The 56,129-nt window shown below is 60.1% G+C and carries 56 protein-coding genes (1 of these 56 running past the window's edge); 21 read left to right on the forward strand and 35 right to left on the reverse strand.

Annotation, left to right across the window (positions count from 1 at the left end; translation table 11 throughout):
• The first annotated feature begins 48 nt into the window (after positions 1-48).
• The gene (locus J2Z75_RS23590; RefSeq protein ID WP_209855342.1) at positions 49-843 is read left to right on the forward strand and encodes a response regulator; all 795 of its coding nucleotides are present in this window, start codon (positions 49-51) and stop codon (positions 841-843) included.
• A gap of 266 nt (positions 844-1,109) precedes the next feature.
• Positions 1,110-2,057 carry a sensor histidine kinase gene (locus tag J2Z75_RS23595; RefSeq protein WP_234937528.1) on the forward strand — a complete coding sequence of 316 codons (948 nt, stop codon included), beginning with the start codon at positions 1,110-1,112 and terminating at the stop codon, positions 2,055-2,057.
• 274 nt (positions 2,058-2,331) lie between these two features.
• Here J2Z75_RS23595 and J2Z75_RS23600 read toward each other — a convergent pair whose 3' ends face one another.
• The 9 genes from J2Z75_RS23600 to J2Z75_RS23640 all read right to left on the reverse strand — a co-directional run bounded on the left by J2Z75_RS23600 (position 2,332) and on the right by J2Z75_RS23640 (position 12,316).
• Complete coding sequence (locus tag J2Z75_RS23600) at positions 2,332-3,912, reverse strand: FGGY-family carbohydrate kinase (protein ID WP_209855343.1); 1,581 nt, start codon at positions 3,910-3,912, stop codon at positions 2,332-2,334.
• Entirely contained in the window at positions 3,912-4,613 is a 702-nt protein-coding gene (locus J2Z75_RS23605) for an HAD family hydrolase (protein ID WP_407692816.1), read from the reverse strand. Before J2Z75_RS23605 ends, J2Z75_RS23600 begins: the two co-directional genes overlap by 1 nt.
• A 75-nt stretch (positions 4,614-4,688) precedes the next feature.
• Positions 4,689-6,173: a mannitol dehydrogenase family protein gene (locus tag J2Z75_RS23610; protein WP_209855344.1), complete on the reverse strand. Its 1,485-nt coding sequence runs from the start codon at positions 6,171-6,173 to the stop codon at positions 4,689-4,691.
• A 25-nt stretch (positions 6,174-6,198) separates the two neighbouring features.
• Positions 6,199-6,972, reverse strand: a complete 774-nt coding sequence (locus tag J2Z75_RS23615) for an L-iditol 2-dehydrogenase (protein ID WP_209855345.1) — start codon at positions 6,970-6,972, stop codon at positions 6,199-6,201.
• Positions 6,969-7,970 carry an ABC transporter ATP-binding protein gene (locus J2Z75_RS23620; protein WP_209855346.1) on the reverse strand — a complete coding sequence of 334 codons (1,002 nt, stop codon included), beginning with the start codon at positions 7,968-7,970 and terminating at the stop codon, positions 6,969-6,971. Before J2Z75_RS23620 ends, J2Z75_RS23615 begins: the two co-directional genes overlap by 4 nt.
• A 26-nt stretch (positions 7,971-7,996) precedes the next feature.
• Complete coding sequence (locus J2Z75_RS23625; RefSeq protein ID WP_209855347.1) at positions 7,997-8,821, reverse strand: carbohydrate ABC transporter permease; 825 nt, start codon at positions 8,819-8,821, stop codon at positions 7,997-7,999.
• Positions 8,822-8,834: 13 nt separating this feature from the next.
• Positions 8,835-9,707 (reverse strand): carbohydrate ABC transporter permease, encoded by an 873-nt coding sequence (locus J2Z75_RS23630; RefSeq protein ID WP_209855348.1) that lies wholly within the window; start codon positions 9,705-9,707, stop codon positions 8,835-8,837.
• Positions 9,708-9,899: 192 nt separating this feature from the next.
• Positions 9,900-11,210: an ABC transporter substrate-binding protein gene (locus J2Z75_RS23635; protein WP_209855349.1), complete on the reverse strand. Its 1,311-nt coding sequence runs from the start codon at positions 11,208-11,210 to the stop codon at positions 9,900-9,902.
• 152 nt (positions 11,211-11,362) lie between these two features.
• Positions 11,363-12,316, reverse strand: coding sequence for a sugar-binding transcriptional regulator (locus J2Z75_RS23640; RefSeq protein WP_209855351.1), 954 nt, complete (start codon positions 12,314-12,316; stop codon positions 11,363-11,365).
• A gap of 203 nt (positions 12,317-12,519) precedes the next feature.
• Here J2Z75_RS23640 and J2Z75_RS23645 point away from each other — a divergent pair, with 203 nt between their 5' ends.
• The 4 genes from J2Z75_RS23645 (at position 12,520) to J2Z75_RS23660 (ending at position 17,490) form a co-directional block, all read left to right on the forward strand.
• Positions 12,520-13,881, forward strand: coding sequence for an NAD(P)-dependent oxidoreductase (locus J2Z75_RS23645; RefSeq protein WP_209855353.1), 1,362 nt, complete (start codon positions 12,520-12,522; stop codon positions 13,879-13,881).
• 15 nt (positions 13,882-13,896) lie between these two features.
• The gene (gene preA / locus J2Z75_RS23650; protein ID WP_209855355.1) at positions 13,897-15,210 is read left to right on the forward strand and encodes an NAD-dependent dihydropyrimidine dehydrogenase subunit PreA; all 1,314 of its coding nucleotides are present in this window, start codon (positions 13,897-13,899) and stop codon (positions 15,208-15,210) included.
• A gap of 249 nt (positions 15,211-15,459) precedes the next feature.
• Positions 15,460-15,546: an SEC-C metal-binding domain-containing protein gene (locus J2Z75_RS29355; protein WP_244506519.1), complete on the forward strand. Its 87-nt coding sequence runs from the start codon at positions 15,460-15,462 to the stop codon at positions 15,544-15,546.
• A 261-nt stretch (positions 15,547-15,807) separates the two neighbouring features.
• On the forward strand, positions 15,808-17,490 hold the full coding sequence (locus J2Z75_RS23660; protein ID WP_209855356.1) for an adenylate/guanylate cyclase domain-containing protein: 1,683 nt from the start codon (positions 15,808-15,810) through the stop codon (positions 17,488-17,490).
• 6 nt (positions 17,491-17,496) lie between these two features.
• On the opposite strand, the gene J2Z75_RS23665 is transcribed toward J2Z75_RS23660, so the two are convergent.
• Positions 17,497-18,147, reverse strand: coding sequence for a TetR family transcriptional regulator C-terminal domain-containing protein (locus J2Z75_RS23665; RefSeq protein ID WP_209855357.1), 651 nt, complete (start codon positions 18,145-18,147; stop codon positions 17,497-17,499).
• 291 nt (positions 18,148-18,438) lie between these two features.
• Between J2Z75_RS23665 and J2Z75_RS23670 the strand changes: the two genes are divergently transcribed.
• From J2Z75_RS23670 to J2Z75_RS23690, 5 genes are read left to right on the forward strand one after another with little or no spacing between them, the layout of a single operon-like run.
• Entirely contained in the window at positions 18,439-19,692 is a 1,254-nt protein-coding gene (locus tag J2Z75_RS23670) for a Zn-dependent hydrolase (protein ID WP_209855358.1), read from the forward strand.
• Between the two features lie 20 nt (positions 19,693-19,712).
• A complete protein-coding gene (locus J2Z75_RS23675; RefSeq protein WP_209855359.1) occupies positions 19,713-19,961 on the forward strand; it encodes a hypothetical protein in 249 nt (82 codons plus the stop codon).
• A complete protein-coding gene (gene hydA / locus J2Z75_RS23680) occupies positions 19,958-21,412 on the forward strand; it encodes a dihydropyrimidinase (protein ID WP_209855360.1) in 1,455 nt (484 codons plus the stop codon). Before J2Z75_RS23675 ends, hydA begins: the two co-directional genes overlap by 4 nt.
• A 5-nt stretch (positions 21,413-21,417) precedes the next feature.
• Positions 21,418-21,876, forward strand: coding sequence for a hypothetical protein (locus J2Z75_RS23685; protein WP_209855361.1), 459 nt, complete (start codon positions 21,418-21,420; stop codon positions 21,874-21,876).
• Between the two features lie 35 nt (positions 21,877-21,911).
• A complete protein-coding gene (locus J2Z75_RS23690) occupies positions 21,912-22,265 on the forward strand; it encodes a hypothetical protein (RefSeq protein ID WP_234937529.1) in 354 nt (117 codons plus the stop codon).
• A gap of 29 nt (positions 22,266-22,294) precedes the next feature.
• Here J2Z75_RS23690 and J2Z75_RS23695 read toward each other — a convergent pair whose 3' ends face one another.
• Complete coding sequence (locus J2Z75_RS23695; protein WP_209855365.1) at positions 22,295-22,708, reverse strand: cupin domain-containing protein; 414 nt, start codon at positions 22,706-22,708, stop codon at positions 22,295-22,297.
• Between the two features lie 142 nt (positions 22,709-22,850).
• Between J2Z75_RS23695 and J2Z75_RS23700 the strand changes: the two genes are divergently transcribed.
• The 7 genes from J2Z75_RS23700 (at position 22,851) to J2Z75_RS23730 (ending at position 31,990) form a co-directional block, all read left to right on the forward strand.
• Complete coding sequence (locus J2Z75_RS23700; RefSeq protein ID WP_209855367.1) at positions 22,851-23,642, forward strand: ABC transporter ATP-binding protein; 792 nt, start codon at positions 22,851-22,853, stop codon at positions 23,640-23,642.
• Positions 23,643-23,678: 36 nt separating this feature from the next.
• Positions 23,679-24,014, forward strand: a complete 336-nt coding sequence (locus J2Z75_RS23705; RefSeq protein WP_209855369.1) for a hypothetical protein — start codon at positions 23,679-23,681, stop codon at positions 24,012-24,014.
• Positions 24,015-24,016: 2 nt separating this feature from the next.
• A complete protein-coding gene (locus tag J2Z75_RS23710; RefSeq protein ID WP_209855371.1) occupies positions 24,017-24,901 on the forward strand; it encodes an ABC transporter permease in 885 nt (294 codons plus the stop codon).
• 293 nt (positions 24,902-25,194) lie between these two features.
• A complete protein-coding gene (locus tag J2Z75_RS23715) occupies positions 25,195-26,040 on the forward strand; it encodes an ABC transporter permease (RefSeq protein ID WP_209855826.1) in 846 nt (281 codons plus the stop codon).
• Positions 26,041-26,126: 86 nt separating this feature from the next.
• Positions 26,127-27,119 (forward strand): ABC transporter substrate-binding protein, encoded by a 993-nt coding sequence (locus J2Z75_RS23720; RefSeq protein ID WP_209855373.1) that lies wholly within the window; start codon positions 26,127-26,129, stop codon positions 27,117-27,119.
• A 360-nt stretch (positions 27,120-27,479) separates the two neighbouring features.
• Positions 27,480-28,673, forward strand: a complete 1,194-nt coding sequence (locus J2Z75_RS23725; protein WP_209855375.1) for an efflux RND transporter periplasmic adaptor subunit — start codon at positions 27,480-27,482, stop codon at positions 28,671-28,673.
• 14 nt (positions 28,674-28,687) lie between these two features.
• Complete coding sequence (locus J2Z75_RS23730; RefSeq protein ID WP_209855377.1) at positions 28,688-31,990, forward strand: efflux RND transporter permease subunit; 3,303 nt, start codon at positions 28,688-28,690, stop codon at positions 31,988-31,990.
• A 74-nt stretch (positions 31,991-32,064) separates the two neighbouring features.
• Here the strand turns inward: J2Z75_RS23730 and ureG are convergent, their stop codons facing one another.
• The 18 genes from ureG to urtA all read right to left on the reverse strand — a co-directional run bounded on the left by ureG (position 32,065) and on the right by urtA (position 46,039).
• Positions 32,065-32,676: an urease accessory protein UreG gene (gene ureG, locus J2Z75_RS23735; protein WP_209855379.1), complete on the reverse strand. Its 612-nt coding sequence runs from the start codon at positions 32,674-32,676 to the stop codon at positions 32,065-32,067.
• Between the two features lie 38 nt (positions 32,677-32,714).
• Complete coding sequence (locus tag J2Z75_RS23740; RefSeq protein WP_209855828.1) at positions 32,715-33,386, reverse strand: urease accessory protein UreF; 672 nt, start codon at positions 33,384-33,386, stop codon at positions 32,715-32,717.
• Positions 33,379-33,873, reverse strand: coding sequence for an urease accessory protein UreE (ureE, locus tag J2Z75_RS23745; protein ID WP_209855381.1), 495 nt, complete (start codon positions 33,871-33,873; stop codon positions 33,379-33,381). Before ureE ends, J2Z75_RS23740 begins: the two co-directional genes overlap by 8 nt.
• 118 nt (positions 33,874-33,991) lie before the next feature.
• On the reverse strand, positions 33,992-34,672 hold the full coding sequence (locus J2Z75_RS23750) for a TIGR02117 family protein (protein WP_209855383.1): 681 nt from the start codon (positions 34,670-34,672) through the stop codon (positions 33,992-33,994).
• Positions 34,673-34,703: 31 nt separating this feature from the next.
• Positions 34,704-36,413: an urease subunit alpha gene (gene ureC / locus J2Z75_RS23755; protein WP_209855385.1), complete on the reverse strand. Its 1,710-nt coding sequence runs from the start codon at positions 36,411-36,413 to the stop codon at positions 34,704-34,706.
• Positions 36,414-36,416: 3 nt separating this feature from the next.
• Complete coding sequence (locus J2Z75_RS23760) at positions 36,417-36,824, reverse strand: PIN domain-containing protein (RefSeq protein WP_209855387.1); 408 nt, start codon at positions 36,822-36,824, stop codon at positions 36,417-36,419.
• On the reverse strand, positions 36,821-37,078 hold the full coding sequence (locus J2Z75_RS23765; protein WP_209855390.1) for an AbrB/MazE/SpoVT family DNA-binding domain-containing protein: 258 nt from the start codon (positions 37,076-37,078) through the stop codon (positions 36,821-36,823). Before J2Z75_RS23765 ends, J2Z75_RS23760 begins: the two co-directional genes overlap by 4 nt.
• 12 nt (positions 37,079-37,090) lie before the next feature.
• Positions 37,091-37,756 (reverse strand): Urease operon accessory protein, encoded by a 666-nt coding sequence (locus tag J2Z75_RS23770; protein ID WP_209855392.1) that lies wholly within the window; start codon positions 37,754-37,756, stop codon positions 37,091-37,093.
• A gap of 23 nt (positions 37,757-37,779) precedes the next feature.
• Positions 37,780-38,214, reverse strand: coding sequence for a lysozyme inhibitor LprI family protein (locus tag J2Z75_RS23775; RefSeq protein WP_209855394.1), 435 nt, complete (start codon positions 38,212-38,214; stop codon positions 37,780-37,782).
• A complete protein-coding gene (locus J2Z75_RS23780; protein WP_209855396.1) occupies positions 38,211-38,516 on the reverse strand; it encodes an urease subunit beta in 306 nt (101 codons plus the stop codon). The genes J2Z75_RS23775 and J2Z75_RS23780 overlap by 4 nt, the downstream gene beginning before the upstream one ends.
• A 16-nt stretch (positions 38,517-38,532) precedes the next feature.
• On the reverse strand, positions 38,533-38,787 hold the full coding sequence (locus tag J2Z75_RS23785) for a DUF1272 domain-containing protein (RefSeq protein WP_209855399.1): 255 nt from the start codon (positions 38,785-38,787) through the stop codon (positions 38,533-38,535).
• Positions 38,788-38,797: 10 nt separating this feature from the next.
• Positions 38,798-39,100, reverse strand: a complete 303-nt coding sequence (locus tag J2Z75_RS23790) for an urease subunit gamma (protein ID WP_037126742.1) — start codon at positions 39,098-39,100, stop codon at positions 38,798-38,800.
• A 26-nt stretch (positions 39,101-39,126) separates the two neighbouring features.
• Positions 39,127-39,957 carry an urease accessory protein UreD gene (locus J2Z75_RS23795; protein WP_209855401.1) on the reverse strand — a complete coding sequence of 277 codons (831 nt, stop codon included), beginning with the start codon at positions 39,955-39,957 and terminating at the stop codon, positions 39,127-39,129.
• 12 nt (positions 39,958-39,969) lie between these two features.
• On the reverse strand, positions 39,970-40,665 hold the full coding sequence (gene urtE, locus J2Z75_RS23800) for an urea ABC transporter ATP-binding subunit UrtE (protein ID WP_209855402.1): 696 nt from the start codon (positions 40,663-40,665) through the stop codon (positions 39,970-39,972).
• A 208-nt stretch (positions 40,666-40,873) separates the two neighbouring features.
• Positions 40,874-41,626, reverse strand: a complete 753-nt coding sequence (gene urtD, locus J2Z75_RS23805) for an urea ABC transporter ATP-binding protein UrtD (RefSeq protein WP_209855403.1) — start codon at positions 41,624-41,626, stop codon at positions 40,874-40,876.
• Between the two features lie 5 nt (positions 41,627-41,631).
• Positions 41,632-42,825, reverse strand: coding sequence for an urea ABC transporter permease subunit UrtC (gene urtC / locus J2Z75_RS23810; protein ID WP_209855404.1), 1,194 nt, complete (start codon positions 42,823-42,825; stop codon positions 41,632-41,634).
• The gene (urtB, locus tag J2Z75_RS23815; protein WP_209855405.1) at positions 42,822-44,429 is read right to left on the reverse strand and encodes an urea ABC transporter permease subunit UrtB; all 1,608 of its coding nucleotides are present in this window, start codon (positions 44,427-44,429) and stop codon (positions 42,822-42,824) included. Before urtB ends, urtC begins: the two co-directional genes overlap by 4 nt.
• A gap of 320 nt (positions 44,430-44,749) precedes the next feature.
• Complete coding sequence (urtA, locus tag J2Z75_RS23820; RefSeq protein ID WP_407692811.1) at positions 44,750-46,039, reverse strand: urea ABC transporter substrate-binding protein; 1,290 nt, start codon at positions 46,037-46,039, stop codon at positions 44,750-44,752.
• A gap of 224 nt (positions 46,040-46,263) precedes the next feature.
• Between urtA and J2Z75_RS23825 the strand changes: the two genes are divergently transcribed.
• Both J2Z75_RS23825 and J2Z75_RS23830 read left to right on the forward strand, forming a co-directional pair.
• The gene (locus tag J2Z75_RS23825) at positions 46,264-49,659 is read left to right on the forward strand and encodes a hybrid sensor histidine kinase/response regulator (RefSeq protein WP_209855406.1); all 3,396 of its coding nucleotides are present in this window, start codon (positions 46,264-46,266) and stop codon (positions 49,657-49,659) included.
• On the forward strand, positions 49,652-50,575 hold the full coding sequence (locus J2Z75_RS23830; protein ID WP_209855407.1) for a response regulator: 924 nt from the start codon (positions 49,652-49,654) through the stop codon (positions 50,573-50,575). Before J2Z75_RS23825 ends, J2Z75_RS23830 begins: the two co-directional genes overlap by 8 nt.
• Before the next feature lie 4 nt (positions 50,576-50,579).
• On the opposite strand, the gene J2Z75_RS23835 is transcribed toward J2Z75_RS23830, so the two are convergent.
• From J2Z75_RS23835 to J2Z75_RS23845, 3 genes are all read right to left on the reverse strand, one after another.
• Positions 50,580-50,837 (reverse strand): hypothetical protein, encoded by a 258-nt coding sequence (locus J2Z75_RS23835; RefSeq protein ID WP_209855832.1) that lies wholly within the window; start codon positions 50,835-50,837, stop codon positions 50,580-50,582.
• A 429-nt stretch (positions 50,838-51,266) separates the two neighbouring features.
• Complete coding sequence (locus tag J2Z75_RS23840; RefSeq protein WP_209855408.1) at positions 51,267-52,241, reverse strand: 2-hydroxyacid dehydrogenase; 975 nt, start codon at positions 52,239-52,241, stop codon at positions 51,267-51,269.
• A 123-nt stretch (positions 52,242-52,364) separates the two neighbouring features.
• The gene (locus tag J2Z75_RS23845) at positions 52,365-53,357 is read right to left on the reverse strand and encodes an alpha/beta fold hydrolase (RefSeq protein ID WP_209855409.1); all 993 of its coding nucleotides are present in this window, start codon (positions 53,355-53,357) and stop codon (positions 52,365-52,367) included.
• A gap of 238 nt (positions 53,358-53,595) precedes the next feature.
• On the opposite strand from J2Z75_RS23845, the gene J2Z75_RS23850 reads away from it, so the two are divergent.
• Positions 53,596-54,048 (forward strand): MarR family winged helix-turn-helix transcriptional regulator, encoded by a 453-nt coding sequence (locus tag J2Z75_RS23850; RefSeq protein WP_209855410.1) that lies wholly within the window; start codon positions 53,596-53,598, stop codon positions 54,046-54,048.
• A gap of 106 nt (positions 54,049-54,154) precedes the next feature.
• On the opposite strand, the gene J2Z75_RS23855 is transcribed toward J2Z75_RS23850, so the two are convergent.
• The 3 genes from J2Z75_RS23855 to J2Z75_RS23865 form a co-directional block, all read right to left on the reverse strand.
• A complete protein-coding gene (locus J2Z75_RS23855; RefSeq protein WP_209855411.1) occupies positions 54,155-55,273 on the reverse strand; it encodes a branched-chain amino acid ABC transporter substrate-binding protein in 1,119 nt (372 codons plus the stop codon).
• 118 nt (positions 55,274-55,391) lie between these two features.
• On the reverse strand, positions 55,392-55,736 hold the full coding sequence (locus J2Z75_RS23860; RefSeq protein WP_209855412.1) for a DUF6867 family protein: 345 nt from the start codon (positions 55,734-55,736) through the stop codon (positions 55,392-55,394).
• Positions 55,737-55,852: 116 nt separating this feature from the next.
• Positions 55,853-56,129 carry the final stretch of an ABC transporter ATP-binding protein gene (locus J2Z75_RS23865; protein ID WP_209855414.1) on the reverse strand. 449 nt of this gene lie beyond the right edge of the window, so 277 of the gene's 726 nt are visible here — the last part of the coding sequence; its start codon lies off the right edge, out of view — the gene reads right to left on this strand; it ends in the stop codon at positions 55,853-55,855.

A 56,129-nucleotide genomic window follows, 5' to 3' on the forward strand; every position in this document is an offset into this window, starting at 1 on the left:
TCCCCGCTGTCATGGCCATCACATCGGCCAGATTGAGGGAGTTCATATATGTCACTTTCCACCCGGATCGCCCCGTTCCTGCCCTATTTGCGCAGATATTCGCGTGCGTTGACCGGATCGCAGACCTCGGGCGACGCGTATGTCGCGGCCGTTCTGGAGGCGCTGATCGCGGATGTCGCCATCTTCCCGCAAGCCAGCAGCGACAGGGTCGCCCTGTTTCAGCTCTATACGAAGCTCTTCGGCTCATCGTCCGTTTTGATCCCGGAACCGGTGTCTCCGTTTGCGTGGGAAAAGCGGGCATCGATCAATCTCGCGTCCGTCTCGCCGCTCGCCCGGCAGGCCTTCCTGCTTGTTTCGGTCGAAGGGTTCCGCACGAGCGAGGCGGCCGAAGTCCTCGACACGAGCGAGAGCGGCATGAACCAGTTGCTTGAGCGTGCATCGGAAGAGATTTCCCGCCAGGTCGCAACCGATATCATGATCATCGAGGACGAGCCGCTGATTGCGATCGACATCGAACAGATGGTCGAGAGCCTCGGGCATAAGGTCACCGGCATCGCGCGCACGCGCGACGAGGCCGTGGCGCTGTTCAAGGCGACCCGGCCGAGCATGGTGCTCGCCGATATTCAGCTTGCCGACGGTAGCTCGGGTATCGACGCGGTCAACGATATATTGAAGAACACGGCCATTCCGGTGATTTTCATCACGGCGTTCCCCGAACGTCTGCTGACCGGCGAGCGGCCCGAGCCGACTTTCCTCGTCACCAAGCCGTTTAACCCGGACATGGTCAAGGCGCTGATCAGCCAGGCGCTATTCTTCAACGAATCCACCAAGGCCGCAGCCTGAAATGCCTTCGCCCGCGGCATCCGGGCGAACAATCTCTCTATCCAATGACGCGGGGCGCCAAGAGCGCCCCGGTGAAACACGCCGACATCTAAGCCCGGCCAGTTTCCTGTCGAAATACCGATCGGACGAATGCGCTTCTTTCGTGGGCGCGGGAGCTGAGCGAACAATCGATCAGAGAATGGAAGGCATATCGCGTGGGCAATGCAGGCAGTTCAGCCCCCATCAAGACCGGAGCCAATACCAGCGCGGTCTTGATGGAGCTGGTTTTGAAGAAATCAGGTTCGGGCTATCTCTATCAATCGGACGATCTTGACGCCGTTCTTTCCGGAAATCTGCCTGAAGGACTGCAGTCGCTGGCAACGGCAAAGCAGGCAGACGAGGAGACGTTTGGAGCCGAAGATGGCGCCCGCTTGACCGCATTGAAGCGCGACGTGGCGCGCAACAACAATCCCGCCTCGACTGAAATCGACGTGGCGTCTGCCACCGGCATCCTGACCTACCGGATAGACATCGAACGTGTCGATACGCAGGGGATGACCGGAATTCTTTCCGTGATTACCGACATTTCGGAAACCCGGCATCGCGAGCGCATCCTTAAAACCCTGCTGCGCGAACTCAGCCACCGCTCGAAGAACCTGCTGGCAATCATCCAGGGGATCGCAACGCAGACAGCGCGCCAAGCCCTGTCGCTGGACTATTTTCTCATCAAATTTCGGGGACGCATCCAGTCGCTTGCCTATTCGCAGGACCTCGTCACCGATTCCAGTTGGCGCGGCGCCTATCTCTTCGCACTGATCGAACGGCAATTCAGTGCCTACTGGCCCAATTCCGAAACGCCGATCTCGGTCAACGGTATCAATGCCCATCTGTCGCCGAATGCGACGCTGCATATCGGGCTAGCGCTGCACGAACTTATCGTCAATTCCGCATCCCATGGCGCGATCTCGGCAGGCGTGAACTCGCTGACGATCGATTGTTTCGGGACGATCCTCGATGACAATGATGCCATCGAACTGGCATGGATCGAACACCTGCCTCCCGCCGCTACCCTGCGGGAGGCAGACGAGCATACCTTTGCGCGTACGGTTCTGGAGCGTGTCGTGCCGGTAGCGATCGGCGGTCGGGCGATGTATCTGACGACACCCGATCGCATTGAATATCACCTGACCATTCCATCGCGGGAATACGAAATCATCGACCACGTCGAGGAATGATACCCATCCTGGTGCTTCCGGGCGTGCGCGGGGTGAAACGTCTTTCGAGCGGTCGCTTGAAAAAGAACAGCCAGCGCCCGGGGAAGGCACTGGCTGATATTGACAACTCACCGAGGGGGCGTGTGAGCTGGATGTCGGATCATTTATGGGTGGTTCGCATTGGGGGCGACACGAACCACGATCCGGACATCACCTAAACGAACCCATCGGGAAAAAGTTCCGCTCGGTTTTTGATTTTTTCAACAAAACTCTTCACGCATTGAAACGGTCGCGTTCAGAGCGATTCCAGTTCGGCGCGGTGCCGATAGAGGCTCAAGAACTTTCGATAGTCGCGGTCATAGGTTTCCCGCATCTCCGCGTTTGGATATCGTGCGTGCCCACCAGGTGACATGGCCGGTCCGGCTGCGCCAAGATCCGGATAGAGACCGCCTGCGACCGACGCGACCATGGCGGTGCCCAATAGAACGGCGTCGTTCGTTTCCGGCACGACGACCGTGCAACCCGTCACGTCGGAGTAGAGCTCCATCAATAGCGGATTGCGCACATGGCCGCCTGTTATATGCAGCGTGTCGAGATCGTAACCGGCCTGTTTCATCGTTTCCAGAATATGGCGAATGCCAAGCGCAATGGCGACACAGGTGCGCCAGTAAAGCCGGCAAAGCGCATCGAACGAACTGTCGAGCGTCAGGCCGCTGATCACGCCAAGCGCGTGCGGATCGGCGAGCGGCGAGCGGTTTCCATGAAAATCCGGCAGCACATGCAGCCGCGCCGCGAATTCGGTTCCATGAGCGGCCCGCAGTTCCTGAATGCGCAGAACGATCCTCTGATGAACTTCAGCATCCGGCTCCCCGCCGGCGCTGTGGCTGCGGACGACATGATCGAGCAGCGCGCCTGTCGCCGACTGCCCGCCCTCGATCAGCCAGCTGCCTGGAAATGCGGCCTCGAAATAGGGGCCCCACATTCCAAAGCCCGATTTCATCTCCTTGGAGAAGGCGACGATGCAGCTGGAGGTTCCGGCGATCAGGGCAAGTTGCCGCTCCAGCCGCTCGGGCTCGCCGGCAAATTCGCCGAGAACACCGATGGCGCCGGCATAGGCATCGATCAGCCCCGTCGCCACCTGGCAGGTCTCATGCAGGCCCAGTTCTACCGCAGCCGCAGCGGTCAGATGCCCTGTCGATTGTCCGACCGGCAGCGTTTCCTCCGGCAGCCCGCCCCGCTCCCGCAGGTCCTCAAGCCCGATCCTGGCAAGGAACCCGTCCTGCCAGCCGGTCTCCTCATGGGACAAATAGTTCCACTTGGCTGTCAGCGTGCAGCGGGACCGCGCCGCATTGCCGGTCGCCCGCCAGGACATGAAATCGGCGAGATCGAAGAAATATCCCGCCCTTTCCCATTGTTGCGGCAGGTTCTGCTTCAACCACATGAGCTTCGGCATTTCCATTTCCGGCGACATGACGCGACCGGAATGGTTCAGCACCGGATGTTCCGTGGCCGTGCAGAAATCGGCCTGCTTCAGGGCGCGATGATCGAGCCATACGATCGTGTCCCAGCGCGGATCGCCCTTGCGATTGACGGACAAGGGGGCGCCGTTTCTGTCGCGCACGACCAACGAGCACGTCGCATCAAACCCGATCGCAGCAATGGCTTCGGCGGGCACCCCAGCCTTGGCGCGCGCCGTTTTGACGGCAATGCAGACGGCCGTCCAGATATTTTCGGAATCATGCTCGGCGTGATTTTCTTCCGGCCGGTTCATCGCGATCGGATAATCCGCCCGGGCCAGCTGCTTGCCATGCCGATCGAAAATGCCAGCACGGGCGCTGCCGGTTCCGACATCGACAGCAACGATCAAATCAGCCATCAGAGCCCTGCGTTCCCGTCCCTTTGTTCTTTGCGGATAAGATGGATCAATTCCCGCATGTCGTCAAACAGCACATCGGGGTCGAGCTGCCGCAGCGTTTCCAGATGCCGCTCCGACTTTGCATGCGAAGCGCCGGCAAACGCGAAAACCCGCATGCCTGCGGCCTTGGCAGCTTCTATGCCAGCCGGGCTGTCTTCCACGACAATGCAATTTTCGGGTGGGGTGGCCATCTTGGCGGCAGCGTGCAGGAAGAGATCCGGTGCAGGCTTGCCGCGCTCGACCATGCTCGAGCTGAACAGATAGGGATCAAGCTTGTCGATCAATCCTGTGATGGTCAGGGAGAGCCGGATGCGCTCCATCTGGCTCGAAGAGGCGACACATCGGGCGATATCAAGCTGGTCAAGCGCTGTTGCGACACCAGCAACCGGCTGCAGTTCCTGGCGAAAGCGCTCGTAGAGATCGAGGCGCATCTCCTCGAGAAAATGATCGTCCACCGCAAGACCGTAGTCCTCATGCAGAATATCCGACATCGTCTTCAGGCTCTTGCCGAGGAACCGTTCCGTCGCCTCCTCGGCATCCATATCGACACCGGCATTGCGCAGCACGCGAACAAGCACATCGAGCGACAACGGTTCGCTGTCCACCAGCACGCCGTCGCAATCGAAAATCACCAGTTTGGGCGGATGCGCGGTCATCTCCATCAAGCGGCCGCTTGCGTGCCAGATCGAGCGCCTATTGCAGCCGCGACGTTACGCAAGGACTGAAGCGTCATGAGATCATTCTCCAAGTTTGCCGTCGAGATAGAGCTGAAGCGTTGCCCGCGTGCCCTTGTCCCAAAGCGTCCGCAACGCGTGTGCAAACCGCCTTTGAAACAGCGTTGATTGCGCAACATCGCCGAAGATATCCGAAAGCGCAAGGAAGGCCTGTGGATCGTCCTTGGCTTCAATGGCCGCCGCATGAAGCCGGTCGGCACTGGCATCGTTGAAGGCGATAGCCTTGCCGCTATCGGAGGTTCCCGCGAAGTAGCGGCACCAGAGCGCCGAGACCAGCGCCAGGCCGACGACGTCTTCGCCGCGCCGCAATCGGTCGGCTGTCGTCGGCAGGATGAACTTCGGCTGCCGGTTGGAGCCGTCCTGCGCCAGACGCGGGATCGTGTCTCCGATCTTTGGATTGAACAGGCGCGACTCCACCTTTTTGAAATAGGTATTGAGATCCGTGTTCGGCACCGGCGGGATGACCGGAATGATTTCGTCCTGTTCAAGCTTGGCCAGAAACGCGCAGACCGTCTTATCCTCCATCGCCTCATGGACGAAATGGATGTCGAGAAGCGCCGCGGGATAGGCAATCGCCGCATGGCCGCCATTCAGAATGCGGATCTTCATGTGCTCATAGGGCGCCACATCCGGCACGAACTGGACACCGACCTTTTCAAGCGCCGGGCGGCCAGCTGGAAAATGATCTTCCAGCACCCATTGCTTGAATTCCTCACAGAAGACCGGCCAGTTGTCGTCAATACCATAGTCGTCGGCCACAATGCCGACTTCGCGTGGTCCGGTCGCCGGTGTGATACGGTCCACCATGCCGTTGGGAAATGCCACGTTGGCTTCGATCCATTCGGCAAGCGCCGGATCGGAGAGCCGTGCCAGGCCTGACACGGCGGCGTGGGTGACTTCGCCATTGCCCGGAATATTGTCGCAGGACATCACGGTGAACGGCACGATGCCCTTGTCCCTGCGCGCTTTCAGGCCCGCGATGATCAGACCGAACACGGTTTTCGGATCGCCCGGGTTCTGACTGTCGGCGACGATCGCCGGATGCTCGGGATTGAAGGCGCCGGAGGCTGGGTCGATGAAATAGCCGCCCTCCGTGATCGTCAATGAGACAATGCGGATCGTCGGATCGGCAAGTCTTGCAGCCGTCGCCGCCGCATTGCCCGGCCGCAGATAATCGATCATCGGCGCAGTGACGCGCGCGGCACTCTTGTTATTGTCCTGTTCGACGACTGTCGTCAGGAAGTCCTGTTCCTCAAGTTTCGCCCGCATCGCCTCGTCGGACGGCAAAACCCCTGCCCCGACGATTGCCCAATCGTGATCGCTGCCCGTGTTGAAGAGATCGTCGAGATAGATCGCCTGATGGGCGCGATGAAAATTGCCGACGCCGAAATGGACGATGCCCGCCTTCAATGTCGACCGGTCATAGGCCGGGATCGCGGCGGTCGCCTTGATGGCGTCAAGATTGGCGAGCGAAAGTTTGGTCGTCATGTTCATTCCTTTCGACGAGCTTCGATCAGCTCATCCAGTTGCCGCCATCGACATTGTAGGTCTGCGAAACGACATAGTTGCTCTCAGCGGAGGCGAGGAAGATCGCCATGCCCGTCAAGTCTTCGGCCGTTCCCATGCGTCCGAACGGAACTTCGGCAGCCACCAGTTTCTTCTTCTCGCCGAGCGGCCGGTTCTCGAACTTGGCAAATAGCGCATCGACGCCGTCCCAGTGCTCGCCATCGACGACGCCGGGTGCAATCGCATTGACGTTGATGCCGTGCTTGATCAGGTCCAGCCCGGCCGACTGGGTCAGGCTGATGACCGCCGCCTTGGTGGCGCAATAAACGGCGACAAGAGCTTCCCCGCGGCGCCCCGCCTGGCTGGCCATGTTGATGATCTTGCCGCCGCGTCCCTGCGCGATCATCTGCTTTGCAGCAGCTTGCATGGTAAAGAGCGTGCCGGAGACATTGATCGTAAAGAGACGGTCATAACTTTCCCGCGTGATCTCGACGATGGGGGCGAGATCGAACAGGGCGGCATTGTTGACCAGAATATCGAGACCGCCGGCTTTTTCCACGACAGCGGCAATCGCCGCATCGATGGAAGCCTGGTTGGTCACGTCCATCTCAATCGCATAGGCCGCTGGACCTATCTCGGCAGCAGTCGCTTTCGCGCGATCGAGATTGATGTCAGCGATGGCGACCGTCGCCCCTTCGCGGATATAAGCCTCCGCGAAAGCGCGCCCGATACCACGCGCCGATCCTGTGATCAGCGCGCTTTTTCCCTGTAGCCGTGTCATCGAATTGCCAGTCCCTTGTCGTCGAATTTATGAACCCGGCCCTCTTCCGGCGTCAGGAAAACCTGGTCGCCATGCGTGACCGCGAAATCCCCGCCGACGCGGGCCGTGACCAGACCGATACCGTCGACATGAATGTGCAGGAAGGTATCCGAGCCTAGATGCTCGGCCACGCCGACCACGCCGCGCCAGGCGCCCGACTGCGTCGACAGCTGGAGATGCTCCGGGCGGACGCCGATCGAATGGGCGTTGTACGGTTTGGAGAATTCGCCTGTCGCGAAATTCATGCGCGGCGAACCGATGAAGCCGGCGACGAAGATATTGTCCGGCCGGTGATAGAGATCAAGCGGCGAGCCCACCTGCTCGATGTTGCCGGCGTTGAGAACCACGATCTTGTCGGCCATGGTCATGGCCTCGACCTGGTCGTGGGTGACGTAGATCATCGTTGTCTTCAGCTGATGATGAAGTTCGCTGATTTCGAGCCGCATCGTGCCGCGCAAGGCAGCGTCGAGGTTGGACAGCGGCTCGTCGAACAGGAATGCCGAGGGTTCGCGCACGATGGCACGGCCGATGGCGACGCGCTGGCGCTGGCCGCCGGAGAGCTGGCCCGGACGGCGGTCGAGATAGTTGGTGAGGTTGAGCACGCGGGCTGCCTCCGTCACCTTCTTGTCGATCAACGCCGGATCGAGTTTCGCCATCTTCAACGGAAATGCGATATTGTTGCGCACCGACATATGCGGGTAAAGCGCATAGGACTGGAACACCATGGCCAGCCCACGTTTCGCCGGTGCCGTGCCTGTGACATCGCGGCCGTCGATCTCGATCGTGCCCGAGGACGTATCCTCCAGGCCGGCGATCAAGCGCAGCAGCGTCGACTTTCCGCAGCCCGAGGGGCCGACGAAGACGACGAACTCGCCCTCGTTGATCATCAGGTCGATTCCCGGAATGACCTGCGTCGCGCCGAAGGATTTGTTGACCTTTTTCAGTTGAATATTGCCCATGCGTGCCTCCCAAGTCTTTTCTTAAGTTACTTCACGGCGCCGAAGGTCAGGCCGCGGACAAGTTGCTTCTGGCTGAACCAGCCCATGATCAGGATCGGCGCGATCGCCAGCGTCGAGGCCGCCGAAAGCTTTGCCCAGAACAGACCTTGCGGACTGGAGAAGGAAGCGATGAAGGCTGTGAGCGGTGCTGCATTGGTCGTGGTCAGACGGATCGTCCAGAAGGCTTCGTTCCAGGCGAGAATGATGTTGAGCAGCATGGTCGATGCGATGCCGGGCACCGCCATCGGCGTCAGGACATAGAAGATCTCGCCCCAGAGCGAAGCACCGTCCATCCGCGCAGCTTCCAGGATCTCGCCGGGAATTTCGCGGAAGTAGGTGTAGAGCATCCAGATCACGATCGGCAGGTTGATCATCGTCAGCATCACCGTCAGGCCGATGCGGCTGTCGAGCAGGCCGAAATCACGGAAGATCAGGTAGATCGGCACCAGCACGGCCACGGCAGGCATCATCTTGGTGGAAAGCATCCACATCAGGATGTCCTTGGTCTTGGCCGTCGGCGAAAAAGCCATCGACCATGCTGCCGGCACCGAGATCAGAAGCGCCAGGAAGGTCGAGCCAAGCGACAGGACGACAGAGTTCAGGAAGAACTTGAAGTAGTTGCTCTGCGCCTGCACGGCCCCGTAGCTCTCGACCGTGCCTGACGGGATCAGGCTGAAACCCTGGATCGCCTCGGTTTCGGACTTGAAGCTGGTGATGATCGTGTAAAGGATCGGAAAGAAGATGATCAGGGCGACGATCCATGCGAAGATCGTGACGACGACGGTTTTTCTGGTCGAGACTGCACGGGCCATGGTCTAGCCTCCCTTATCTGTCGAGGTTCTTGCCAACGGCGCGCATCAGGAAGAAGGCGACGATATTGGCGAGGATGACTGCGATGATGCCGCCCGCCGAAGCGCCGCCGACATCATAACCGAGTAGAGCCGTGCGGTAGATCAGGAACGGCAGGTTCGTCGATGCGTAGCCCGGGCCACCATTGGTGGTGACGAGAATTTCGGCATAGACACCAAGCAGGAAGATCGTCTGGATCAGGATGACGACGGTGATCGAGCGGGCCAGATGCGGCAGCGTCAGATAGATGAACCGGTTGACGAAATTGGCGCCGTCCATCTCGGCCGCTTCCTTCTGTTCTCCGTCCAGTGATTGCAGCGCGGTCAGAAGAATGAGCGTTGCAAACGGCAGCCACTGCCAGGCGACGATGATGATGATGGAAAACAGCGGATATTGCGCGAACCAGTCAACCGGCTGAAGACCGAGGGCACGGCTGATATCGGCGAACACGCCGTAGCCCGGATGCATGATCATGTTCTTCCAGACGAGCGCTGCCACCGGCGGCATGACGAAGAACGGCGAAATGATCATGATGCGCACGATCCCCTGCCCGAACATCGGCTGATCGAGCAGCAGACCGAGCGCGATACCACCGATGACGGTGATCAGAAGTACACCCACAACGAGGACCATCGTGTTCCAGATGGACTGGAAGAAGGCCGGATCCGTGTAGAAATACTGGTAATTGAACAGGCCAGCGAAGCTGACATTGCCGGGATTGAGCAGGTTGTAGTTCTGGAACGAGAACCACAGCGTCATTGCCAGCGGAACGATCATCCAGATCAGGAGAAGCCCGACGGACGGGGCCATCATCCAGCGCGCAAGCGCCTTCGTATTCTGCGTAGCCATGGAACAACCCTCCCTCTGCCATGCCGCCCGACGTTATGACAAATCGGTGCGTTGGTCTCGCTTACTATATTATCATGCGTAAAGTTTAAACATGGCGCGTATAAAAAATTTGCGCCGCGGCACACTCTGGGCCGTCGAGGAGTTGGCTGCCCGGATGAATGGTATCCGGACAGCCACGTCCTTGGGAGACGCTTACTTGATGTAGCCGCCGCGGGTCATTTCGCGAGTGGTTACCTGCTGTGCCTGAGCCAGCGCATCGTCAACCGTCATCTGGCCTGCCAGAGCGGCGGAGAAGAGCTGCCCGACCGTCGTGCCGAGACCCTGGAATTCCGGGATGGCGACGAACTGAACGCCAACGTAAGGCACCGGCTTTACGGACGGGTTCTTCGGGTCGGCGGCATTGATGCTGTCGAGCGTCATCTTGGCGAACGGAGCCGCCTTCTGATACTCGGCATTTTCATAGAGCGAGGTGCGCGTGCCCGGAGGGACGTTTGCCCAGCCTTCCTTGGCGGCGACGATGTCGAGATAGTGCTTGCTGGTTGCCCAGGACACGAACTTCTCGGCGGCGTCCGCCTTCTGGGTACCTGCCGGAATGGCAAGGTTCCAGGCCCACAGCCAGTTGCCGCGCTTGCCGAGACCTGTGTCGGGAGCAAGAGCGAAACCGACCTTGTCGGCAACCGTCGAGTCCTTCGGGTTGGTCACGAACGACGCTGCAACCGTGGCGTCGATCCACATTCCGCACTTGCCCTGCTGGAAGAGCGCCAGGTTTTCGTTGAAGCCGTTGGACGAGGCACCCTGCGGGCCTGCGTCGTTCATCAGCTTGACGTACATGTCGAGCGTGGCTTTCCATTCCGGCTGATCGAACTGGGGCTTCCAGTTCTCGTCAAACCAGCGAGCGCCGAAGGCATTGGACGTGGCGGTCAGAAACGCCATGTTCTCGCCCCAGCCGGCCTTGCCGCGAAGGCAGATGCCGTTGATGCCGGCCGCACGGTCGGTCATCTTGCGGGCTGCCTCGCCGATGAATTCCCAGGTCGGAGCGTCGGGCATGGTCAGCCCGGCCTTTTCGATCAGGTCCTTGCGGTACATGACCATCGAGCTTTCGCCATAGAACGGAGCCGCATAGAGCTTGTCGTCCATGGTGAGGCCCGAGCGGATAGCCGGCAGCAGGTCGTCGACGTCGTAATCGGCGCCGAGCTTTTCGAGCGGCAGGAGCCAGCCCTGCTTGGCCCAGATCGGAACTTCATAGGTGCCGATCGTCAGAACGTCGTACTGGCCGCCCTTGGTTGCGATATCCGTGGTGACGCGTTCGCGCAGCACGTTCTCTTCGAGGGTGACCCATTCGAGCTGGATGTCGGGATTTGCCTTGGTAAAATCGTCCGTCAGCGTCTGCATCCGGACCATGTCACCGTTGTTCACCGTTGCAATGGTGAGGGTTTCTGCCTGTGCAAAACCCGCGATGACGACTGCCGAGCACGTGCCCAGCAAAAAAGTTTTCAAGTTCATATATCTTCCTCCCAGAAGAGTTATGAGCATTTGCCTTGCTCGTGGGCAATTACTCACACGTTTGCAAAAAATGTCAATCGCATTCGTTGCTGCACCGCAGAAACGATCCCTTACTGATTTGATTTTGTTCGTGAAAATTTGTGGGTATTCGCTCAGCTGTTGAGCAAATACTCTGCGGTCGTCTCGTCGGTGATGACGCCGTTGATCACGCGACCTTTGAGCGCAGCTCTCAACGCGACGTATTTTCGCTGGCCTTTGGCAATGCCGATGACCGTTGCCGAATCACGCGACGGCAAGGGCACGCTCGCGACGCGCTTGTTGATGCTGCCGGGCATCATCTGCCCCTCGCGATCGAACATCCAGCCGCAGATCTCGCCTGCGGCACCCTCGTCCATCAGCCGCGCCATCTCGTCGGGGGCCAGGAAACCATCCTCGCACAAAGGCGCCTGCTGGCCGAGTTCGCCGACGCCGACGAAAGCGACATTCGCCTCGGCGCCAAGCTGCAGCGCCGATTTCACCAGCGCCTGGCTGTGCAGCACCGCCCGCTCCTCCGGCGAGGATACGAGAACCGGCAGCGGCATCGGAAAATGCCGCGCCTTGACCGCATCCGCCATTGAGAAGATGACGTTGTAATAGGCAGCCGATCCGTCGAGACCGATATTACCGGTCAGGGACACTATGCGATGCTGCGGACATTCCATTGCCGGAAGCTGGTCGATCGCCGCCTTCAGCGTTCGGCCTGTGCCAATGGCCAGAATGATCGGATCGGTCGATTTCAGCCAGCGCTCGATTTCGGCCGCCCCCGCTTCGGCAATGCCGACCGTCGTTGAGGAAGACCCGGGATCGCTCGGCACGATATCCACCTGCTTGAGGTCGAATTTTTCCTTCAGCCGAAGCCCCAGTTCGAGACAGGCGGCAATCGGATGGTCGAGGCGAACCTTGATCAGGCGCTCGGCCATGGCCAGCGAAACCAGCCGCTGCGCTGATTGGCGGGAAATGCCCATCGCGGAAGCGATCTCGTCCTGGGTACGCCCGGCAACATAATAGAGCCAGCCCGCACGCGCGGCGTCATCAAGCCTGTTATTGCCTTCCGGTCTGCGCGCCATCTGCTGTACTCCCTAGGCAATGTGCTGACACTTTTTCCCGCCTTCTGTCAAATACAGACCATTGCCATATTGGTTGGAAGCCTGGCGAAACCCCTGCGCCGCCTAGATTCCCGCGATTTCATTTTTAAAATTTTACCGTTTGATAAAAAAATAAAGCGTGTTACCGTTTCATCATCCTGAGGCCTGACATTTGGGAGCAAAAAATGGGAACGACTGAAACTGGAATACTGAGCGGGCGCCTCTCGCCAGTGGAATATGAAAAGAATTTTTCCGACCTGCATCCGCCGCTGGACGAGCACGAGGCGCTGGTCGCGTCCGACCGCTGCTACTTCTGCTACGACGCGCCCTGCATGACGGCCTGTCCCACCTCCATCGATATCCCGCTGTTCATCCGGCAGATATCGACAGGAAACCCGATCGGCTCGGCCAACACCATCTTCGACCAGAACATTCTGGGCGGCATGTGTGCCCGCGTCTGTCCCACCGAAACGCTCTGCGAGCAGGCCTGTGTGCGCAATACCGCCGAACATCGCCCGGTCGAGATCGGGCGGCTGCAGCGTTACGCGACCGATATCGCCATGCGCGAAAACCGTCAGTTCTACGAGCGTGCAGAACCGACCGGTAAATCCATTGCCGTCGTCGGCGCAGGCCCGGCAGGTCTCGCCTGCGCCCACCGGCTGGCCGTCAAGGGTCACGACGTCGTCATCTACGACGCGCGCGAAAAAGCCGGCGGCCTCAACGAATACGGTATCGCCACCTACAAGGCGGTCGACGACTTCGCCCAGGCCGAAGTCGACTACGTACTCGCCATCGGCGGCATCGAAATCCGCAACCGCCAGATGCTCGGGCGCGATTTTTCGCTGAGCGACATGCTGGCCAAGCATGACGCCGTCTTCCTCGGCCTCGGTCTTGCCGGCGTCAACGCACTGCGGGCCGAAGGCGAAACCGCCGAAGGCGTCGAGGATGCGGTCGATTTCATCGCCGCTCTCAGGCAATCGGAAACCAAATCGGACATCCCCGTCGGCCGCCGGGTCGTGGTGCTTGGCGGCGGCATGACCGCCGTCGATGCGGCCGTGCAGGCAAAGCTGCTTGGCGCCGAGGAAGTGACCATCTGCTACCGCCGCGGCAAGGAGAACATGAACGCCTCGGAGTTCGAGCAGGATCTTGCTGCCGCCAAGGGCGTCACCATCCGCCATTGGCTGCAGCCGAAACGCGTCATCGCCCGCGACGGCAAGGTGGCAGGCATCGAACTCGACTACACCACGATCGAGGACGGACGCCTCATCACGACAGGCGAAACCGGCGTGATCACCGCCGATCATGTACTGAAGGCCATCGGCCAGACATTCGAGGCCGATGGTCTCGGGGTCATTACGCTGCAATCCGGCCGCATCGTCATCGACGACGAAGGCCGCACGTCGCTCGACCGCGTCTGGGCCGGCGGCGACTGTGTGCTGGGCGGTGAGGACCTGACGGTCTCCGCCGTCGCCATGGGTCGCGACGCGGCCGAATCGATCAACCGCGTGCTTGCCGCTGCATCGCAGCCGGCTGTCGCCGTCGCTTGAAGGGGAGAATGAACAATGGCTGATCTCCGTAATAACTTCGTCGGTATCAAGTCCCCCAACCCGTTCTGGCTGGCGTCCGCGCCGCCGACCGACAAGGCCTATAATGTCGAGCGCGCCTTCAAGGCAGGCTGGGGCGGCGTCGTCTGGAAGACGCTGGGCGAGGAAGGCCCACCGGTCGTCAACGTCAACGGTCCGCGTTATGGCGCCATCTGGGGTGCCGACCGCCGGCTTCTCGGCCTCAACAACATCGAGCTGATTACCGACCGCGACCTCTACACGAACCTGCGTGAAATGAAGCAGGTCAAGATGAACTGGCCGGACCGCGCCCTGATCGCCTCGATCATGGTTCCCTGTGAGGAAAATGCCTGGAAGGCGATCCTGCCGCTGGTCGAGGAAACCGGTGCCGATGGCATCGAGCTCAATTTCGGCTGTCCGCACGGCATGTCGGAGCGCGGCATGGGTGCCGCGGTGGGCCAAGTGCCGGAATATATCGAAATGGTCGTGCGCTGGTGCAAGCAGTATACCCGCATGCCGGTCATTACCAAGCTGACGCCGAACATCACCGACGTGCGCAAGCCGGCCCGCGCCGCCAAGAGCGGCGGCACCGATGCCGTCTCTCTGATCAACACGATCAACTCGATCACCTCTGTCAATCTCGACACGTTCTCGCCGGAACCCTCGATCGACGGCAAGGGCAGCCATGGCGGCTATTGCGGCCCGGCGGTCAAGCCGATCGCGCTGAACATGGTGGCCGAGATCGCCCGCGATCCGGAAACCTACGGCCTGCCGATCTCGGGCATCGGCGGCATCACCACCTGGCGTGACGCAGCCGAATTCCTCGTTCTCGGCGCCGGCAACGTTCAGGTCTGCACCGCAGCCATGACCTACGGCTTCAAGATCGTCCAGGAAATGATCACCGGCTTGTCCAACTGGATGGACACCAAGGGCCATCGCACGCTCGACGATATCTGCGGCCGCGCGGTGCCCAACGTTTCCGACTGGCAGTACCTCAACCTCAACTACATCGCCAAGGCCCGCATCGACCAGGATGCCTGCATCCAGTGCGGCCGCTGCCACATCGCCTGCGAGGACACCTCGCACCAGGCGATCACCCAATATGTCGATGGCAAGAGACATTTCGAGGTGATGGAAGACGAATGCGTCGGCTGCAATCTCTGCGTCAACGTCTGTCCCGTGCAGGACTGTATCACCATGGTCGGGCTTGAGCCGGGCACGCTGGACGAGCGCACCGGCAAGGTGGTCGATGCCAACTATGCCAACTGGACGACCCATCCGAACAATCCGATGGCCCGTCAGGCGGCGGAATAATTCGTATCGACGACACGAATCGGTCGCCTCGCTGCAAGCCGGGCGGCCGATTGCATTTGCTCGCTATGGCAAACCTGATATGCAGACACCGCTGCATCTGTCGCAGCGCCCCAAGACAGGAGGCAATCATGTCACGCCAAACCTTCAACGACGTGAGCTTTTGAGGTCACGTCCAAGCGACGCAAATCTTATCCTTCCGAAACCAAAGTCAAGACCGGCAACCGCTTCGTTCACGGCGACGTCGAACTGATCGAGAAACTCGGCCGCAACGATCCCTGCCCCTGCCAATCGCGGAGGCGGTTTCAAGCACTGCTGCCTGAAGTCCGGCCGTTATGACGGCATCGAGCGGGATCACTACTTTTAGAGATCGGGACTGAACGATGGCAGGCGCCCGGCTAAACCCCGGGCGTCTGCGGTCCCTTGTGGGAAAAGGCCCGGATTTTCGGCATACGACACGACAATAAGCACCCGCAATAACGGATTGGACACGAAATTGCGACAAAGCGTCTCCAAAACGTGCGTTGCTCCTTACCGCGAACTCGTCAATAAGAAACGATAGCAAAATGCGGCGCTTCGCCGCCAACTCCGGATTCCCGTTTGAAAATCGCCTCATCCAGAACGCGCAAAAGGCTGCATTTGCTGACAGGCGTCTGCCTGGGACTGTTCCTGCTCACCCATTTTTCCAATCACGCGCTTGGCCTCGTATCGGTCGAGGCAATGGAAAACATGCGCAGAATTTTCAATTTCGTCTGGAGAAGCTGGCCGGGAACGATACTGCTTTACGGCTCGCTTCTCGTTCATTTCGTGCTGTCTCTGGAAAGCCTCTATCGACGGCAGACACTGCGCATGCCGATCCGCGAGGCGCTGAAAATCGTCTTCGGCCTGTCTTTCCCCTTTTTGCTCGTCAGTCATGTCATCAACACGCGCATCGAATCGGCGCTGACCGGGTATGGAGACGGCTACTACGAAGTTCTGCCGCGCCTGTGGTCCAATCCGTTGACCGCAAGCACGCAATCGGCGGCGCTTGTGCTGGCCTGGTCGCATGGCTGTCTTGGCTTCTGGTTCTGGATGCGCGGCCGGGACTGGTATCCCCGGTATTTCCTGCTGATCTACTCGTTTGCCCTGCTCGTTCCGCTTCTGGCTTTGTTGGGTTTTGTCGTCGGCGCGCGTTCGATCCCGGCCATCCCCTCGGACGCCTGGTTCAAGCCGGTTCGAACCTCCCCCGAAATCCTGTCGGATATCCGGGTGACAATCTTCGTAACGCTCATGACGGCGATTGGCGTAACCTTGATCGCGCGCCTCATTCCGGTCCGTGGAAAGATCCGGATCACCTACCCGGACAGGGCGATTTCGGTTGCCAAGGGTTTCAGCGTGCTTGAGGCGAGCCGCGCCGCCGGCATCCCGCACCTGTCGATCTGCGGTGGACGCGGACGCTGTTCCACCTGCCGCGTGCGGGTAACGGAAGGATTGGAACGGCAACCCCCGGCGACGGAGGCCGAAAGGGCAACGCTCGCGCGTATCCGCGCGCCGGACAATGTACGCCTTGCCTGCCAGCTGCGGCCGAACCACAATCTCAGCATTTCCCCCATTCTCGGCGCCGATAATGTCGGCCTCAAAATTCAGCCGAGCGAACAGGAAGCGGCCGGCCGCGAGCGCCGCATTGCTGTCCTGTTCTGCGACCTGCGCGATTTCACGCTGCTTGCCCAGCAACAGCTGCCGTTCGATACGGTCTTCCTGCTCAACCGCTATTTCGAGACCATCGGCGAGGCTGTCGAAGAATCGGGCGGCATGATCGACAAGTTCATCGGCGATGGCGCGCTGGCCATCTTCGGACTGAACAATAGCATCGAGGAAGCTTGCGCGCAGGCGCTGACCGCAACTGTTCGCATCGCCAAGGGCGTCGACGTCCTCAACCGCAACTTCATGAGCGAACTGGACAAGCCGCTGCGTATCGCCATGGGCATGCATGCCGGCCCGGCGATCATCGGCCAGATCGGCTACGGCAAGGCCTCGGCGCTCACCGCCGTCGGCGACACGATCAACGCCGCCAGCCGGCTGGAAGGTTTCGCCAAGGAATATGACGCGCAGTTGGCGGTTTCCGCCGACGTCGTGCGCTATGCGGGCCTTACCGTCAACAACCGCGAAAGCTACAATATCTCCATTCGAGGCCGGACGGGCACGCTCGAAACCCTCATCGTTCAGAACGCGTCCGAATTCGAAGCGCTGATGGCAGCCGCGGCACAAAAGCAGGACGTGCCGTCGCAGCCAGCGGCACGCTGACCGACGTCAACTCGCCGAGCCGTCGGCCGAAAGGCCCGTGACGAACAGTTGTTCGAGGAAACGGGCAGCATCCTCGAAACGCCCTTCGCCGGATCGCCCCTCGCCCAGCACACCACGCACCTGCACATCGAAATCGGCATAATGCTGGGTCGTCGACCAGATGGCGAAGATCAGATGGTAGGGATCGCATTTGGCGATCTTGCCGGCCTTCGCCCAGGCGCGGATCACCTCCGCCTTCTCGTCCACCAGCGTCTTCAGCGGCCCTTTCAGTTCGTCCTCGATATGGGGAGCCCCTTGCAGGATCTCGTTGGCAAACAACCGGCTTTCGCGCGGAAAATCACGCGCCATTTCCAGCTTGCGGCGGATATAGCTGCGGATTTCCGAGACCGGGTTTCCTTCGGCATCAAATTCGCGCAAAGGATCGAGCCAGCTGTCGAGTACCCGGTCGATCAATGCTCGGTGCATCGCTTCCTTGGTGCGGAAATAATAAAGCAGGTTTGGCTTCGACATGCCGGCCACATCGGCGATCTGATCGATCGTGCTGCCGCGAAAACCGTGGGTGGCGAACACGTCGAGCGCCGCCTCCAGAATCAGTTCTTCCTTCTCCTCCTGGATGCGGGTTCGCCTTTGTGTTCGGGCTGCCCTCGGAAGTACCATATTTCCCCCTGTCTTCTCACCAATCGTCGTCTGCACACGGCCTGAAATCACCCGAAAACCGCAAGTTCTAAAAATTCGGACGACACTTTCGTTTTTTCTGTTTTTCCGTCTTGAGTGCGGCAATGGAAGTTGTAATGTTTTACCAACCGGTCAAATTATCAGTCAGTTCACTTTCAAACGCAACGACTGATCGCAGGGCAATCGAAAAAACCAGATGGCCCCGATTTGACCACGGGAACGACGGGATGCGCTGAGAACGTGCCTCCCCCAAAAAGAATGAGGAGAACCGCCATGGCTCATGCACCGGGCGAGAACATGCGTGTCAATGCAGACCGTCTGTGGGACATGCTGATGGACATGGCGAAGATCGGCCCCGGCATCGCCGGCGGCAACAATCGCCAGACCCTGACCGACGAGGACGGCGAAGGCCGCCACCTTTTCAAGACATGGTGCGAAGATGCCGGATTGACCGTCGGCGTCGACAAGATGGGCACGATGTTTGCCACCCGCCCCGGCACCGATCCCGATGCCCTGCCCGTCTATGTCGGCTCGCATCTCGACACGCAGCCGACCGGCGGCAAGTATGACGGCGTGCTGGGCGTGCTCGGCGCGCTGGAAGTCGTGCGCACCATGAACGATCTCGGCATCAAGACCAGACATCCGATCGTCGTCACCAACTGGGCGAACGAGGAAGGCGCGCGTTTCGCGCCTGCCATGCTCGCCTCCGGCGTTTTTGCCGGCGTTCATTCGCTCGATTTCGCCTATGGCCGCAAGGACCCCGAGGGCAAGACCTATGGCGACGAGCTGAGCCGCATCGGCTGGCTTGGCGAGGAAGAAGTCGGTGCCCGCAAGATGCACGCCTATTTTGAATACCATATCGAGCAGGGTCCGATCCTTGAGGCAGAGGAAAAGACCATCGGCGTCGTCACCCACTGTCAGGGCCTGTGGTGGCTGGAATTCACGCTGACCGGCCGCGAGGCCCATACCGGCTCGACCCCGATGAACCTGCGCGTCAATGCCGGCCTTGCCATGGCGCGGATCATCGAGATGGTCCAGGGCGTCGCCATGGAAAACCAGCCGGGCGCTGTCGGCGGCGTAGGGCAGGTGTTCTTCTCACCCAACTCCCGCAACGTTCTGCCGGGCAAAGTCGTCTTCACCGTCGATATTCGCTCGCCCGACAAGGCCAAGCTCGACCGCATGCGCGCCAGGATCGAAGCGGAAGCGCCGAAGATCACCGAAGCGCTCGGCGTCGGCTGTTCGATCGAGGCCATCGGCCATTTCGAGCCGGTGACCTTCGATCCCACGCTCGTCACCGCCGTGCGCACCGCCGCCGAAAAACTCGGCTACAGCCACATGAACCTGATCTCCGGCGCCGGCCATGACGCCTGCTGGGCCGCCAAGGTCGCGCCTGCGACGATGGTCATGTGTCCCTGCGTCGGGGGCCTGAGCCACAACGAGGCGGAAGAGATATCCAAGGAATGGGCGTCTGCGGGCTGCGATGTGCTGTTCCATGCAGTGGTGGAGACGGCGGGGATCGTGGGGTAAATCGGGTGCGGGAAATGAACGTGTCGCTCGAAATGAACCAGAATGTGACGATCCAGCTCACACTCGCGGAAGCGCTTATTCTTTCGGATTGTCTCGGCCGTCTTAATGCTGGAGAGAATCTGGCGCAACTCGTTGATAACGCCGAGCAGATGGCACTGTGGACACTCGACAATCGTCTTGAGGCTTGGAACCCCGTCATTTTCAGCGACCGTTACGATAAATACCTTCAAGACGCCAAATCTTTTATCACAAGAGGTACAGACGAATGACCACAGTCATCAAAAACGGAACCATCGTCACCGCCGACCTCACCTACAAGGCGGATGTCAAGGTCGATGGCGGCAGGATCGTCGAGATTGGTCCGAACCTCTCGGGCGACGAGACGTTGGACGCGACCGGCTGTTATGTCATGCCGGGCGGCATCGATCCGCATACCCATCTCGAAATGCCGTTCATGGGTACCTATTCGTCCGACGATTTTGAAAGCGGCACGCGCGCAGCGCTCTCCGGCGGCACAACCATGGTGGTCGATTTCGCGCTCCCCTCGCCCGGCCAGTCGCTGCTCGAAGCGTTGACCATGTGGGACAACAAGACCTCGCGCGCCAATTGCGACTTCTCCTTCCACATGGCGATCACCTGGTGGAGCGAGCAGGTCTTCAACGAGATGCAGACCATCGTCCAGGACAAGGGCATCAACTCGTTCAAGCACTTCATGGCCTACAAGGGCGCCCTGATGGTGGACGACGACGAGATGTTCCATTCGTTCCAGCGCTGCGCCGAGCTTGGCGCGCTGCCGATGGTCCATGCCGAAAACGGCGACATCGTCGCGCAGATGCAGGCAAAGCTGCTGGCAGACGGCAACAACGGCCCGGAAGCCCACGCCTATTCCCGCCCCGCCGCCGTCGAGGGCGAAGCGACCAACCGCGCCATCATCATCGCCGACATGGCAGGCGCCCCGCTTTACGTCGTCCACACCTCCTGCGAGCAGGCGCATGAAGCGATCCGCCGTGCGCGTCAGAACGGCATGCGTGTCTATGGCGAGCCGCTGATCCAGCACCTGACGCTGGACGAGACCGAATATGCCAATCCCGACTGGGACCACGCCGCCCGCCGCGTCATGTCGCCGCCGTTCCGCAACAAGCAGCATCAGGACAGTCTCTGGGCCGGACTTGCCGCCGGTTCCCTGCAGGTGGTCGCAACCGACCACTGCGCCTTCACCACCGCCCAGAAGCGTTTCGGCGTCGGCGATTTTACCAAGATCCCCAATGGCACCGGCGGGCTTGAAGACCGCATGCCGATGCTCTGGACGCACGGCGTCGCCACCGGCCGCATCACCATGAACGAGTTCGTCGCCGTCACCTCGACCAACATCGCCAAGATCCTCAACATGTATCCGAGGAAGGGCGCGATCCTCGTCGGCGCCGATGCCGATCTCGTGGTCTGGGATCCGCAGCGCTCGAAGACGATCTCGGCCGCAAGCCAGCAATCGGCGATCGACTACAATGTCTTCGAAGGCAAGCAGGTCACCGGCCTGCCGCGCTACACACTGACGGGCGGCGTCGTCGCCATCGAGGAATCGACCATCAAGACCCGCGAAGGCCAGGGCAAGTTCGTCAGCCGGGAACCCTTTACCGCCGTCAACAAGGCGCTCTCCACCTGGAAGGACATCACCGCGCCACGCAAGGTCCAGCGCACCGGCATTCCGGCAAGCGGGGTGTGATGCGCGTGGAAAGGCCGGTCGATTTATGGGAGGTGATCTACGGCTATATTCTCGCCGTTCCGGCAGGTTTCCTTGTGTGGGCTTTCACAAAAATGCTTGCCGCAGGCATGCTTCCTTCCATACCAGGCAGCGCAGGCGTCCTCCTCGTATTTTTACTTCCATTCGCACTGGCGGCGATTATGGTCCTCGGTTTGCCCTTCACTTTGGCTTTTCTTTGGGTCATGCGATATTTCGGCATCCGCAGCCTTTCAGTCCTTCTCCTCGGCGGCGCAATGGTACCATCGGCAGCAATATTCTTCGGTCAGTCGCTTGTGAGCCTCTTCTCGAACTTGACCACAGGGCGTTTAAACCCCGGTCCCTTGACCGGACTTCAGTTCGAAACCGTCCCGGCAGGAATGATTGCTGCCTACACTCTTTATCGTGTCAGTCTCAGGCCATGTTTTGAGAAAGGGATTGGAAGTTGAAGCAGCATATTTCCCAATGTTGTATGCACCTTCTGATGACAATCGTCTTCACCGTGATGATCCCTGCGGCCGCATCCGCGCAGGCGAAACTCCTTGATGGAGCCTATGGCAACAAGGAGGGCTGCATCTACGCCAGTACAGGCGAAAGCTCAGGCGCAGATTTCTTTTTCCTTTTGACGGATGAGGCTATCACTTCGGCTGCGTCCTATTGCACCTTCAAGGGGCCAATCACGAAAAGGGGCTCGTCCTTTTCGGCAATCATCGCCTGCCAGGAAGAAGGAATGGAGGCAGAGACCGATCACGATGTCGATATCAATCGGGTGGACGCTTCCTATACGATCGTCTTCAAGGATCGCTCCATCTGGGGACCGCTGGATAAATGCAAATGACCATCGCCCTGCACTGTCCCACTGACGGCTCAGACCGGAACCAGCGCTTCCAGCTCAGGCAGCAGGACGACGCTCTCCTGCTCGTTCGGATCTGTCCGAGCAATCACCGCCGACGCGGGCTTGTCCGACAAATTGGCCGGAAGATGCGGAACACCAGCCGGGATGTAGAACATCTCTCCCGCCCGCACGATCACATGCTCCTCCAGCCGTTCGCCGAACCAGGTATGCGCCTCGCCGGACAGCATGTAGATAGCTGTTTCATGGGTCTCGTGTTTATGCGCCTTGGCGCGGCCGCCCGGTGGGATCGTCAGAAGATGCATGCAGATACCCGTCGATCCGACCGCTTCCGCCGAAATTCCCTCGAAATAGCTGAACCCCTGCTTGCCGTCATAGGTCTGGCCGGGACGGACAATCCGGCAGGTCGGTTTCGATGATTGCAACATTTCCCCATCTCCTAGGTGGCAACATCGCGCGCAGCATACCTCATTCGAAAAATATGAAGTACGACTATCCAAGGCAGAGAGCCGAATGACGTCACAGCAAACTTCCAGGCAATGGCATTCAGGGCGGAGCGCACCGGACACAATGACAATCACACCAGCATCCGTCGTTTCGGCGCGCGATCTCGGCCTCACCTTCGAGACCAATGACGGTCCCGTCAACGCCCTGACCGGCGTCAACCTCGATGTCAACAAGGGCGATTTCGTTTCCTTCATCGGCCCTTCCGGCTGCGGCAAGACCACCTTCCTGCGGGTCATCGCCGATCTCGAAAAGCCGACCTCCGGCGCGATCACCGTCAATGGCACCACGCCCGAAGATGCCCGCAAGAATCGCTCCTACGGCTATGTCTTCCAGGCAGCCGCGCTTTATCCCTGGCGCACGATCGAGAAGAACATCGCCCTGCCGCTGGAGATCATGGGCTACAGCGCCGCCGACCAGAAGGCCCGCATCGACCGCACGCTGGATCTCGTCAACCTCACCGGCTTCGGCAAGAAATTCCCCTGGCAGCTCTCCGGCGGCATGCAGCAGCGCGCCTCCATCGCCCGCGCGCTCGCCTTCGATGCCGACCTGCTGCTGATGGACGAACCCTTCGGCGCGCTGGACGAAATCGTCCGTGATCACCTGAACGAGCAACTGCTGAAGCTCTGGGACCGGACCAACAAGACCATATGCTTCGTCACCCACTCGATCCCGGAAGCCGTCTATCTCTCCACCAAGATCGTCGTCATGAGCCCCCGCCCCGGCCGTGTGACGGACATCATCGAATCGACCTTGCCCAAGGAACGGCCCTTGGATATCCGCGAAAGCCCGGAATTCCTGGAGATTGCCAGCCGCGTTCGCGAAGGCCTGAGAGCGGGGCATAGTTATGATGAGTAGATCGATTATGCCGTGGCATACGGTGAGGTGCCTTTCATGAACCTCCAATTCATCCTCTGGCTTTCCGCCTCCATGGCCATCTTCCTCAGCGCCGCGACCGCCTCGCGCTACTACGTGTCCAGCAACAACATTCTGATCCTGATCTTCTCGCTTGGTCTCTACTGCATCGGTAACCTGATGATGGTGCGGCTGATGCGCGAGGGCGGGCTCGGCCTTGCGATCTCGGCCTCGGCCATCGCCCAGCTCCTGCTGATCAACGTCATCGCCTTTGCCGTCTTCGGCGAGCGGATGACCATGCCGCAACTGGCGGGCGTAGCGCTCGGCATCGTATCGATGGCCCTGATGATGCTGCCGAGCGGGGGAAAGGCCTGAGCATGGAAAAGTCGAACTTCTTCAAAGACAGGGTCATGCCGGTGGGGGTCATTCTCCTTGCCCTGCTGGTCATCTGGTATGTTGCCGTCATCTTCCTCAATGTGCCGTTTGAGCGTGACACCGCCGCGCGCGCCGGAACGGCAATCACCTTCTCCGAGATCCTGCCGAAAACCATGTTCCAGCAACGGCCGGTCCTTCCCGCCCCGCATCAGGTGATCGCCGAAATCTGGAATACGACAGTCTTGATGCCGATTACCTCCAAGCGCAGCCTCGTCTATCATGCCTGGATCACGCTCTCGGCAACGCTGCTCGGCTTCGGCATTGGCACCGTGCTTGGCATCCTGCTGGCTGTCGGCATCGTCCACAACCGGGCGATGGACCGGTCGCTGATGCCCTGGGTCATCGCCAGCCAGACCATTCCGATCCTCGCCATCGCGCCGATGATCATCGTCGTGCTCAATGCGGTCGGGATCTCGGGGCTGCTGCCGAAGGCGCTGATCTCCACCTATCTCAGCTTCTTCCCGATCGTGGTCGGCATGGTGAAAGGGCTTCGCAGCCCCGAGCAGATCCAGCTTGACCTGATGCACACCTATTACGCCAGCCCGTCGCAGACCTTCTGGAAACTGCGCTGGCCGTCGTCCATGCCCTATCTCTTCACATCGCTGAAGGTCGCCATCGCCATCTCGCTGGTCGGCGCCATCGTTGGCGAATTGCCGACCGGCGCCGTGTCCGGCCTCGGCGCGCGCCTGCTGGCCGGTTCCTACTACGGCCAGACGGTGCAGATCTGGTCGGCCCTGTTCATGGCGGCTGCACTCGCCGCAACTCTGGTGATCATCGTCGGCTTCGCCCACACCGCCGTCCTCAAGCGCATGGGGACCCGGGCATGAGACGATTGACCTCTTTGCAAACTTTTTTGGTGTTGATTACGGGTTTGCAGTTTTTCACATTCTACCCGCTGCTTGCCACGCCATATCTGAGCGGGCCGCGGTGGGGCGCATTTCTGATGTTGCCTTTGATCATCTATTGCTTGGCATTTTCCCTGCGCCGTAAACGAAAGAAACCTATCCCAGCGCTGGAATGGGCTGCATTAGCGTATCTCATCGCATTTGTTCCTATAACTTTAAGCTCGCTGAACGGTTTTGGCAGTGAGGCGCCACCAACTAATTACTGGACGACAGTAATCGCGTGTATTGCAACCGCTTGGCTGCTCAACGAACTCTTATCGTCCTCCAATTATAGAAATGCATGGGTCGCACGGTTGGCATTCTATGCGGCACCGCTGATTTTTGGGCTAAGTGTTCTTTATCTTTGGGAGGTGCTTACCCGAGGACTACATATCCCCTTCGTTCTGCTGCCACCGCCCTCGATGATCTGGACCCGCCTGATCCACTCCCTGCCGACCCTCTGGGCCGATTTCCAGCAGACATTCCTGAAGGCCGTGATCACCGGATACGCGCTCGGCTGCGGCCTCGGCTTTCTCGTCGCCATCGCCATCGACCGCTCGCCCTTCCTGCAGAAGGGCCTGCTGCCGCTCGGCAACTTTGTTTCTGCCCTCCCCGTCATCGGCGTCGCGCCGATCATGGTGATGTGGTTCGGTTTCGACTGGCAGTCGAAGGTCGCGGTCGTGGTGATCATGACCTTCTTCCCGATGCTGGTGAACACGGTATCGGGGCTTGCGGCCACCAGTTCGATGGAAAAGGACCTGATGCGGACCTATGCCGCGACATGGTTCCAGACGCTCGTCAAATTGCGGCTTCCGGCGGCATGGCCTTTCATCTTCAATGCGCTCAAGATCAATTCCACGCTGGCGCTGATCGGCGCTATCGTGGCCGAATTCTTCGGCACCCCGATCGTCGGCATGGGGTTCCGGATTTCCACCGAAGTGGGGCGCATGAATGTCGACATGGTTTGGGCCGAGATCGCCGTCGCGGCGGTGGCTGGCTCAGCCTTTTACGGGATCGTGGCGCTCATCGAGCGCGCCGTCACGTTCTGGCACCCGTCCGTGCGAAACGCCCGGACGGTCTGAGAAAAAGCCTGCCCGCGGTGGGCAGGCGAAACGGAAGGCCCGCCTTTTCGTGGTTGGAGAGGCATAACAAAAAAGAGGGAACTGACATGAAGACGAAACTTGCATCCTTGCTGCTGGCAAGCGCCTTTTCGCTGTCCGCAGTCCAGGCGATCGCCGCCGACAAGGTGGTCCTGCAGCTGAAATGGGTCACGCAGGCCCAGTTCGCCGGATACTATGTCGCCAAGGACAAGGGCTTTTATGAAGCCGAAGGCCTCGACGTCGAGATCAAGCCGGGTGGCCCGGATATCGCCCCTCCGCAGGTGATTGCCGGCGGCGGCGCCGATGTGGTCGTCGACTGGATGCCATCGGCACTGGCCACGCGCGAAAAGGGCGTGCCGCTCGTCAATATCGCCCAGCCGTTCAAGTCTTCGGGCATGATGCTGACCTGCCTGAAGGAATCCGGCGTGGCCTCGCCTGCCGATTTCAAGGGCAAGACGCTCGGCGTCTGGTTCTTCGGCAACGAATATCCGTTCCTATCCTGGATGAGCCAGTTGGGCCTGAAGACGGACGGCGGCCCGGATGGCGTCACCGTGCTGAAGCAGGGCTTCAACGTCGATCCTCTGATCCAGAAGCAGGCAGCCTGCATCTCGACCATGACCTACAACGAATACTGGCAGGTCATCGATGCCGGTATCAAGCCGGAGGATCTGGTCACCTTCAAATACGAGGACCAGGGCGTCGCCACTCTGGAAGACGGCCTCTACGTGCTTGAAGACAAGCTCAAGGATCCGGCCTTCAAGGAAAAGATGGTCAAGTTCGTCCGTGCATCCATGAAGGGCTGGAAGTACGCGGAAACCAATCCGGATGAAGCGGCCGGCATCGTTCTTGAAAACGATTCCACCGGTGCACAGACGGAAATGCACCAGAAGCGCATGATGGGCGAAATCGCCAAGCTGACGGCCGGCTCGAACGGCGCGCTCGATGAGGCCGACTACAAGCGGACCGTTGCCTCGCTGATGAAGGGCGGATCCGATCCGGTCATCACCAAGGAGCCGGTCGGCGCCTTCACCCACGAGATCACCGACGCTGCTCTCAAGTAGACCGTTATAATCGTTTTTTTTGAACAAGAAACGCGCGGTTAGCCCCGCGCGTTTCTCATTTGCAACACCTGGAAAACACTTCTCCGCAACAAAACAGCATAAATCAGAAATTGCATTGATGGCATTCAACAAATAAAATAATGAGGCACCATTGTTTTTTTGTATCGTCTTGCATAGCCGAAAGGGCCTAACTAAATAGAGCCCGAGGCATTTTTGAGGAGGATGCGGGGGAAAACTTATCGCTTGGCAAGACTGAGGCGAGATTTCCTTCCCTTCCAGCAGGTGACGACGACAAATCCTTCCTTGAAGGCGTGCGGCGTCAGCAAACTGATTTATCCGGAATTCGAGGAAAGTGAGCCGATGGCCCGTAACAAGACGTTTGCGTTTGGTGTTTCCACTGCCCTGTTGCTGGCCTTCCTGTCGAGTACGGCATTTGCGGAAGAAGCCGTCACGCCGAAAACCGAACAGGCCTTGCCGTCAATCGTCGTCAGCCAGGTAGAAATGAAACCCATCGTCGATCGGGTCGTGGCAACCGGCGCCGTCAAAGCCGTCGAAGAGACCTATGTCTCCCCGCTGGTCGACGGACTTTCCATCCGCACGCTGAACGCCGATGTCGGCGACCATGTCGATGCCGAGAGCACGCTTGCCACATTGAACCCGGACATGCTCCTGCTGCAGAAAAGCCAGTATGCTGCGAGCCTTGCCAAGGCCAATGCATCTCTCGCTCAGTATCAGGCACAACTTGCCGAGGCCCAGGCCAATGCCGAGGAAGCCCTCCGCGTCAGCGAGCGATCGAAGAAGCTGGCCGACGCGGGATCGATGTCGACGGCGCAGCGCGATCAGGAAAAGGCCGCGGCCACGGTTGCCCTTGCACGCGTCAGGTCTTCCGAACAACTGGTCTCCGTTGCGCAGGCAGATATCAAGGTTGTCGATGCCCAGATTTCCGATGTCGACCTGCGGCTTGCCCGCACAGACGTGAAGACGCCGGTGGCTGGTGTGGTCTCCGCCCGGACCGCCAAGATCGGGGCGATCGCCAACGGCACTGGCGAGCCGCTGTTCACCATCATTCGCGACGGCGCCGTGGAAATGAAGGCCGATATCATCGAGACCGATCTGCCAAAACTGGAGATCGGCCAGAGGGCAAAAATAACGCTCGCGGACGGGAAGACGCAGATCGACGGCAAGATCCGGCTGATCTCGCCGGTGATCGACACCCAGACCCGTCTCGGCAATGTCTATATCAGCCTGCTGGAACCGGAAAAAGCCCGGGTTGGCATGTATGCCAGAGCGCAGATCATCGTCACTGAGAAAGAGGCGCTCGTCCTGCCGCTCTCGGCGGTCACAAATACCAGGGACGGCATGGTCACCCGCAAGGTCGAAGGCGACGTGGCACATGTTGCCAAGGTCGAAACCGGCATACAGGACAACGGATATATCGAGATCCGGACGGGCCTCAAGCAGGGCGACCGGGTGATCACCAAGGCCGGCGCCTTCGTGCGGGATGGTGATCGCATCAAGCCCGTACTTGCAGACGCCGAAACCGTATCGAACTGATCGAGGTCACAGCGATGAACTTTTCCGCCTGGTCCATCCGAAATCCCATCGCACCGATCCTCGGTTTTGCGCTTCTGCTTTACCTTGGCATCCAGTCGTTTTACGCGTTGCCGATCACAAAATTCCCGAACATCGACGTTCCGGTGGTCGCCATCACGGTGACCCAGAACGGCGCCTCGCCGTCGGAACTGGAAATGCAGGTGACGAAGGAGGTCGAGGATGCCGTTGCATCAATTGCCGGCGTTGACGAAATCCAGTCGACCGTAACCGACGGACAGTCGGTCACCAGTATCGTGTTCCGCATCGAAAAGCCGACAGAGGAAGCCGTCCAGGACACCAAGGACGCCATCGACCGCATCCGCAGCGATCTGCCTGCCGATGTTGAGGAACCGGTCGTTACCAAGATCGATGTCGAAGGTCAGGCGATCCAGACCTTCTCCGTAACCTCGCCGGACATGACGCTCGAGGAACTGTCCTGGTTCGTCGACGACACGATCAAGCGCGCCCTGCAGGGCCAGCCCGGCGTTGGCCGGATCGACCGTTACGGCGGATCGGATCGGGAAATCAAGGTCGAACTCGATCCGAGCAAGCTCGATTCCTTCGGCATCACCGCGCCCGATGTCAACAATCAACTGCGCAGCACCAACGTCGATCTCGGTTCCGGCCGCGGCCAGATCGGCGGCAACGAGCAGACCATCCGCACGCTCGGCGATGCCCGCAACGTGGCACAACTGGCCGATACGACGATCGCCCTGCCCAATGGACGTTTCGTGAAACTGTCGGACCTCGGCACCGTCACCGATACCTATGAGGAGCAGAAGTCCTTTTCGCGCTTCAATGGCGATGCGTCGGTCACCTTTGCCGTCTTCCGTTCCAAGGGAGCAAGCGAAGTCTCGGTCGCCGAAACGGTGGCGAAAAGCCTCGACACGGTCCGGGCCGCCCATCCCGAAGTCAATATCGCGATGGTGGACGATGCCGTCTACTTCACTTACGGCAACTATGAAGCAGCGCTTCACACGCTGCTGGAAGGCTCGATCCTCGCCGTCATCGTCGTGCTTTTGTTCCTGAGAAACTGGCGGGCAACCTTCATCGCTGCCGTCGCCCTTCCCCTGTCCGCGATCCCGACATTCTGGATCATGGACCTGATGGGTTTTTCGCTCAATCTGGTCAGCTTCCTCGCGCTGACGCTGGCGACCGGTATCCTGGTCGATGACGCGATCGTCGAGATCGAGAACATCGCCCGGCATATCAAGATGGGCAAGACGCCGTACCGGGCTTCGCTCGATGCCGCCGATGAAATCGGGCTTGCGGTCATCGCCACAAGCTTCACGATCATCGCGGTCTTCGTGCCGGTGTCGTTCATGCCGGGCATTGCCGGCCAGTACTTCATCCAGTTCGGCCTGACGGTCGCCTTCTCCGTCTTCTTCTCGCTGATGGTGGCGCGCCTGATAACCCCGCTGATGGCAGCCTATCTGATGCGGCCCGAAGACGGCGTCGACGATCATCATGACAACGACGGTCGCCTGATGAAGGCCTACACACGGTTGGTCACCGCTACGACAACGCGCTGGTACATGCGCTATGCGACGATGCTCGCCGCATTCGCATTCCTGGTCGGATCGCTCTATCTCATGACCCAGGTACCAGGCAGCTTCATGCCGCCGGACGATAGCTCGCGTGTCGTACTCTCGGTCGAACTGCCGCCCAATGCCACGCTTGCCGAAACAGATGCGACCACAACCAAAATCTACGACGCCGTGCGCGATGTGGATGGCGTGGATAGTGTTTTCATCCTTGGCGGCGCATCGCCGAAAGGCGACCTCGAACTGCGCCGTGCAACGGTTCGCATCATCCTTGGCAAGATCGATCATTCCCTGCTGAAGACCCTGGTGAACAAGGGCCTCGGTGGTCTTCCGCTCATCGGCCAATATATGCCCAAGATGCAGATGGATGGCCGCACCCGTCCGCAGTGGGATGTCGAGAAGGACATCTTCGCCAACCTGCGCGGCATTCCCGATGTCCGCATCACCAAGCTGAACGATCGCGGCGAGCGCGAGTTGACCTTCAACTTCCTGTCGTCGAACGAAGACGACCTGAATGAAGCCATCGGCCTGCTGGAAGGCAAGCTGCGCGCCTCGCCGATCCTCTCCAACGTCAGTTCCGAGGGCGCTTTGCCGAGGCCGGAACTCCAGATACGGCCGCGCAAGGATGAGATCGCCCGCCTCGGCATCACGCCGCAGCAGATCTCTCAGACCATCCGCGTCGCCACGACCGGCGATGTCGATGCGGCGCTCACCAAGATCTCGCTCGATGACCGGCTCATCCCGATCCGCGTGCAGACATCGCTCGACGTCCGCCGTGACCTGCGGGCGATCGGCGCCCTCAAGGTGAAGACTGCGTCCGGCGCGACCGTTCCGATCGATAGCGTCGCCGATATCAGCTACTCGGAAGGCCCAAGCTCGATCCTGCGCAACGCCCGCAACCGCGTGGCCTCCATCGGCTCGGACGTGCCGCAGGGAACCGCGCTGGATACCTCGACCGCGGAGTTCAAACGGATCGTCGACGAAACGAAACTGCCATCGACCGTGCGGCTTGCCGAAAGCGGGGACGCGAAGATCCAGAGCGAAATGATGCAGAGCTTCGGCAATGCCATGTTGCTCGGCCTGCTCATGGTTCTGGTGGTGCTCATCCTGCTGTTCAAGGATGTGATCCAGCCTTTCACCATCCTGCTTTCGCTGCCGCTTGCCATCGGTGGCGTCGCCGTTGCTTTGATTCTGACGCGCAACGCGTTTTCGATGCCGGTCATGATCGGTGTGCTGATGCTGATGGGCATCGTCACCAAGAACGCGATCCTGCTGGTCGATTTCGCCGTCGAGATGAAGCGTCATGGCATGGGACGTGTTCAGGCCATGGTCGAGGCCGGTCGCAAGCGGGCCCAGCCGATCATCATGACCTCGATCGCCATGTCGGCGGGCATGATCCCGTCCGCGCTCGGCGTTGGCGAGGGCGGCTCGTTCCGCGCCCCGATGGCGATCGCCGTCATCGGCGGCATCATCGTCTCGACCGTCCTTTCACTTCTCGTCGTGCCGTCGTTCTTCCTGATCATGGATGACGTGTCGCGGCTGCTCGGCTGGCTCTTCGGCCGCATGGTCGGCAAGAAGGACGAGGAACTGGAGGTTCTGGAAAACGAGGCACTGACGGAAATCGTCACCGACCAGAGCAAGACGATCGGCGAGTTGCAGCAGCGGCTGGACAAGCTGGAAGGACCGAAGCGCGGCGGCAACGTCATCAACCATCCTGCGCTCGCGGCCGAATAGGCCGAGCACAACAAACGAGAAGCCCGGCCGCATGGATAATGCGGCCGGGCTTTTTCATTGAGACTTCGCGACCGCTACAGCCCGCCCTCGACCGTCAGAAACTCGACGATCCGCTCGATGCCGTCGCCACGCTTCATGTCGGAAAACACGAAAGGGAGTTCCTTGCGCATGCGCGTGGCGTCCCGTTCCATCACGTCGAGATCGGCGCCGACATAGGGCGCAAGATCCTTCTTGTTGATCACCAGCAGATCCGAGCGCGTGATGCCCGGCCCGCCCTTGCGCGGGATTTCCTCGCCCTGGCAGACAGAGATGACATAGATGGTTATATCGGCAAGATCGGGCGAAAAGGTCGCCGCCAGATTGTCGCCGCCGGATTCGATGAAGATCACGTCGAGATCGGGAATGCGGCGGTTGAGATCGGCGATGGCCTGCAGGTTGATCGTCGCATCCTCGCGGATTGCCGTGTGCGGGCAGCCGCCAGTCTCGACGCCGACGATCCGGTCCGACGGCAGCGCCTGCATGCGCACCAGCGCCTCGGCATCCTCCTTGGTGTAGATGTCGTTGGTGACCACGGCGACGGAATAGGTCTCGCGCATCGCCTTGCAGAGCTTGTCCGTCAGCGCCGTCTTGCCGGAGCCGACCGGACCGCCGATGCCGACGCGAAGGGGGCCGTTGGCTGATTTCATCGCAATATTCCTTTCATAAAAATTGCGAGCTCGTTCGGTCAGGACCGGAAGAGCCGCGAATGCAGTGTCTCATGGCGCAGGGCCGAAATCTCGGCCAGAATGGTGGCCGAGCCGAGATCGTCCAGCGTACTCGAAGCCGCCAGCCCCGCCACGTCGGCAATCACCGGCTCGAGCGCGGCAAGCACGCCGACCCCATGCGTCTGGCCCGTGACGCCGCAGCGGATCGCCACGGAGACGAGATTGGAGGCGGTTGCGTGCAGATAAGCGGCCAGAGCCGGCTCCAGCCCGGTGCGATGCGCACCCGCGACAGCGCCAACCGCGACGGGATAGGCGACAACGCCGGTCAGCGTTTCGAGCACCGAATGCGGCCAATGGGCCGCAGCGGTCAGGAAGGCCTCGCCCTGCAGCGTCGTCTCCATATGACGCTCGCGCGAACCGGCCAGCGCCTCCGCCACTTCCCGCACGGCGTCAAGCCTCGATGGATCGCCAAAGGCGCGATAACTCTCGGCCAGAAGCACCGCATCGTTCCAGCTCGACCCATGCGCGATCAAAGCCCGCAGCCAACGGGAAAGCCCTAGCGCATCGGTGACCTGACCATCATGAGCCGCCTGCTCAAGTCCGCCGGAATAGGAAAATGCGCCAATCGGAAAGGCCGGCGACATCCATGTCACCAGCCGCAGCAGCGCCTGCGTGTCGGCACGGTCAGTCATGGGCGTGACGATGGCCGACCTGTCCGTGGGCATGCCCATGGGAATGACCGCCCGAACCATGATAGGCACCGCGCATCGGCTGGAACGGTTCCCTCACCTCGGCAACCGTGGCGCCTAGACCTTCCAGCATTGACTTGATCACCGGATCGCGCAGGATCAATATCCTATCCTGCCGGATTTCCGTCGGCAGGTGCCGATTGCCGAGATGCCAGGCAAGCTCGATCAGGTGCAGCGGGTCGCGCGGGCGGATGTCGTAGAGCGTCTCCTCGACGGCAGCGATGCGCACGTAGTCGCCGCTGTCCAGCACCAGCAGGTCGCCATCTCCGAGCATGACGGCCTCCTTCAGGTCGAGCATCACCACATCGTCATTGTCGAGATGCAGCAGCTTGCGGCGCAGATGCCGCTGGTCATGGGCCAGCGCAATCGTGTGGAGTGGTGTCTTGTCTGTCGGACCGGGAGACAGGATCTGGGTCGAGCGATAGGGCATTCTGCAAGCCTCAAAATTCATTCATGCCACTGTAACAACAAAAAAATCCGGCGCCAGACCAAACAGGCCCGGCACCGGATTTCATGACAGCCACAGGCGTCTCAACTCGGGCGGCATTTCAGTTGTACAGCGAGAGCGATGTTGTCAGTGAAACCGGCAACGGATTCCACCAGCCTGTGCGTAATCCGGCTTCGCGAAGCGCTTTAGCCGTCCATGTGTTGCAGCCGACGGCCGCGCTGAACCAGCCATTGGCTTCGAAGAATCGGTCGTTCGGGCCATAGGCGGCGCCCGGAATCGCCTCGATCCGGCCGTCCGCCGGCGTGAAGCTCTCCGCGATGAACGACAGAAGCCGCTGATATTCGTCCGGCCCGATTTCGAAACCGGCGACGAGATCCGAAGGCTCGACGATCTCTCCGGCGACATCCGCATGGATGACCGACCGGTCCATCGTCAGCCCCTTGATCAGCGGCACCGGCTTCAGGTCAGACCATGTCGGCGTCTCGATATAGAAAGCGCGGCCTCCCCAGCCGAAGACGAGCCAGCGCGCATTTGGATGCGTGACCGGCATGCCGCTTTCCGCCAGAAACGGAAAGCGGGCCAGCGTTTCGACATCGATGGGAATGGCGATATCCGTGTGAATGGGGTTCGACAGGACGAGAATGCGATGCATCTCTTCGCCAGCCACAGCCGCCTGTGCCGCGGGCCAGAACGGACGCGGGATCAGCGTGCCGGCGGCGGCCGTCATCACCGCCCCGAACAGGGCGGCAAGCAGCCGTCGAACGGGCCGTTTCCGGGACATCAGCAGGGTTCTTTCACGATCGAAGACCAGCCTAGAACAGGAAATACCGCTGCGCCATCGGCAGCACCGTTGCGGGTTCGCAGGTGAGCAACTCGCCATCGGCACGGACCTCGTAGGTTTCCGGATCGACTTCGATATGCGGCGTCAGGCTGTTGTGGATCATCGAAGCCTTGCTGATGCCGCCGCGGGTGTTCTTCACCGCGATCAGTTGCTTGGCCACGCCGAGACGGCCCTTGATACCCGCATCCAGCGAGGCCTGCGATACGAACGTCACGGAGGAATTGGTGCGTGCCTTGCCGAAGGCGCCAAACATCGGCCGGTAATGCACCGGCTGCGGCGTCGGGATCGAGGCATTCGGATCGCCCATCGGAGCGGCCGCGATCATGCCGCCAAGCAGCACCATATCGGGCTTGATGCCGAAGAAGGCGGGATTCCAGATCACCAGATCGGCGCGCTTGCCGACCTCGATCGAGCCGATCTCATGGGAAAGCCCCTGCGCGATGGCCGGGTTGATGGTGTATTTGGCGATATAGCGCCGGACGCGGAAATTGTCGTTTTCGCCGGTTTCCTGCGCCAACCGGCCCCGCTGCCGCTTCATCTTGTCGGCGGTCTGCCAGGTGCGGATCGCCACCTCGCCGACGCGGCCCATGGCCTGGCTGTCGGAGGAAATGATCGAGAAGGCGCCGATATCGTGCAGGATGTCTTCGGCCGCGATGGTTTCCTTGCGGATGCGGCTTTCGGCAAAGGCGATATCTTCCGGGATGGACGGCGACAGGTGATGGCAGACCATCAGCATGTCGAGATGCTCGGCCAGGGTGTTGATCGTGTAGGGTCGCGTGGGGTTTGTCGAGGACGGAATGACGTTCGACTGGCCGCAGATCTTGATGATGTCGGGCGCATGCCCACCGCCAGCACCTTCTGTATGGAAGGCATGGATGGTCCGCCCCTTGATGGCATCGATCGTGTCCTCGACGAAGCCGCTTTCATTCAGCGTGTCGGTATGGATCATCACCTGCACGTCATAGGCATCGGCAACCGACAGGCAATTGTCGATGGCGGCCGGTGTCGTGCCCCAGTCTTCGTGCAGCTTCAGGCTTGACGCGCCGGCAAGGATCATTTCCTCGAGCGGCGCCGGTAGCGAGGCATTGCCCTTGCCGGCCAGCGCCAGGTTCATTGGAAAGCCGTCGAAACTTTCGATCATCCGCTCGATATGCCAGGCGCCGGTGCAGGTTGTCGCCAGCGTGCCGTGCGCCGGGCCGCTGCCGCCGCCGAGCATGGTGGTGATGCCCGACATCAGCGCCTCCTCGATCTGCTGCGGGCAGATGAAGTGGATATGCGCGTCCATGCCGCCGGCCGTGAGGATTTTGCCCTCCCCGGCAATGACCTCCGTCGAAGGCCCGACGATGATGGTCACGCCCGGCTGGGTATCCGGATTGCCGGCCTTGCCGATCGCAGCGATGCGCCCGTCCTTCAGGCCGACATCGGCCTTGACGATGCCCGTATGATCGACGATCAGCGCATTGGTGATGACGGTATCGACCGCCCCTTGCGCCCGCGTCGCCTGGCTTTGCCCCATGCCGTCGCGGATGACCTTGCCGCCGCCGAACTTCACCTCGTCTCCATAGGTGGTAAAATCCTTTTCGACCTCGATGAACAGTTCGGTATCGGCAAGCCGCACCTTGTCGCCGATGGTGGGGCCGAACATGCTGGCATAGGCCGCGCGCGACATTTTATAAGACATGGTCTACCTCTGAAGTTCAGAAAAATTGGGAGATTTCGATGCTACTTTGTCAAAAGTCATTGTCGTTCTACAGCCATTCTGCCTATTGACCTCTCCGATCAGGTGGTCGGAGAAATCACCGGGGTAGCGGGAATACATGTCCATTGCAGCCGTAACGATGTGTGGATCCGCGACGATGATCGCAGAATCGAGAATCTTTTTCATAACAGATACAAGCGTCGCCCTGCTGAGTTTTACCCTATGTTTCAGGACCCATATCGTTTCAACAAGAACGATATGGTTGACGAACAGCTTATCCGCTTCCGCGGACAAAAAATCGCCAACTAGCTCGGCCTGCCCCAGATCCTCTTCCTCCGTCAACGCGTCTGCCATCAACCATCGAAGCAGGATGTTGGTGTCGAGCCCGATCATTCCTCGTCACTCTGATACCCGGCAGCGCGTGCCTCCCTGATCCAGCGGTCGATGTCCTCGCCTGTGACTGGGAAATCGGGCTTCACGATCCCCCGCAAATCCGAAAGGCGAGCGCCCCGTGCCTTGATTTCAAAATTCCCTGCGTCGTTCCGGATGAAATCAATCCTGTCGCCTGGTTTCAAGTGCAGCGACCTGCGCACATCGGCAGGCAGCGTAATCTGTCCTTTAGACGTGACCTTTGCCGACTGATTCATGACAGATACTCCTTACTTCCTAGCATGAATGTAAGGCGCTCCAAGTTTGGCTGCAACGACATTGTCAACGCGCTCCAAATATCCCGCGGTGACCAACGTGTCGACATAGCGGCGCTCGGCCGCAAACGGGTGCCACTCCCAGCCGGCATGGCCGAAACCGGCGAGTACGACGCGATCGCCCGGTCGCCGCCAATGCGCCAGCACCTCGGCTATCGTAATCATGCCGCTGCTCGGCACGACATAGGCGCCCGCATCGAACTGTTTCAGCGCGGCATCGACACTCTCCTGCGCCAAGGCCGGAACTGTATGAAAGGCGCGGCCGGTCGCTTTGGCAAATGCACGAAAACCATCGGTATAGTCGTCGCAGAAATCATCGAGATCCGGATGGCTCGCCGACAGTTGCGGCCGCAATGCCTGAAATTCGTCGGCGTCGCGAACGCACCAGATTTGACCAGCCCGCCGCACCGCCGCATTCGTCTTCCACTGGCCACCACCCAGCATCGCCAGCGCCGGGCGCCCGGTATTGCAGACGGCGACGATATCCGTCTTCTGCCCACCCGCGCCGCACGAGCGGCAGTCGTTGAAACGGATCACCAGATCGGCCGCGTCGATGATCACGGCCGTCCCCTCCGGCACGGAACCGTTTCCGACGATCGCGATGGTTCGGTCTGCCGTCACTCTTCCCTCGGTTTCCAAGGCTCTCAGTTTCCAGGACCTTCCATCAGGCCCTTCAGTTCCTCGGTGCGCTTTTTCGTCAGGTCTGCCAGGCAGCCGGAAACCAGCATCGGTTCCATCGAGCCGCCCCGCGCCTCGAAGCCGGCGAGTTCACATTGGCCGTCGCGATAATCGATCCAGGCACGCTGCGCCTTCTTCAGGGCCTCGACCGCGCCGACATAGTTGGCGTTGATTTCGCCCAGTTCCTTGTCGGTCTCCTTCATTGCCGCCATGGTTTTCCTGTAGGCGGCGTTCAGTTCCTTGTCGGCAGCCTCATAATCCTTGTTGGCGCAAAAGTTCATCTCCGACTGGGCCATGGCATTCTCGCAATCGACCTGCGGCTCTTCCTGGGCCCACGCGAACGGCGCTTCCAGCCCAAGGAACGCGACGATCACGCCAATCGCGACCAGCCGCCGCTTCATAACTTGCCCATGACCTTCTGGCGAAAACCATAGACTTCGCGTTTTCCGGCAAAGGAAATGAGCGTAACGCTGCGCGTCTGTCCGGGCTCGAAGCGCACGGCCGTGCCTGCCGGAATGTCGAGACGTCTGCCATGCGCCACCGCGCGGTCGAACGACAGGCCGGCATTGGTTTCGGCAAAATGATAATGACTGCCGACCTGGATCGGCCGGTCGCCAGTATTGGACACCTCGAGCGACACCGTGTCCAGCCCAACATTCAGCTCGATATCGCCGCTGGCAGTAATGATTTCACCGGGGATCATGCTCTGTCTCTCCTGTTTACGCAGCCTTGATCGGCGCACAGCCGTCCGGCTTCACAACACGTTCGGTGGATGCCGGAAACTTGCCCAGCTTTGCGGCGGGACGAACCGGGCGGCGAACGAGTTCACCGGCACAGTTCGGGCATTGCCCGTCGAGAACCTCGGATGCGCATTGCGTGCAGAACGTGCATTCGAAGCTGCAGATCATCGCTTCGCGGCTGCCGGGCGGCAGGTCCTTGTCGCAGCATTCGCAGTTGGGTCTCAGTTGCAGCATCGCCTCATCTTCAGCGAATGGGTTCGTGGACGGTGACGAGCTTGGTGCCGTCCGGAAAGGTGGCCTCGATCTGGATGTCGTGAATCATTTCCGGGATGCCCTCCATCACCTGGGCGCGGGTGATCACGTGAGCCCCCGCCTCCATGAGGTCAGCCACCGAGCGGCCGTCGCGCGCGCCTTCGACGACGAAGTCGGTGATCAGCGCGATCGCCTCCGGGTGATTGAGTTTCACCCCGCGCTCCAGCCGCCGGCGGGCAACCATGGCCGCCATCGAAATCAGCAGTTTGTCTTTTTCACGGGGAGTAAGGTTCATGCGCGGCCACCAGGATTGCGTGTCGATTACAGGTTCCAGACTTTCGGCACAGAGGCGCCCTTGCGCAAGTGCGAAATGATCGGGATGAGGATTTTTCTCAAGGCAAAGCCGTCAGGCGCGACAAGGCGGGCAATCAGCTTGTCCTCGCCCGCCACCTGATGGTAGCTCGCCCCGCCATCGGTACCGCCGATCAGGCCTCGCAGTTTGTCGACCTGCTGCTCGCAATCGGCGCCGGTGTAAAAAAGCGTGGCAAATGCCACCTGCCCGCCGAGTACGGCTGTTTCATGAGTCAGTTCGGCGATATCCCCGGAAAGCCGCAGGTTTTCCGCATGCAGCAGGGCACCATTCTTGCGAATGCGCCAGCAATCCTGAAACAGCCCTTCCCGCATCGCTTCGCCCATTGCCTTGCGGCCGAGCAGAACAGCCTCGACAGCCAGAAACTCCGCTCCCTCGGCGATATCGACATCAAGCCTTCGGGAAAGCGAAGCGCGGTCGAACAGGATCGTCTCCTGCGGCAACCAATGCACCGTCGCCCCCGCCGCGACGGAAATCTGCGCCGCAACGGCCGCCGTCCCGGCACTGGCTTTGTAGATCTTTTCGCAGGCCTGTGTCGTCAGCGTCAGGTGCGTACCCTCGCCGGCGGAAAACGACCACTCCATGTGATCGCCACCGGTCAGGCCACCGGAACTGTTGATCAGCACCGCTTCCATCGTGGCGTCGAACGTATCCGGCAGCCGGATCTTGGCGCAGCCTTCCTGGTAGAATTCGGCCAGCCGCGTGCGCCCGGCAAACGGCTTTGCCACCAGCCGTCCCTTGCCCCACGCCCTTTGCGGCGCGACTACCGCTGCCTCAGCCATTGAAATCCGCCGTTAAACTGTCAGGTGGCGGCGCGCTTCCGGTGTGTCCAGCGTCTCCGCCGGTCCCTCATGCACGATCTCGCCCCGATCCATGATGTAGACATGGTCTGCAAGCTCACGGCAGAAGTCAAGATATTGTTCCACAAGCAGAATTGCCATCCCCGTGGAATCGCGCAGATACTGGATCGCACGACCGATATCCTTGATGATCGACGGCTGGATGCCTTCGGTCGGCTCGTCGAGCACCAGGATTTTCGGCCGTGTCACCAGCGCCCGTCCGATCGCCAGCTGCTGCTGCTGCCCGCCGGACAGGTCGCCGCCGCGACGGCCAAGCATGGTCTGCAAAATGGGAAACAGGCTGAAGATATCGTCGGGAATGAAGCGGTCCTTGCGCGCCACCGGCGCATAACCGGATTCCAGGTTCTCCTTGACCGTGAGGAGCGGAAAGACTTCGCGGCCCTGCGGCACGAAGCCGATGCCATGCTTGGCACGATTATAGGGCGCCATGCCGTTCAGGACCGTACCATTGAAAGTGATCGTCCCGGCACTTGGCCCATGCTGGCCGGTGATGGCGCGCAACAGGCTGGTCTTGCCGACGCCGTTACGACCAAGCACGCAAGTGATCTTGCCCATGGGCGCGGTGATAGAGACGCCGCGCAAAGCTTGTGCTGCGCCGTAATGCATATTGATGTTGTCGACGGTCAGCATGCGGCACCTTCCTTCCCAGTGGAGGGTTTACCCCCCTCTGTCGGCGACGCCGACATCTCCCCCACAAGGGGGGAGATTGCCAAGGGCTTCTGAACGTAAATCGGAAAAGAATGATCTCCCCCCTTGTGGGGGAGATGTCCCAAAGGGACAGAGGGGGGTAAGCCAACCGAAAACTCTGTCGCAAACATGGAAACATTGTAATGCATCGTCACCGCCCCAAATAATTCTCGATCACTTTCGGATCGTTGCTGACGAAATCGATCGAGCCTTCGGCCAGCACCGAGCCTTCCGCAAGACACGTCACCTTGACGCCGAGATCGCGGATGAAGCCCATGTCGTGCTCGACAACAACAACGGAACGGGTCTTGGCGATTTCCTTCAACAGGATGGCGGTCTCGGCCGTTTCGGCATCCGTCATGCCGGCCACCGGCTCATCGACCAGAAGAAGTTTCGGCTCCTGAGCAAGCAGCATGCCGATTTCCAGCCACTGCTTCTGCCCATGCGAGAGATTGGCGGCCAGATCGTCCTTGCGTGCCGTCATCCGCACGGTTTCGAGAATTTCCTCGATGCGTGTCTTGTCCGCCGGCGTCAGACGATAAAACAGCGTCGAGAATACGCCGCGCTTCCGGTTGAGCGCCAGCTCGATATTGTCCCAGACCGTATGGCTTTCGAACACCGTCGGCTTCTGGAACTTGCGGCCGATTCCGAGCTGGGCGATATCGGCCTCGTCCTTCTTGGTGAGATCGATATCGCCATTGAAGAAGACCTGACCGCTGTCCGGCCGGGTCTTGCCGGTGATGATGTCCATCATCGTCGTCTTGCCGGCGCCATTCGGGCCGATGATGGCCCGCAATTCGCCGGGCTCGACGACGAAGGACAGCGAGTTCAACGCCTTGAAGCCGTCGAAGGACACCGATACGCCATCAAGATAGAGAAGGCTTGTGGAGGTCTTTTCGTCCATCGATCTTACTCCGCGGCCTGGGGTTCAAGTGTTGCAAGCTGACTCTCCGCCTTGGCAGCCGCCTTGTCCTGATAGGCCTGCTCGACAGCATCGGCCTTTTTCTGCTCCTTGCGGCGGGCAATGAACTGCTGGACCGTGCCGACGACGCCCTTGGGCAGGAACAACGTCGTTGCGACGAACAGGGCGCCGAGCGCGAACAGCCAGAATTCCGGGAAGGCGGCGGTAAAGATGCTCTTGCCGAAGTTGACAAGAATGGCGCCGATGATCGGACCGATCAGCGTGCCGCGGCCGCCGACGGCCGTCCAGATGACGACTTCGATCGAGTTGGCCGGCGCGAATTCGCCCGGATTGATGATGCCGACCTGCGGCACGTACAGCGCACCGGCGACACCCGCCATCATCGCAGAGACGGTGAAGATGAACAGTTTCATGTTCTCGACCCGGTATCCCAGAAAGCGGGTCCGGCTTTCGGCATCGCGCACGCCGACCAGTACCTTGCCGTATTTCGAACGGACGATGGCGGAGCTGAGGACCAGGGCCAGAGCCAGCGCTATCGCCGTGGCCGCAAAGAGCGCCGCCCGCGTACCGCCGGCCTGAACATTGAATCCGAGGATTTCCTTGAAATCGGTGAGACCGTTATTGCCGCCGAAGCCCATCTCGTTGCGGAAGAAAGCAAGCAGCAGCGCATAGGTCATCGCCTGGGTGATGATCGAGAGATAGACGCCGGTAACGCGCGAGCGGAAGGCGAACCAGCCGAAGACGAAGGCCAGCAGGCCGGGCACCAGAACAACCATCAGCGCGGCGAAGGCGAAATGGTTGAAGCCGTACCAGTACCAGGGCAGTTCCTGCCAGTTGAGGAACACCATGAAATCGGGCAGAAGCGGGTTGGCATAGACGCCCCGATCGCCGATCTGGCGCATCAGGTACATGCCCATGGCGTAACCACCGAGCGCGAAGAATGCGCCATGGCCGAGCGAAAGAATGCCGCAATAGCCCCAGACGAGATCAAGCGCCAAAGCCAAAAGGGCGTAGCACAGGTATTTGCCGAGCAGCGGTACCAGATAGCCGGGGACATGAAAGGCGCTGCCTTCCGGGATGAGAAGATTGGCAAGCGGCACGAGGGCAGCGGCAAGCAGGATCAGGAAGACCGCCCAGACCGTTTTCTTCTCGTGCCGGCTGAAAAGCATTTGCGTGATCATTGTTCGACCGCCCTTCCCTTGAGCGCGAACAGGCCGCGTGGCCGCCGCTGGATGAAAAGAATGATGAAGATGAGGATGAGAATCTTGCCCAGCACCGCGCCGGCATAGGGCTCGAGGAACTTGTTGGCGATGCCGAGCGTCAAGGCGCCGACCAGCGTACCCCAGAGATTGCCGACACCGCCGAAAACCACGACCATGAAGCTGTCGATGATGTAGTTCTGGCCGAGATTGGGCGAGACGTTGTCGATCTGGCTGAGCGCCACACCGGCCATGCCGGCGATGCCGGAGCCGAGGCCGAAGGTCAGCGCATCCACCCAGGGCGTGCGAATGCCCATTGAGGAGGCCATACGGCGGTTCTGGGTGACGGCGCGCATCTGCAGGCCGAACTTGGAACGCTTGAGCAGCAACAGCAGTGCGACGAAAACACCGAGCGAAAAGACGATGATCCACATGCGGTTGTAGGTGATGGCAAGGCCGCCGACTTCGAAGGCGCCGGACATCCAGCTCGGATTGTCGACCTGGCGGTTGGTCGGCCCGAAGATGGTGCGGATCGCCTGCTGCAGGATCAGCGAGATGCCCCAGGTGGCAAGCAGTGTTTCGAGCGGCCGGCCATAGAGCCAGCGGATGACGCTGCGCTCGATGCCGACCCCGACCAGCCCCGTAAACAGGAAGGCGGCCGGGACCGCGAAGGCGAGCGAATAATCGGTCATTCCGGGCGCCACCGAAGCGACCGTCTGCTGCACGACATAGGTGGTGTAAGCGCCGAGCATGACCATTTCGCCATGCGCCATGTTGATGATGCCCATGACGCCGAAGGTGATGGCAAGTCCGATGGCCGCGAGAAGCAGCACGGAGCCGAGCGACAATCCGTACCAGATGTTCTGCGCCACGTCCCATGCGGCAAGACTGGTTTTGATCGAGGCGATGTTCTTCTCGATCGCCGGCTTCAAGTCATCCGGCGCATTGTCCATGGCAGCGGTCAGGATGGTCAGCGCATCGCGGTTTCCGCGCGCAGCGATCATATCGATGGCCGCCTTCTTGTCCTCGGCGCTGGCATCGGTTTTCAAGAGGATAACGGCGCGGGCCGCTTCCATGGTCGCCTTGACCTCGGCGTCTTTCTCCTGTGCCAGAGCGGAATTCAACAGCGCGAGATTGTCCGGGTTTGCGTCCTTGAGCAAATCCTGCGACGCCGTCAGGCGGGCCGCACGGTCCGGGCTCAGGAGCGTCAGCTGGCTGAGCGCCGCCCCGATCGCGCCGCGCAGGCCGTTGTTCAACCTGATTTTGGCGAGATTTCCGGGAACCTCGTTTGCCGGCGCACCGGTCAGGGCATCGAGATACGCGCCGTCAGCCGCGCCTTCGAGATAAACCGCGCCGCCGGTCTTCGGCGCGTAAAGTTTACCGTCGGTGAGATTTTGCAGGATGTCGGCAACCTTCGGATTGCCCGACGCAGCGAGTGCTTTGACGGCCTCGATCTTCTGCGGAAAGCTGGTTGCGCCGAGCGCATCGACCAGCGGGCGGATGTCCTCCTGGGCACGCAGGCCCGTTGCAAGGCAACTGACGAGCAGGCAGAGAGCAACAAGGAAGGTCTGGATGGCGCGATACATGAGCTCTTCTTGTTCCGTTGGCTTGACGCCGCGCATTCACTGGAAAACGCTTCATGCCGGCGCTGTTGCTTAAGATTTCCGCAATCCGCTCGCCCGACGATCAGATCGGACAGGATCGGCATCCGGAACCGCGTCCCAAACGTCCACCATGCAGAAAACATGCCAAGCACGGGGCGCAGGGATGAAAGTCCCTCCGTCCAGATGGGAGATCTGGACGGAGGGTATTGGCATCAAATCGAAAGGTCATTGGATCAATTGGGGGAAACGGCGTTAAACCGTTTCCGGAATATACTGGCCTTGATGAAAATCATTCGATGAAATCAGGAGCCCTTGCCGCCGCACTTGCCGGTTGCAACGTTGAAGTTGCCGCAGGACATTGGCTTGCGCCAATCGGAGATCAGGTCTTTCGAGTCGGGCAGGTAATCGGACCATTCGTCGCCGACAACGGCAGGCGTCTGCTGCACGATTTCGAACTGGCCGTCTGCCTGGATTTCACCGATCAGCACCGGCTTGGTGATGTGGTGGTTCGGCATCACGGTGGCGTAGCCGCCCGAAAGGTTGGGAACGGTGGTGCCGATGATCGTATCGAGAACAGCGTCCGTGTCGGTGGTGCCAGCAGCCTCAACCGCCGAAACCCAGGCCTTGAAGCCGATATAGGCGGCTTCCATCGGGTCATTCGTTACACGCTTGTCGTTCTTGGTGAATGCGTGCCATTCCTTGATGAACTCGGCATTGGCCGGCGCATCGACGGACTGGAAGTAGTTCCAGGCAGCGAGATGGCCGACGAGCGGCTTGGTGTCGAGACCGGCAAGCTCTTCTTCGCCGACCGAGAAGGCGACGACCGGGATGTCGGTTGCCTTGATGCCCTTGTTGCCGAGTTCCTTGTAGAACGGAACGTTGGCGTCACCGTTGATGGTCGAAACGACGGCGGTCTTCTTGCCGGCCGAACCGAATTCCTTGATCTTGGCGACTTCCGTCTGCCAGTCGGAGAAACCGAACGGCGTGTAGTTGATGAGGATGTCTTCCTTCGGGATGCCCTTGGCGATCAGGTATGCCTCAAGGATCTTGTTGGTCGTGCGCGGATAGACATAGTCGGTACCTTCAAGCACGAAACGCTCGACGCCTTCGGTGTTCATCAGGTAATCGACGGCCGGGATCGCCTGCTGGTTCGGAGCGGCACCGGTGTAGAAGATGTTGCGCGAGGATTCTTCACCCTCGTACTGGACCGGGTAGAAGAGCAGCGAGTTCAGCTCTTCAAAAACCGGTAGGACCGATTTGCGCGACGACGAGGTCCAGCAACCGAAAACGGCCGAAACCTTGTCGACGGAGATCAGCTCGCGAGCCTTTTCGGCAAACAGCGGCCAGTCGGACGCCGGATCGACGACGACGGCTTCGAGTTTCTTGCCGAGCAGACCGCCCTTCTTGTTCTGATCCTCGATGAGCATCAGCATGGCGTCCTTGAGTGTGGTCTCGGAGATGGCCATGGTGCCGGAAAGCGAATGCAGGATGCCGACCTTGATCGTGTCTTCGGCGGCATAGACGCTGGAGAATGCTGTCGTGGCAAGCGCACCGGCCAGGAACGCGCTCATAACATGAGATTTGATTTTCATTGTGAACCCCTCTCGTTCTTTTGACGACGGCTCTTGGGAGACCTTTACCGTTCGTAAAGGAACTATCCGCTGGGGGCGGGCAATTCTGTATACGTCAATTGACGTAGACACCGGGGCGAAGTGTGCAATGCAGCACACTTAAGGATCGCGATTTTCTGTGTTACGACTTTGTTGCGGCCGCAAGGATGCCGATTGTCGATGACCCAAGGAAACGCACGCAGCAGATGACAGCACGCCAGCGCATCATTCCGGTCCGGCGCGAGTACAATCGCTGGGTCGCCAACCAGACGCTGGAAGACTATGCGCTGCGCTTTACCGCCAAGAGCGCCAGGCAGTTCTCGTCGCAGCGCATCTCGCAGACGGCGATCGGGGCGATCTCCTTCCTGGCGCTGGAAGCGATCGGCGGCGCCATCACACTCTCCTACGGCACGACCAACGCCATCATCGCCATCCTCGCGGCAAGCCTCGTCATGCTCGGCGTCGGCCTGCCGATCAGCCGCTATGCCATCCGCCATGGCGTCGACATCGATCTCCTGACCCGCGGCGCCAGCTTCGGCTATATCGGCTCGACGATCACCTCGCTGATCTATGCCTCGTTCACCTTCATGCTGTTTGCGATCGAGGCCTCGATCATGTCAGCGGCGCTGGAGCTGGCGCTCGGTATTCCCGTCTGGATCGGCTATATCATCAGTGCCGTGATGGTGATCCCACTGGTGACCCATGGCGTGCGGCTGATCAGCAAGTTCCAGCTGATGACGCAGCCGTTCTGGATCATCCTCAACATCCTGCCCTTCATCTTCATCGCGCTGGCCGACTGGAGCAAGTTCGACCTCTGGCTCGCCTTTGCCGGTGCCCACAAGGCAGCGGGTGCGCCCGGTTCCTTCGCACCATTTTCGCTCGTCGAGTTTGGAGCTGCCTCCGCCGTCATCCTCGCCCTGATGGCGCAGATCGGCGAGCAGGTGGATTTTCTGCGCTTCCTGCCACCGGAAGGGCAACGCAAATTGCATCATCGGTTCGCCGTGTTCCTCGCCGGTGCCGGCTGGGTGATCGTCGGTGCTCCGAAGCTGCTGGCCGGATCCTTCCTCGTCGTCCTGTGTCTCAGCGCCGGCGTCCCGGTGGAGGATGCCGCCGACCCTGCGCACATGTATCTGACCGCCTTCGGCTATATGATTCCATGGCATAACGCTGCCCTGCTGCTGATGGCGGCCTTCGTGGTCGTGTCGCAGCTGAAGATCAATGTCATGAACGCCTATGCCGGTTCGCTTGCCTGGTCGAACTTCTTCTCGCGTCTCACCCACAGCCATCCCGGCCGCGTCGTCTGGCTGATGTTCAACGTGGCGATCGCACTGCTGTTGATGGAACTCGGCATCTACAAGCTGCTGGAGGAAACGCTCGGCATCTTCTCGATCATCGCCATGTCCTGGCTCTGCACGATCTCGGCCGACCTGTTCATCAACAAGCCGCTCGGTCTTGCCCCGCCCAACATCGAGTTCAAGCGCGCCCATCTCTACGATATCAACCCGGTCGGCGTCGGGGCCATGACGGCGTCGGCACTGATCGCACTCACCGCACATTTCGGTCTGCTCGGCGCCTTGGCGGCGTCGCTGGCTCCCTATATAGCGCTGATCACCGCCTTCATCGTCTCGCCCGCCATCGCCTGGGGCACCAAGGGCAAATACTATCTTGCCCGCAAGCCGCGCCAGAGCTGGAAGAAACTCTCCACCGTCACCTGCTCGATCTGCGAGCATCCGTTCGAGCCGGAGGACATGGCCTGGTGCCCGGCCTATTCGGCGCCGATCTGCTCGCTCTGCTGTTCGCTCGACAGCCGCTGCCACGACATGTGCAAGCCGCATGCAAGCTTCAATGCCCAGACGGCGGTGGTCGCCAAGGCCCTGCTGCCGCAAAGGATCACGGAAACACTCTCCACCCGCCTTGGCCGCTACGGGATTGCCGTTGTTCTTTCCATCGCCGGCATCGGAGCCATCCTTGCCATGATCGCGCATCAGACCGGCACGGCCTCGCCGGAGACGGCGGCGGTGATCAACCGGACCGTCGGTGTGGTGTTCTTCGTCTTCGCTGTCGTGACCGGTGTCGTCTGCTGGTTCTACGTCCTTGCCCATGACAGCCGGCTGGTGGCTGAAGAGGAATCCTCGCGTCAGAACACCCTGCTCCTGAAGGAAATCGCCGCGCACAAGAAAACCGACGCGGCGCTGCAATATGCCAAGGAAACGGCAGAAGCGGCCAATCGCGCCAAGAGCCGCTACGTGGTGGGCCTCAGCCATGAACTCCGCACGCCGCTAAATGCCGTCCTTGGCTATGCGCAAATCCTCGAGCGCGACGAAACAATTCCCGCGCCGCGCCAGTCGGCCATCAAGGTCATCAAGCGCAGTGCCGATCATCTCTCCGGCCTGATCGACGGGCTGCTTGATATTTCCAAGATCGAGGCCGGTCGCCTGCAGGTCTATTCCAACGAGATCAATATCCAGGACTTCCTCGACCAGATTGCCGATATGTTCCGCCCGCAGGCGCAGGCCAAGGGTCTGATCTTCGAACACGACCGGGCAAGTGCTTTGCCGCAATATGTTCGCACCGACGAGAAACGCCTGCGCCAGATCCTCGTCAACTTGCTCTCCAACGCGATCAAGTTTACCGATGTCGGGACGATCCGCTTCGATGTCTCCTATCGCAGCCAGGTGGCGACATTTACGGTTTCCGATACCGGCCGAGGCATCTCTGAGACGGACCTACCGCGCATTTTCGAACCGTTCCAACGCGGCGAAGCCGAACACATTCGTCCGATGCCGGGTCTCGGGCTGGGGCTCACCATCACGCAGCTTCTGACCCAGACGCTCGGCGGTGAGATCGTCGTAGACAGCGAGCGCGACAAGGGTTCGACCTTCCGCGTGCGGCTGATGCTGTCGGCGATCAGTCGGCCTACTGCCTCCCTGCCCTCGGTGCGCAAGATCGCCGGTTACGCCGGTCCGCGTCGGACCATAGTCGTCGTCGATGACAACGAGGATCATCGCGACCTGATGCGAGAGGTGCTGATGCCGCTCGATTTCGTTGTGCTGACCGCGGCTGGCGGCACGGAATGCCTGACCCTGATCGAGGGCATCAAACCCGATCTCTTCCTCGTCGATATCTCGATGCCCGGCATGAATGGCTGGCAGTTGGTCACGCGGTTGCGCGATCATGAACAGACCGCGCCGGTCATCATGCTCTCGGCCAATATCGGCGACGGCACGGCCGCCGACACGCATACCGGCCACAACGACACCCTCGCCAAGCCCTTCGATATCCGGCAACTGCATGACAAGCTGGCGGTCCATCTGGCCCTCGAATGGATCTATGGCGATACGGTGCAGCCCGCGCCGAAATCAAACGGCAAGGGCAAGGGCAAGGTAAAGACTCCCGGCGCCGCCCATGTCGAGGAATTGATCCGGCTCGGAGAGATCGGCTATGTCCGCGGCATCGAAGCCAAGCTCGCCGATCTCGCGCGGCTGGAGGAAAATCAGCCGTTCACGGATGCGGTCAAGACCTATGTTCAGGCTTTCGACCTTGCCGGTTACGCCGACTTCCTGCAGAACATCAACAAACAGGGGAGACCGGCCGGTGAATGAAGCAGTGCATCCGCGCGACATAGTGCTCATCGTGGATGATTCACCGGAGACACTGGGGTTCCTCACGGATGCGCTCGAACAATCGGGGTTTTCCGTGCTGATTGCCACCTCCGGCAATGCGGCGATCAACGTCGTCGACCGCATTACGCCCGATGTCATCCTCATGGACGCCGTCATGCCGGGCATGGACGGTTTCGACACATGCCGGACGCTGAAGACAAATCCGGCCATAACCCAGGTTCCCGTCATCTTCATGACCGGCCTTACGGAAACCGAGCACATCGTCCACGCACTGGAATCCGGTGGCGTCGACTATCTCTCCAAGCCGATCAATATCGACGAATTGCGCGCCCGCATCCGCGTGCACCTTGCCAATGCGCGTTCCGCGCAAAGCGCGCGCGTGGCTCTGGATGCAGCCGGGCGGCATCTGCTCGCCGTGCGAAGCAATGGCACGATCCAGTGGTCGACCCCGCAGGCGACGCGCCTGGTCAATGCAGCCACCGGGCGCGACGACGGACTGGATACGCTCGCCATCCATATCCGCCAATGGCTGCAGGAACGGGAAAAACACGGCGTGTCGAAGGACGGCCCGCTCATGATCCAGCAGAACGGCCAGCCGGTGCTGCAACTCGCCTATCTCGGTGCCATCGGCGGTGACGAATTCCTGTTTCGGCTCACTGGCGTCAGCCAGACCAGTGACGACGAAACTCTTCGCCAGGCTTTTTCGCTGACTGTACGCGAGGCACAGGTCCTTCTCTGGATCGCCAAGGGTAAATCCAACCGCGATATCGGCGAGATCCTGGGATTGAGTGCTCGCACGGTCAACAAGCACCTGGAACAGATCTATGTGAAATTGGGCGTCGAGAACCGCGCCTCCGCCGCCGTCAAGGCGGCGAACGCGCTGCACGAGGTGTGAACGTTCAGTAGGAATGCGGGGGTACGAAGAGACAGAGGGTTCGGCTTTTCTCCTCGCCCGCCACCGAACACCAGTGGAATTCGCCATCCGGCGAGATCCTGACGCGCTTGTCGGCATAAGGCACGATCTCGCCTGTGATATTGATCACATAACCCTGCGGCTTCTCGCTGATCGCCTTGGTTGCGACCGGCCGGCAATCCTGATTCGAGCAGCAGGAGAACGGATAGCTCCAGCCCGACGGCGCATCATGCGCCTTGCCCATCGCCGGCCACAAGCTGGCTGCGATCAACGGCGGTATTACCCAACGGAAGTACGATGTGCCTTCCTGTATGAAGGGAATAGCAATCGCGACATGTCCATCGCCGATGGGGCGGCAGGTTACCTTTGACGAGCGCATGAAGAACTCCTGGTTTGGGACCACTGCTGTTCCCGCCCTTCAAGCGTTTCTTCCCGCATACCGGCTGACGCCTGGCAACTTTGCCGGCACCGACATCGGCAAGGTCCCTTCCGGGATCCTGCTTCCGTTCCTTGGCTTGGCGCCGCCGGCACACAGTTTAGGCGACGCGAAAGCCTGCCTTATATTTAATCAATATCTGCCGATTCCCGCCCGTGAGCAACCGCCGTCCAAAGACAATCATGCTGCGTTGCAATATCGCAACAAGCTAAAATTTAGTCTTTTGAAGCCAGGAGCTTACGCCACGCGGTCCAGCAACTCCCTACCCTCGAAGAAGGCCGTGACGTTCTCGACCACCTTCATGCCCATGGCGGTGCGTGTCTCTTGAGTCGCGCTACCGAGATGAGGAAGCAACACGACATTTTCGAGAGTCCGCAGCCGCGCTGGAACATTGGGCTCCGCCTCGAAGACGTCCAGTCCGGCACCACGGATGACACCGGTTTCCAGCGCCTCGATCAAAGCGTTTTCATCGACGACGTCGCCGCGCGCGGTATTGATCAAAAACGCTTCCGGTTTCATCAGGGCCAGTCGCCGCGCATTGATCAGATTCCGGTTTTCGCCGCCGCCCGGGCAATGCAGGGAGACGAAATCGGCGGTGGCCAGCACCTCCTCGACGGTATCCAGCTGCCGTGCACCATAGCGCGTCGCTTCTGCCAGATCGATTTTCGACCTGTTGTAGAACACGACGTCCATGTCGAAGCCGAAATGACAGCGTTTCGCCATCGCCTTGCCGATGCGACCAAACCCGATGATCCCGAGTATCTTGCCCGTCACCTTGGTGCCGATCATGTGCGTCGGCCGCCAGCCGGTCCATTCTCCGGCGCGGACTTGCCGCTCGCCCTCGCCGGCCCGGCGCGCAACGGACAAAAGCAGCGACATCGCTATATCGGCGGTGCAATCGGTCAGCACGCCCGGCGTGTTGGTGACCACAATGCCGCGCGCCTTCGCAGCGGCGGTGTCGATGTGATTATAGCCGACGCCGAAGTTCCCCAGAATTTTCGTGCGGATGTCGCTCCCCTCGAAAAGCGAGGCCGGGAGGCGATCGGATACTGTCGGCAAGACCGCATCGAAGGAACGCAACGCCTCAGTGAGCGCCCCGGCGTCCATGGCGATATCAGCGGCATTGAAGGATGCATCGAACCGCTCGGCCAGGACGCGCTCGACGGCATCGGGCCAGCGGCGGGTGACGAGGATACGTGGTTTCTGGGTCATCGGCTGCTCCTGACTGGAATCTGGAGCAGACAATTACCACGGCAACGGCCGCAATCCAGCGGCCAATTGGTAGAAAGAGATATGCCGATCGGGGCGCTGGAGACAACGCCCCGATTGTTTCATTTAGCTCTTCAGGAAAGCGAGCATGTCATCGTTTAGCTGCTGCTTGTGCGTATCGGTGATGCCATGCGGCGCACCGGCATAGACCTTCAACGTGGCATGCGGCACTAGCTTCTTCGAGGCACGAGCCGCAGCATCGATCGGCACGATCTGGTCGTCGTCGCCATGAACGATCAGCGTCGGCACGTCGAACCCCTTCAGATCCTCGGTGAAGTCAGTTTCCGAGAACGCCTTGATCGAGTCATAGGTGTTCTTGTGGCCGCCGGTCATGCCCTGCAGCCAGAAACTGTCGATCATGCCCTGCGAAGCCTTGGCGCCGGGGCGGTTGAAGCCGAAGAACGGACCGGAGGCAATATCCTTGTAGAGCTGTGAACGGTCGGCGATCGATGCCGCACGGATTCCGTCGAAGACCTCGATCGGCAGACCGCCGGGATTGGCAGCCGTCTTCAGCATCAGCGGCGGTACAGCGGAGATCAGGCCGGCCCTGGCAACCCGGGCCGTGCCATGGCGGCCGATATAGCGGCTGATTTCGCCGCCGCCGGTGGAGAAGCCGAACAGGGAGACGTTCTTCAGGTCCAGTACCTCGATCAGATCCGCCAGGTCATCGGCATAGTGATCCATGTCGTTGCCGTCCCAAGGCTGGGAAGAACGCCCGTGCCCACGGCGGTCATGGGTGATGACGCGGAAACCGTTGTCGGCGAGATGCAGGGCTTGCGCCTCCCAGCTGTCGGACGAGAGCGGCCAGCCATGGCTGAGGATAACCACCTGGCCATCCTTCGGGCCCCAGTCCTTGTAGTAGATTTCGACGCCGTCGCGCGTGACGATGCTATCGACGCTGCGTTGAGCCGGAGCCTGGTTAGCCGTAGCAGCCTGATCCTGGGCGGCGGCAGTCGAACCGCTCAGAGCGCTCGAAACGACGGCGATCCCCGCTCCGCCGGCGCTGGCAAGCAGGATATTGCGGCGGGAAAAATTGTGTTCGTTGGTGCTGTTGGACATGACGTTCTCCTTCTTAATCTGCGACGCAGGGCGCGGTGCATTTTTATTTCGTAGCGATTTAATCGTGCACGATATTAAAAATCGGAAATCGACCAAGATCATCATGATCGGAAACCACATTAGATCGTGCACGATTAAATCGTTATCGATATTTATTCCCGCGAGATTTCGATGTCAATACCTTGCGATTAAATCGCGAACGATTTATTTTAAAGCTATCAATTGAAGGACGAACACAATGGATCAGACATCGAACGTTGAAAGGGATATCGCGAAACTCGACGACTTCCTCTGTTTCGCGATCTACTCCGCCAATCACGCGCTTAACCGCGTCTACAAGCCGCTTCTGGATGCTGTTGGGCTGACGTACACGCAATACATCGCCATGGTCACGCTGTGGGAGCGGGATGACCAGACCGTTGGAAGTCTCGGGGAAAAACTGTTTCTCGAATCAAGCACGCTGACACCGGTGCTGAAGCGCCTGGAAACCCTCGGCCTGATCGTGCGGACACGCGACAAGGCGGACGAGCGGCAGGTGCGGGTGCAATTGACAGCAACCGGCCAAGCGTTGCAGGAAAAGGCAAAAACCATTCCCGCTTGCATTCTGCAGGCAAGCGGTCTGGACATGGGTGAGCTGACGCAGCTGAAGACGGAAATCGCAACACTGCGGTCATCGCTGTTGCGGGAGTGAGCCGGCCCGAGATATCGGGCCATAACGGACCGAGAATGCAGAAAGGCCCGGCAATGCCGGGCCTTTCGCGGTCCAGAAGGACCAATCGGCGCTAGACCGAAAACGATTATTCGTTTTCGAAGTAGCTGAACTTGCCGTCGTCACCCTTCTTCCAGGTGTACATGACGTAGTCCGGACGCGTGATGTCGCCCTTGTCGTCATAGCCGAATTCACCGATGACGGTCTTGAACGGACCCTTGCCCTTGATGTTCTCGGCAACAGCCTGCGGATCGTTGCCGCCGGTCGTCTTGGCAGCTTCTGCGATGACCTGCAGGGCAGCATAGGAGTACAGCGTGTAGGCTTCAGGCTCGAAGCCGGCAGCGCGGAACTTTTCGACGAGTTCCTTGGCGTTCGGGTTTTTGCGCGGATCCGGAGCAAACGTCATCAGCGTGCCGTTGACAGCGTCGCCAGCGATCGAAGCAAGTTCGTTCGAAACGATACCGTCGCCCGACATGAAGGTTGCCTTCAGGCCTTGGTCGGCAGCCTGGCGTTCAATCAGACCGAATTCGGTATGAAGACCACCATAGTAAACTACCGTTACGCCAGCTTCCTTCATCTTGGCGATCAGGGCCGAGAAGTCCTTGTCGCCGGCAGTGATACCTTCGTATACGACTTCCTTGACGCCGGCTTCGTTGACGGCAGCCTTGGTCAAATCAGCGAGACCCTGGCCGTAAGGCGTCTTGTCGTGAACGACGGCAAGCTTGGCGTCCTTGAAGTTCGCAGCGATATAGGCACCGGCAACGGCGCCCTGCTGGTCGTCACGGCCGCAGGTACGGAAGGTGTTCCACAGGCCACGCTCTGTGAAATTCGGGTTGGTGGAAGCAGGAGTGATCTGCAGGATACCATTTTCAGCGTATACTTCCGAAGCCGGGATCGAAACGCCGGAATTGAAGTGACCGATAACGAACTTGACGCCGTCAGCAACGAACTTGTTGGCAACGGAAACACCCTGCTTCGGATCGGAAACGTCGTCGCCGAGTACGATCTTGATCTGCTCGCCGTTGATACCGCCAGCAGCATTGATATCAGCAGCAGCCTGCTCAGCACCCTTCTGGAGCTGTGCGCCGAACGCTGCGTTCGGTCCGGTCAGCGGGCCAGCAACACCAACCAGCAGGTCAGCCCATGCAGTGCCGCTGAAAGCAACCATTGCAGTCAGCGCAACAGCTGACAAAAGTGACTTTTTCATCTCGTTACTCCCAAAAAATTGAGCGGGTGTTTTTAAAACCAGTCACGATACCCACCATAATCGCGCCGGTGTTCTTGTATCCGCTTCAGCGCACACAGCGCCGCTGCGGGGTTCCCTCTTATTTGGCTTTCCAGGAAAAAGGCGATGCCTTCTCGTAAAGCCAGTAGTAATTGTTGGCCATCTGCTTCGTACGGTAGTAGCGATAACCCGCGAAAGCAAACAACAAAAGCACGATCGTGTCCACGATATAATACTGCAAAGTCAACATCGTGCCGTTGAAGAGCGCGTGGTGGATGAAGCGGATCGCGACGCCGAGAAGCAGCGTGTAAATGATCAATACCGGATAGTTCTTCCAGCCTTCCGCCGTACTTTTTCCCGTCCGCCATGCCGTCCAGCCGCCCATCACCACGGTGATGAGCGCAAACTGCAGAACAGTCGGTTCTTCAAAAAGAATGCCTTGCATCCCGTTTCTCCCTCAAAGCGCCTGGCAGGCGTCGGATAGCGATGCGTACCCGCGCATATCGATTTCGTCCGTTCGCCCGCAGCCCGGCAAGAGTACCGGCGTGGGCAATCAAGCCATCAATGATGGCCACCTTCCAGATAGGCGGCCCGAACTTCCGGATTGGCCAAAAGTTCTTTGCCGCTGCCGCTCATCGTCACCTTGCCGTTGACCATGACATAACCACGATCCGACAGTTTCAATGCAGCAAAGGCGTTCTGCTCGACCAGGAACACGGTCAGCCCCTGTTCCTTGTTCAGCACCTTGATCGCCGCGAAGATCTGCTTGACGATCAGCGGCGCCAGACCCAGCGACGGCTCATCGAGAAGAAGCAGTTTCGGGCGTGCCATCAGAGCG

The organism is Rhizobium herbae, from assembly GCF_017873135.1.
Lineage (GTDB): Bacteria > Pseudomonadota > Alphaproteobacteria > Rhizobiales > Rhizobiaceae > Pararhizobium > Pararhizobium herbae.

What these genes read in the sequence shown, in the direction of transcription:
- ureC (WP_209855385.1), bottom strand. Translation starts at nt 36,413, where the DNA reads ATGTCTTATAAAATGTCGCGCGCGGCCTATGCCAGCATGTTCGGCCCC.
- J2Z75_RS23710 (WP_209855371.1), top strand. Translation starts at nt 24,017, where the DNA reads ATGGAAAAGTCGAACTTCTTCAAAGACAGGGTCATGCCGGTGGGGGTC.
- J2Z75_RS23720 (WP_209855373.1), top strand. Translation starts at nt 26,127, where the DNA reads ATGAAGACGAAACTTGCATCCTTGCTGCTGGCAAGCGCCTTTTCGCTG.
- J2Z75_RS23845 (WP_209855409.1), bottom strand. Translation starts at nt 53,357, where the DNA reads ATGTCCAACAGCACCAACGAACACAATTTTTCCCGCCGCAATATCCTG.
- J2Z75_RS23825 (WP_209855406.1), top strand. Translation starts at nt 46,264, where the DNA reads ATGACAGCACGCCAGCGCATCATTCCGGTCCGGCGCGAGTACAATCGC.
- J2Z75_RS23640 (WP_209855351.1), bottom strand. Translation starts at nt 12,316, where the DNA reads ATGGCGCGCAGACCGGAAGGCAATAACAGGCTTGATGACGCCGCGCGT.
- J2Z75_RS23765 (WP_209855390.1), bottom strand. Translation starts at nt 37,078, where the DNA reads ATGAATCAGTCGGCAAAGGTCACGTCTAAAGGACAGATTACGCTGCCT.
- J2Z75_RS23840 (WP_209855408.1), bottom strand. Translation starts at nt 52,241, where the DNA reads ATGACCCAGAAACCACGTATCCTCGTCACCCGCCGCTGGCCCGATGCC.
- J2Z75_RS23635 (WP_209855349.1), bottom strand. Translation starts at nt 11,210, where the DNA reads ATGAACTTGAAAACTTTTTTGCTGGGCACGTGCTCGGCAGTCGTCATC.
- J2Z75_RS23780 (WP_209855396.1), bottom strand. Translation starts at nt 38,516, where the DNA reads ATGATCCCCGGTGAAATCATTACTGCCAGCGGCGATATCGAGCTGAAT.
- J2Z75_RS23750 (WP_209855383.1), bottom strand. Translation starts at nt 34,672, where the DNA reads ATGTCCCGGAAACGGCCCGTTCGACGGCTGCTTGCCGCCCTGTTCGGG.
- J2Z75_RS23785 (WP_209855399.1), bottom strand. Translation starts at nt 38,787, where the DNA reads ATGCTGCAACTGAGACCCAACTGCGAATGCTGCGACAAGGACCTGCCG.
- ureG (WP_209855379.1), bottom strand. Translation starts at nt 32,676, where the DNA reads ATGAAATCAGCCAACGGCCCCCTTCGCGTCGGCATCGGCGGTCCGGTC.
- urtD (WP_209855403.1), bottom strand. Translation starts at nt 41,626, where the DNA reads ATGGACGAAAAGACCTCCACAAGCCTTCTCTATCTTGATGGCGTATCG.
- J2Z75_RS23590 (WP_209855342.1), top strand. Translation starts at nt 49, where the DNA reads ATGTCACTTTCCACCCGGATCGCCCCGTTCCTGCCCTATTTGCGCAGA.
- J2Z75_RS23670 (WP_209855358.1), top strand. Translation starts at nt 18,439, where the DNA reads ATGGCTCATGCACCGGGCGAGAACATGCGTGTCAATGCAGACCGTCTG.
- J2Z75_RS23790 (WP_037126742.1), bottom strand. Translation starts at nt 39,100, where the DNA reads ATGAACCTTACTCCCCGTGAAAAAGACAAACTGCTGATTTCGATGGCG.
- hydA (WP_209855360.1), top strand. Translation starts at nt 19,958, where the DNA reads ATGACCACAGTCATCAAAAACGGAACCATCGTCACCGCCGACCTCACC.
- J2Z75_RS23690 (WP_234937529.1), top strand. Translation starts at nt 21,912, where the DNA reads ATGACAATCGTCTTCACCGTGATGATCCCTGCGGCCGCATCCGCGCAG.
- J2Z75_RS23700 (WP_209855367.1), top strand. Translation starts at nt 22,851, where the DNA reads ATGACAATCACACCAGCATCCGTCGTTTCGGCGCGCGATCTCGGCCTC.
- J2Z75_RS23860 (WP_209855412.1), bottom strand. Translation starts at nt 55,736, where the DNA reads ATGCAAGGCATTCTTTTTGAAGAACCGACTGTTCTGCAGTTTGCGCTC.
- J2Z75_RS23835 (WP_209855832.1), bottom strand. Translation starts at nt 50,837, where the DNA reads ATGGGCAAGGCGCATGATGCGCCGTCGGGCTGGAGCTATCCGTTCTCC.
- J2Z75_RS23610 (WP_209855344.1), bottom strand. Translation starts at nt 6,173, where the DNA reads ATGACGACCAAACTTTCGCTCGCCAATCTTGACGCCATCAAGGCGACC.
- J2Z75_RS23645 (WP_209855353.1), top strand. Translation starts at nt 12,520, where the DNA reads ATGGGAACGACTGAAACTGGAATACTGAGCGGGCGCCTCTCGCCAGTG.
- J2Z75_RS23620 (WP_209855346.1), bottom strand. Translation starts at nt 7,970, where the DNA reads ATGGGCAATATTCAACTGAAAAAGGTCAACAAATCCTTCGGCGCGACG.
- J2Z75_RS23615 (WP_209855345.1), bottom strand. Translation starts at nt 6,972, where the DNA reads ATGACACGGCTACAGGGAAAAAGCGCGCTGATCACAGGATCGGCGCGT.
- J2Z75_RS23775 (WP_209855394.1), bottom strand. Translation starts at nt 38,214, where the DNA reads ATGAAGCGGCGGCTGGTCGCGATTGGCGTGATCGTCGCGTTCCTTGGG.
- urtE (WP_209855402.1), bottom strand. Translation starts at nt 40,665, where the DNA reads ATGCTGACCGTCGACAACATCAATATGCATTACGGCGCAGCACAAGCT.
- J2Z75_RS23855 (WP_209855411.1), bottom strand. Translation starts at nt 55,273, where the DNA reads ATGAAAAAGTCACTTTTGTCAGCTGTTGCGCTGACTGCAATGGTTGCT.
- J2Z75_RS23730 (WP_209855377.1), top strand. Translation starts at nt 28,688, where the DNA reads ATGAACTTTTCCGCCTGGTCCATCCGAAATCCCATCGCACCGATCCTC.
- J2Z75_RS23665 (WP_209855357.1), bottom strand. Translation starts at nt 18,147, where the DNA reads ATGGTACTTCCGAGGGCAGCCCGAACACAAAGGCGAACCCGCATCCAG.
- J2Z75_RS23630 (WP_209855348.1), bottom strand. Translation starts at nt 9,707, where the DNA reads ATGGCTACGCAGAATACGAAGGCGCTTGCGCGCTGGATGATGGCCCCG.
- urtC (WP_209855404.1), bottom strand. Translation starts at nt 42,825, where the DNA reads ATGATCACGCAAATGCTTTTCAGCCGGCACGAGAAGAAAACGGTCTGG.
- J2Z75_RS23740 (WP_209855828.1), bottom strand. Translation starts at nt 33,386, where the DNA reads ATGACTGACCGTGCCGACACGCAGGCGCTGCTGCGGCTGGTGACATGG.
- J2Z75_RS23705 (WP_209855369.1), top strand. Translation starts at nt 23,679, where the DNA reads ATGAACCTCCAATTCATCCTCTGGCTTTCCGCCTCCATGGCCATCTTC.
- preA (WP_209855355.1), top strand. Translation starts at nt 13,897, where the DNA reads ATGGCTGATCTCCGTAATAACTTCGTCGGTATCAAGTCCCCCAACCCG.
- J2Z75_RS23600 (WP_209855343.1), bottom strand. Translation starts at nt 3,912, where the DNA reads ATGGCTGATTTGATCGTTGCTGTCGATGTCGGAACCGGCAGCGCCCGT.
- urtB (WP_209855405.1), bottom strand. Translation starts at nt 44,429, where the DNA reads ATGTATCGCGCCATCCAGACCTTCCTTGTTGCTCTCTGCCTGCTCGTC.
- J2Z75_RS23850 (WP_209855410.1), top strand. Translation starts at nt 53,596, where the DNA reads ATGGATCAGACATCGAACGTTGAAAGGGATATCGCGAAACTCGACGAC.
- J2Z75_RS23695 (WP_209855365.1), bottom strand. Translation starts at nt 22,708, where the DNA reads ATGTTGCAATCATCGAAACCGACCTGCCGGATTGTCCGTCCCGGCCAG.
- ureE (WP_209855381.1), bottom strand. Translation starts at nt 33,873, where the DNA reads ATGCCCTATCGCTCGACCCAGATCCTGTCTCCCGGTCCGACAGACAAG.
- J2Z75_RS23760 (WP_209855387.1), bottom strand. Translation starts at nt 36,824, where the DNA reads ATGATCGGGCTCGACACCAACATCCTGCTTCGATGGTTGATGGCAGAC.
- J2Z75_RS23625 (WP_209855347.1), bottom strand. Translation starts at nt 8,821, where the DNA reads ATGGCCCGTGCAGTCTCGACCAGAAAAACCGTCGTCGTCACGATCTTC.
- J2Z75_RS23605 (WP_407692816.1), bottom strand. Translation starts at nt 4,613, where the DNA reads ATGGAGATGACCGCGCATCCGCCCAAACTGGTGATTTTCGATTGCGAC.
- J2Z75_RS23725 (WP_209855375.1), top strand. Translation starts at nt 27,480, where the DNA reads ATGGCCCGTAACAAGACGTTTGCGTTTGGTGTTTCCACTGCCCTGTTG.
- J2Z75_RS23795 (WP_209855401.1), bottom strand. Translation starts at nt 39,957, where the DNA reads ATGGCTGAGGCAGCGGTAGTCGCGCCGCAAAGGGCGTGGGGCAAGGGA.
- urtA (WP_407692811.1), bottom strand. Translation starts at nt 46,039, where the DNA reads ATGAAAATCAAATCTCATGTTATGAGCGCGTTCCTGGCCGGTGCGCTT.